This window comes from Pseudomonas gregormendelii, from assembly GCF_017114825.1.
Lineage (GTDB): Bacteria > Pseudomonadota > Gammaproteobacteria > Pseudomonadales > Pseudomonadaceae > Aquipseudomonas > Aquipseudomonas gregormendelii.
In genome coordinates this window covers 56,290-112,980 of the sequence record NZ_JADEVO010000007.1, presented here as the reverse complement: position 1 = coordinate 112,980, position 56,691 = coordinate 56,290, and the positions used below count along the sequence as shown (strand labels likewise).

Annotated in this window: 50 protein-coding genes and 8 pseudogenes (2 of these 58 cut by a window edge); 30 read left to right on the top strand and 28 right to left on the bottom strand. The window is 59.6% G+C overall.

What is annotated here, in order from left to right:
• Window positions 1–637 carry the 5' portion of an HlyD family secretion protein gene (locus IMW75_RS07550; RefSeq protein ID WP_205892235.1) on the bottom strand. Its footprint begins 500 nt before the window's first position, so 637 of the gene's 1,137 nt are visible here — the first part of the coding sequence; it begins with the start codon at window positions 635–637; the stop codon falls past the left edge of the window.
• A 260-nt stretch (window positions 638–897) separates the two neighbouring features.
• On the opposite strand from IMW75_RS07550, the gene IMW75_RS07545 reads away from it, so the two are divergent.
• The 3 genes from IMW75_RS07545 to IMW75_RS07535 all read left to right on the top strand — a co-directional run bounded on the left by IMW75_RS07545 (window position 898) and on the right by IMW75_RS07535 (window position 3,442).
• A complete protein-coding gene (locus tag IMW75_RS07545; protein ID WP_205892234.1) occupies window positions 898–1,521 on the top strand; it encodes a TetR/AcrR family transcriptional regulator in 624 nt (207 codons plus the stop codon).
• The gene (gene mug, locus IMW75_RS07540; RefSeq protein ID WP_209012748.1) at window positions 1,496–2,059 is read left to right on the top strand and encodes a G/U mismatch-specific DNA glycosylase; all 564 of its coding nucleotides are present in this window, start codon (window positions 1,496–1,498) and stop codon (window positions 2,057–2,059) included. Before IMW75_RS07545 ends, mug begins: the two co-directional genes overlap by 26 nt.
• 138 nt (window positions 2,060–2,197) lie before the next feature.
• Window positions 2,198–3,442: a serine hydrolase domain-containing protein gene (locus IMW75_RS07535; protein WP_237142241.1), complete on the top strand. Its 1,245-nt coding sequence runs from the start codon at window positions 2,198–2,200 to the stop codon at window positions 3,440–3,442.
• A gap of 117 nt (window positions 3,443–3,559) precedes the next feature.
• On the opposite strand, the pseudogene IMW75_RS07530 reads toward IMW75_RS07535, so the two are convergent.
• The 5 genes and pseudogenes from IMW75_RS07530 to IMW75_RS07515 all read right to left on the bottom strand — a co-directional run.
• Window positions 3,560–4,144, bottom strand: a pseudogene (locus tag IMW75_RS07530) (MFS transporter); the annotation flags it as partial.
• A 72-nt stretch (window positions 4,145–4,216) separates the two neighbouring features.
• Window positions 4,217–4,336, bottom strand: a pseudogene (locus IMW75_RS07525) (FAD-dependent oxidoreductase); the annotation flags it as partial.
• Between the two features lie 109 nt (window positions 4,337–4,445).
• Window positions 4,446–4,609: pseudogene (locus tag IMW75_RS27330) on the bottom strand (IS5/IS1182 family transposase); the annotation flags it as partial.
• Window positions 4,609–4,752 (bottom strand): annotated as a pseudogene (locus IMW75_RS07520) (IS5/IS1182 family transposase); the annotation flags it as partial. The pseudogenes IMW75_RS07520 and IMW75_RS27330, both read right to left, overlap by 1 nt.
• 185 nt (window positions 4,753–4,937) lie before the next feature.
• Window positions 4,938–5,825, bottom strand: a complete 888-nt coding sequence (locus IMW75_RS07515; RefSeq protein ID WP_205892232.1) for a LysR family transcriptional regulator — start codon at window positions 5,823–5,825, stop codon at window positions 4,938–4,940.
• A gap of 102 nt (window positions 5,826–5,927) precedes the next feature.
• Between IMW75_RS07515 and IMW75_RS07510 the strand changes: the two genes are divergently transcribed.
• Window positions 5,928–6,926, top strand: a complete 999-nt coding sequence (locus IMW75_RS07510) for a zinc-dependent alcohol dehydrogenase family protein (RefSeq protein WP_205892231.1) — start codon at window positions 5,928–5,930, stop codon at window positions 6,924–6,926.
• Between the two features lie 28 nt (window positions 6,927–6,954).
• Window positions 6,955–7,272 (top strand): putative quinol monooxygenase, encoded by a 318-nt coding sequence (locus IMW75_RS07505; protein WP_205892230.1) that lies wholly within the window; start codon window positions 6,955–6,957, stop codon window positions 7,270–7,272.
• Window positions 7,273–7,606: 334 nt separating this feature from the next.
• Here the strand turns inward: IMW75_RS07505 and IMW75_RS07500 are convergent, their stop codons facing one another.
• The 8 genes from IMW75_RS07500 to IMW75_RS07465 all read right to left on the bottom strand — a co-directional run bounded on the left by IMW75_RS07500 (window position 7,607) and on the right by IMW75_RS07465 (window position 16,558).
• The gene (locus tag IMW75_RS07500) at window positions 7,607–8,878 is read right to left on the bottom strand and encodes an OprD family porin (protein WP_045057879.1); all 1,272 of its coding nucleotides are present in this window, start codon (window positions 8,876–8,878) and stop codon (window positions 7,607–7,609) included.
• A 72-nt stretch (window positions 8,879–8,950) separates the two neighbouring features.
• The gene (gene mhpT / locus IMW75_RS07495; RefSeq protein WP_045057878.1) at window positions 8,951–10,159 is read right to left on the bottom strand and encodes a 3-(3-hydroxy-phenyl)propionate transporter MhpT; all 1,209 of its coding nucleotides are present in this window, start codon (window positions 10,157–10,159) and stop codon (window positions 8,951–8,953) included.
• 85 nt (window positions 10,160–10,244) lie between these two features.
• Entirely contained in the window at window positions 10,245–11,264 is a 1,020-nt protein-coding gene (dmpG, locus tag IMW75_RS07490; RefSeq protein ID WP_045057877.1) for a 4-hydroxy-2-oxovalerate aldolase, read from the bottom strand.
• A gap of 10 nt (window positions 11,265–11,274) precedes the next feature.
• Window positions 11,275–12,210, bottom strand: a complete 936-nt coding sequence (locus tag IMW75_RS07485) for an acetaldehyde dehydrogenase (acetylating) (RefSeq protein ID WP_205892229.1) — start codon at window positions 12,208–12,210, stop codon at window positions 11,275–11,277.
• Between the two features lie 32 nt (window positions 12,211–12,242).
• Window positions 12,243–13,049 (bottom strand): 2-keto-4-pentenoate hydratase, encoded by an 807-nt coding sequence (mhpD, locus tag IMW75_RS07480; RefSeq protein ID WP_205892228.1) that lies wholly within the window; start codon window positions 13,047–13,049, stop codon window positions 12,243–12,245.
• Window positions 13,050–13,063: 14 nt separating this feature from the next.
• Window positions 13,064–13,927, bottom strand: a complete 864-nt coding sequence (locus IMW75_RS07475; protein WP_045057875.1) for an alpha/beta fold hydrolase — start codon at window positions 13,925–13,927, stop codon at window positions 13,064–13,066.
• Window positions 13,928–13,944: 17 nt separating this feature from the next.
• Window positions 13,945–14,898, bottom strand: coding sequence for a 3-carboxyethylcatechol 2,3-dioxygenase (mhpB, locus tag IMW75_RS07470; protein ID WP_205892227.1), 954 nt, complete (start codon window positions 14,896–14,898; stop codon window positions 13,945–13,947).
• Between the two features lies 1 nt (window position 14,899).
• Window positions 14,900–16,558 (bottom strand): bifunctional 3-(3-hydroxy-phenyl)propionate/3-hydroxycinnamic acid hydroxylase, encoded by a 1,659-nt coding sequence (locus tag IMW75_RS07465; protein ID WP_152644231.1) that lies wholly within the window; start codon window positions 16,556–16,558, stop codon window positions 14,900–14,902.
• A gap of 134 nt (window positions 16,559–16,692) precedes the next feature.
• On the opposite strand from IMW75_RS07465, the gene IMW75_RS07460 reads away from it, so the two are divergent.
• The gene (locus tag IMW75_RS07460; protein WP_205892226.1) at window positions 16,693–17,469 is read left to right on the top strand and encodes a DNA-binding transcriptional regulator; all 777 of its coding nucleotides are present in this window, start codon (window positions 16,693–16,695) and stop codon (window positions 17,467–17,469) included.
• Window positions 17,470–17,619: 150 nt separating this feature from the next.
• On the opposite strand, the gene IMW75_RS07455 is transcribed toward IMW75_RS07460, so the two are convergent.
• The gene (locus IMW75_RS07455; protein ID WP_205892225.1) at window positions 17,620–18,438 is read right to left on the bottom strand and encodes a sugar phosphate isomerase/epimerase family protein; all 819 of its coding nucleotides are present in this window, start codon (window positions 18,436–18,438) and stop codon (window positions 17,620–17,622) included.
• A 2-nt stretch (window positions 18,439–18,440) separates the two neighbouring features.
• Entirely contained in the window at window positions 18,441–19,496 is a 1,056-nt protein-coding gene (locus IMW75_RS07450; protein WP_045057870.1) for a Gfo/Idh/MocA family protein, read from the bottom strand.
• A 352-nt stretch (window positions 19,497–19,848) separates the two neighbouring features.
• On the opposite strand from IMW75_RS07450, the gene IMW75_RS07445 reads away from it, so the two are divergent.
• The gene (locus tag IMW75_RS07445) at window positions 19,849–21,570 is read left to right on the top strand and encodes an FAD-dependent oxidoreductase (RefSeq protein ID WP_205892224.1); all 1,722 of its coding nucleotides are present in this window, start codon (window positions 19,849–19,851) and stop codon (window positions 21,568–21,570) included.
• Between the two features lie 171 nt (window positions 21,571–21,741).
• Here IMW75_RS07445 and IMW75_RS07440 read toward each other — a convergent pair whose 3' ends face one another.
• Together IMW75_RS07440 and IMW75_RS07435 are read right to left on the bottom strand one after the other, a co-directional pair.
• Complete coding sequence (locus tag IMW75_RS07440) at window positions 21,742–22,134, bottom strand: hypothetical protein (protein WP_045057868.1); 393 nt, start codon at window positions 22,132–22,134, stop codon at window positions 21,742–21,744.
• Window positions 22,118–23,389: pseudogene (locus IMW75_RS07435) on the bottom strand (FAD-binding protein); the annotation flags it as partial. The pseudogene IMW75_RS07435 and the gene IMW75_RS07440, both read right to left, overlap by 17 nt.
• A gap of 36 nt (window positions 23,390–23,425) precedes the next feature.
• Here IMW75_RS07435 and IMW75_RS07430 point away from each other — a divergent pair.
• Together IMW75_RS07430 and IMW75_RS07425 are read left to right on the top strand one after the other, a co-directional pair.
• Window positions 23,426–24,061, top strand: a complete 636-nt coding sequence (locus IMW75_RS07430; protein ID WP_237142240.1) for an alkaline phosphatase family protein — start codon at window positions 23,426–23,428, stop codon at window positions 24,059–24,061.
• Between the two features lie 186 nt (window positions 24,062–24,247).
• Window positions 24,248–27,148, top strand: coding sequence for a bifunctional diguanylate cyclase/phosphodiesterase (locus tag IMW75_RS07425; RefSeq protein WP_205892223.1), 2,901 nt, complete (start codon window positions 24,248–24,250; stop codon window positions 27,146–27,148).
• Here the strand turns inward: IMW75_RS07425 and IMW75_RS07420 are convergent.
• Together IMW75_RS07420 and IMW75_RS07415 are read right to left on the bottom strand one after the other, a co-directional pair.
• A complete protein-coding gene (locus tag IMW75_RS07420; protein ID WP_205892222.1) occupies window positions 27,085–28,434 on the bottom strand; it encodes an MFS transporter in 1,350 nt (449 codons plus the stop codon). The two genes, IMW75_RS07425 and IMW75_RS07420, sit on opposite strands and share 64 nt — an antisense overlap.
• A 95-nt stretch (window positions 28,435–28,529) precedes the next feature.
• A complete protein-coding gene (locus tag IMW75_RS07415; RefSeq protein ID WP_209012747.1) occupies window positions 28,530–31,334 on the bottom strand; it encodes an EAL domain-containing protein in 2,805 nt (934 codons plus the stop codon).
• 381 nt (window positions 31,335–31,715) lie between these two features.
• Here IMW75_RS07415 and IMW75_RS07410 point away from each other — a divergent pair, with 381 nt between their 5' ends.
• The 11 genes from IMW75_RS07410 to madM all read left to right on the top strand — a co-directional run bounded on the left by IMW75_RS07410 (window position 31,716) and on the right by madM (window position 40,388).
• Window positions 31,716–32,411: a tRNA (adenine(22)-N(1))-methyltransferase gene (locus tag IMW75_RS07410; RefSeq protein WP_336512412.1), complete on the top strand. Its 696-nt coding sequence runs from the start codon at window positions 31,716–31,718 to the stop codon at window positions 32,409–32,411.
• A gap of 121 nt (window positions 32,412–32,532) precedes the next feature.
• Window positions 32,533–32,970, top strand: a complete 438-nt coding sequence (tspO, locus tag IMW75_RS07405; RefSeq protein ID WP_045059591.1) for a tryptophan-rich sensory protein TspO — start codon at window positions 32,533–32,535, stop codon at window positions 32,968–32,970.
• A gap of 118 nt (window positions 32,971–33,088) precedes the next feature.
• Window positions 33,089–34,759: a malonate decarboxylase subunit alpha gene (gene mdcA, locus IMW75_RS07400; RefSeq protein ID WP_045059592.1), complete on the top strand. Its 1,671-nt coding sequence runs from the start codon at window positions 33,089–33,091 to the stop codon at window positions 34,757–34,759.
• Window positions 34,759–35,634 (top strand): triphosphoribosyl-dephospho-CoA synthase, encoded by an 876-nt coding sequence (locus IMW75_RS07395; RefSeq protein ID WP_045059593.1) that lies wholly within the window; start codon window positions 34,759–34,761, stop codon window positions 35,632–35,634. Before mdcA ends, IMW75_RS07395 begins: the two co-directional genes overlap by 1 nt.
• On the top strand, window positions 35,634–35,933 hold the full coding sequence (locus tag IMW75_RS07390; protein WP_045059594.1) for a malonate decarboxylase subunit delta: 300 nt from the start codon (window positions 35,634–35,636) through the stop codon (window positions 35,931–35,933). Before IMW75_RS07395 ends, IMW75_RS07390 begins: the two co-directional genes overlap by 1 nt.
• Window positions 35,926–36,777 (top strand): biotin-independent malonate decarboxylase subunit beta, encoded by an 852-nt coding sequence (locus IMW75_RS07385; RefSeq protein WP_045059595.1) that lies wholly within the window; start codon window positions 35,926–35,928, stop codon window positions 36,775–36,777. Before IMW75_RS07390 ends, IMW75_RS07385 begins: the two co-directional genes overlap by 8 nt.
• A complete protein-coding gene (gene mdcE, locus IMW75_RS07380) occupies window positions 36,774–37,577 on the top strand; it encodes a biotin-independent malonate decarboxylase subunit gamma (RefSeq protein WP_205892221.1) in 804 nt (267 codons plus the stop codon). The genes IMW75_RS07385 and mdcE overlap by 4 nt, the downstream gene beginning before the upstream one ends.
• Window positions 37,571–38,233, top strand: a complete 663-nt coding sequence (locus IMW75_RS07375; protein ID WP_205892220.1) for a malonate decarboxylase holo-ACP synthase — start codon at window positions 37,571–37,573, stop codon at window positions 38,231–38,233. Before mdcE ends, IMW75_RS07375 begins: the two co-directional genes overlap by 7 nt.
• Complete coding sequence (gene mdcH, locus IMW75_RS07370) at window positions 38,230–39,141, top strand: malonate decarboxylase subunit epsilon (RefSeq protein WP_205892219.1); 912 nt, start codon at window positions 38,230–38,232, stop codon at window positions 39,139–39,141. The genes IMW75_RS07375 and mdcH overlap by 4 nt, the downstream gene beginning before the upstream one ends.
• Window positions 39,142–39,205: 64 nt before the next feature.
• Window positions 39,206–39,622 carry a malonate transporter subunit MadL gene (madL, locus tag IMW75_RS07365; protein WP_045059599.1) on the top strand — a complete coding sequence of 139 codons (417 nt, stop codon included), beginning with the start codon at window positions 39,206–39,208 and terminating at the stop codon, window positions 39,620–39,622.
• Between the two features lies 1 nt (window position 39,623).
• Window positions 39,624–40,388, top strand: a complete 765-nt coding sequence (gene madM / locus IMW75_RS07360; RefSeq protein ID WP_045059600.1) for a malonate transporter subunit MadM — start codon at window positions 39,624–39,626, stop codon at window positions 40,386–40,388.
• Between the two features lie 97 nt (window positions 40,389–40,485).
• Here the strand turns inward: madM and IMW75_RS07355 are convergent, their stop codons facing one another.
• From IMW75_RS07355 to IMW75_RS07345, 4 genes and pseudogenes are all read right to left on the bottom strand, one after another.
• Window positions 40,486–41,400, bottom strand: a complete 915-nt coding sequence (locus tag IMW75_RS07355; protein ID WP_205892218.1) for a LysR family transcriptional regulator — start codon at window positions 41,398–41,400, stop codon at window positions 40,486–40,488.
• Window positions 41,401–41,520: 120 nt separating this feature from the next.
• Window positions 41,521–42,336 carry a DUF1206 domain-containing protein gene (locus IMW75_RS07350; RefSeq protein ID WP_205892217.1) on the bottom strand — a complete coding sequence of 272 codons (816 nt, stop codon included), beginning with the start codon at window positions 42,334–42,336 and terminating at the stop codon, window positions 41,521–41,523.
• 113 nt (window positions 42,337–42,449) lie between these two features.
• Window positions 42,450–42,572, bottom strand: a pseudogene (locus tag IMW75_RS27325) (AAA family ATPase); the annotation flags it as partial.
• A 50-nt stretch (window positions 42,573–42,622) separates the two neighbouring features.
• Window positions 42,623–43,828, bottom strand: a complete 1,206-nt coding sequence (locus IMW75_RS07345) for an MFS transporter (protein WP_205892216.1) — start codon at window positions 43,826–43,828, stop codon at window positions 42,623–42,625.
• Between the two features lie 110 nt (window positions 43,829–43,938).
• Between IMW75_RS07345 and IMW75_RS07340 the strand changes: the two genes are divergently transcribed.
• A complete protein-coding gene (locus IMW75_RS07340; protein ID WP_205892277.1) occupies window positions 43,939–44,865 on the top strand; it encodes a LysR family transcriptional regulator in 927 nt (308 codons plus the stop codon).
• 742 nt (window positions 44,866–45,607) lie between these two features.
• Entirely contained in the window at window positions 45,608–46,324 is a 717-nt protein-coding gene (locus IMW75_RS07335) for a purine nucleoside phosphorylase YfiH/LACC1 family protein (protein ID WP_205892215.1), read from the top strand.
• Window positions 46,325–46,360: 36 nt separating this feature from the next.
• On the opposite strand, the gene IMW75_RS07330 is transcribed toward IMW75_RS07335, so the two are convergent.
• Window positions 46,361–47,050, bottom strand: a complete 690-nt coding sequence (locus IMW75_RS07330) for a helix-turn-helix transcriptional regulator (protein ID WP_205892214.1) — start codon at window positions 47,048–47,050, stop codon at window positions 46,361–46,363.
• A gap of 216 nt (window positions 47,051–47,266) precedes the next feature.
• Between IMW75_RS07330 and IMW75_RS07325 the strand changes: the two genes are divergently transcribed.
• Window positions 47,267–47,743, top strand: a complete 477-nt coding sequence (locus IMW75_RS07325; protein WP_205892213.1) for a GNAT family N-acetyltransferase — start codon at window positions 47,267–47,269, stop codon at window positions 47,741–47,743.
• Between the two features lie 3 nt (window positions 47,744–47,746).
• On the opposite strand, the pseudogene IMW75_RS07320 reads toward IMW75_RS07325, so the two are convergent.
• Window positions 47,747–48,640: pseudogene (locus tag IMW75_RS07320) on the bottom strand (substrate-binding domain-containing protein); the annotation flags it as partial.
• On the opposite strand from IMW75_RS07320, the pseudogene IMW75_RS07315 reads away from it, so the two are divergent.
• From IMW75_RS07315 to IMW75_RS07305, 3 genes and pseudogenes are all read left to right on the top strand, one after another.
• A pseudogene (locus tag IMW75_RS07315) lies at window positions 48,640–49,062 on the top strand (MFS transporter); the annotation flags it as partial. The pseudogenes IMW75_RS07320 and IMW75_RS07315 sit on opposite strands and share 1 nt — an antisense overlap.
• Before the next feature lie 322 nt (window positions 49,063–49,384).
• Window positions 49,385–49,816, top strand: a complete 432-nt coding sequence (locus IMW75_RS07310) for an Ohr family peroxiredoxin (protein WP_205892212.1) — start codon at window positions 49,385–49,387, stop codon at window positions 49,814–49,816.
• Between the two features lie 154 nt (window positions 49,817–49,970).
• Window positions 49,971–50,429: a MarR family winged helix-turn-helix transcriptional regulator gene (locus tag IMW75_RS07305; protein ID WP_205892211.1), complete on the top strand. Its 459-nt coding sequence runs from the start codon at window positions 49,971–49,973 to the stop codon at window positions 50,427–50,429.
• 41 nt (window positions 50,430–50,470) lie between these two features.
• On the opposite strand, the gene IMW75_RS07300 is transcribed toward IMW75_RS07305, so the two are convergent.
• A complete protein-coding gene (locus IMW75_RS07300; protein WP_205892210.1) occupies window positions 50,471–51,361 on the bottom strand; it encodes a LysR substrate-binding domain-containing protein in 891 nt (296 codons plus the stop codon).
• A gap of 127 nt (window positions 51,362–51,488) precedes the next feature.
• On the opposite strand from IMW75_RS07300, the gene IMW75_RS07295 reads away from it, so the two are divergent.
• The 4 genes from IMW75_RS07295 to IMW75_RS07280 are packed head-to-tail and all read left to right on the top strand — an operon-like array spanning window position 51,489 to window position 56,542.
• Entirely contained in the window at window positions 51,489–52,835 is a 1,347-nt protein-coding gene (locus IMW75_RS07295) for an NAD(P)/FAD-dependent oxidoreductase (protein ID WP_205892209.1), read from the top strand.
• A 35-nt stretch (window positions 52,836–52,870) separates the two neighbouring features.
• Window positions 52,871–54,517, top strand: a complete 1,647-nt coding sequence (locus IMW75_RS07290; protein WP_205892208.1) for an FAD-dependent oxidoreductase — start codon at window positions 52,871–52,873, stop codon at window positions 54,515–54,517.
• A gap of 24 nt (window positions 54,518–54,541) precedes the next feature.
• Complete coding sequence (locus IMW75_RS07285) at window positions 54,542–55,699, top strand: NAD(P)/FAD-dependent oxidoreductase (RefSeq protein WP_336512411.1); 1,158 nt, start codon at window positions 54,542–54,544, stop codon at window positions 55,697–55,699.
• Window positions 55,700–55,744: 45 nt separating this feature from the next.
• Entirely contained in the window at window positions 55,745–56,542 is a 798-nt protein-coding gene (locus IMW75_RS07280) for a transporter substrate-binding domain-containing protein (RefSeq protein WP_082069091.1), read from the top strand.
• Window positions 56,543–56,617: 75 nt separating this feature from the next.
• Here IMW75_RS07280 and IMW75_RS07275 read toward each other — a convergent pair whose 3' ends face one another.
• A protein-coding gene (locus tag IMW75_RS07275) for a class I SAM-dependent methyltransferase (RefSeq protein WP_205892207.1) crosses the window boundary here: on the bottom strand, window positions 56,618–56,691 show its 3' portion. It continues 607 nt past the right edge of the window; only the last 74 of its 681 coding nucleotides appear in the window; its start codon lies beyond the right edge, outside the window — the gene reads right to left on this strand; its stop codon occupies window positions 56,618–56,620.

Below are 56,691 nucleotides of genomic sequence, written 5' to 3'. Positions count from 1 at the left end.
GAACGGTCGGGTGGCTGTCGATAGCGATGTTCGCGTTGCCGTTCAGCGCGACCACCGTGCTGGCGATTTGTTGTTCAATCGAGGCGATGCGTTGGTGCGAGACTTTAAGGTCGGTTTCTGCCCGTTCGTATACCGCTCGTGAGACGAAGTCGGCGGCTACCAGGGCTTTTTTGCGGACGAACTCTTTCTGGTCGTAATCCTCCGACGCCCTGGCCGATTGCAGTTCGGCCTGTTGCTGGCGATAGCTGGCCTTGAGGCTGTCAATGCGCAGCCGGGCTTTACCCAGTTGGGCTTCGGCGCGGTCGACGGCGATCTGCAACGGCGCCGGATCGATGAGAAACAGCACCTGGCCCTTGTGCACCGATTGGTTATCTTCCACCGCGATCTCGACCACTTGTCCGGAAATCCGCGCATTGATCGAGGCTTTTGCGACCCGGGCGTAGGCGTTATCGGTGGAAACGAAGGGCTCGTTGGCCAGGTAATAGTTGCAGCCCAGCGCTGCAAACAGCGCCGGGAGGCCGGCCATGAGCAGCGGCCGAAGCTTCTCCTTGAACTGCTTTTTTGGCGAGGTGCCACCTAGGTCAGGACCTGGATGTTGTTGGGCGTTTGTTGCCGAGAGATCGAATTGCTTAGTCATGATCGAATCCACCTGTAACCGGGAAATCGGGCCGACCTGTGCGCAATCGCCAGCGGCCCCGACATCATCATTGCCGTGAGTAATCAAGCCCGTGCGCGGCGGGGGGAGGGTGGCTCCGTTGCCGCTGTTTTCGTCGTCGCCAGACCCGGTTCGAGCTCCGCTACAACAAACTGCGAATCAAGGAATTTGTGTTTCCTCAATTTTGTGCGATGGTGTAAGAATATGGGTGACTAACCCTTCCTGCAAGGAATTTGTACGACATGGCACAAAATAAACCGACGGTAGGAAAAGGCCGGGGCCGTCCCCGCGCCTACGATCCGCAGACCGCGCTGAACCAGGCGCTAGGTGTGTTCTGGAACACCGGCTATTCGGCGGCTTCGCTGGATAGCATCGCCAGCGCCGCCGGAATGAACCGGCCGAGCCTCTATGCCGCGTTCGGCGATAAACACGCGCTGTATATAAAGGCGCTCGACCAATATTGGGAAACTGCCCATGCCACGATGCAGGCCGCGCTGAACAACAGCGACCTGACGCTTGCGCAAGCGCTGATAGCCTTCTATGAGGGGCAACTGGCGATTTACTTCTCGGGTGACGGCCAGCCTCGTGGCTGTTTTGCGATTGGCACGGCGACCACTGAAGCGGTCGAGGATCTGCAGATCCGCGAAGTGCTGTCACTGCGACTCAGTCAACTGGATGCTGATCTGGAAGCGCGGTTGCGCAAGGCCGTCGCCTCCGGCGAGTTGCCAGGCGATGTCGACGCCGAATCCCTGGCGGTACTGGCGTCGTCGTTGCTGCACAGCATTTCGATCCGCGCCCGCGCCGGCAAATCCCGCGAGGAACTGAGCGCGCAGGCTCGTAATGCCGTTCGCGTCATCTGCGGCTGAGAGGTGTCAGGTGGGAGAGGGGCTTGAGGACATTCTGGCCGAAAAACTGTCAGTGGTTTTTTGCGGCATCAATCCCGGACTGTTGGCCGCCGCCCAGGGGCATCACTTCGCAGGGCGGGGCAATCGCTTTTGGCGCACATTGCATCTGGCCGGGTTCACCCCGCATGTAGTGTGCGCGGTAGACGACCAATCGCTTCTGCAATACGGCTGCGGATTGACCGCCGTCGTCGAGCGGCCGACGGCGCGGGCGGATCAGTTGTCGGCTGATGAATTCAGCGCTGTAGCTGTCGGGTTCAAGCAGAAGATCGCCCGCTGTGCGCCTCGCTACGTGGCGTTTCTTGGCAAAGCTGCATACGCCGGATTGTCCGGGCGAAAACAGCTGCAATGGGGGCTTCAGGCGGAGACGTTTGCTGGCGCGGCAGTGTGGATTCTGCCGAACCCCAGTGGACGTAATCTGGCTTTCAATCTGGAGCAACTGGCGGCGGCGTATCGAGAGCTCTACCGGGCATCTGTGGTTGGAGCGCGGGTGCCCGATTGAGCGCAAAGACATAAACGTGAAACATATCCGCCATTCCATCAGCGCTGCCCATGCGGCGCAATCCCAATGAGTAGGCTATGGTTCAAGCGCGTGCGTGTCCCAATGTTCGTGAACGGCAAAAACAAAAAAGGATAGGTTATGCACTCATCCGTTATTTTTCGTCCGGCTGCGCCTGGTCGGGCGCTGCTTCTCTCGCTGGGTCTGCTCTCTGCGGGTATCACCTCGGGCGCATGGGCTGACGACTATCCCCACTCCCAGGAGCCGATTGGCACCGTCGAGCAGATCTATGACGGCGCCATGCTCCCCGATCTTGCGGTCAGTACCTACCGCAACATCGACCGGCTGTTCCCTACCCACAGGATCAAGGCCGGCGATCACCCGTATGCGATGGCGAAATCGGAAAAACAGTTGCCCGACGTGCGCTTTACTGTAGGGGACAAAAAGTACGACCTGTATGACTTCGTCGCACTGGACAGCATTACGGCGATGCTGGTGCTCAAGGACGGCAAGGTCGTGTTCGAGACCTATCAGCGTGGCAACACCGAGAAAACGCGCTGGATGTCGATGTCGATGGCCAAATCCATTACCTCTACGCTGGCGGCTGCAGCGATCAAAGACGGCCTTATCAAGGGCCTCGATGCGCAAGTGGTGGATTACGTTCCAGAACTAAAGGGCAGCGCCTACGATGGCGTAACCGTGCGCAACGTGCTGATGATGTCGTCGGGGGTGAAGTGGAACGAGACCTACACCGACCCAGCGTCTGACCGTCGTGCGCTACTCAAAGCGCAAATATCGCAAAAACCGGGTTCGGCCATGGCGTTGATGGCAAGTTTGCCGCGAGCGGCTGAGCCCGGCACGACCAACAATTACAGCACTGGCGAAACGCAGGTACTCGGAGAGATCGTTCGTGGCGCTGTGAAGATGCCGCTGGCCGATTATCTGTCGAAGAAGATCTGGCAGCCGTTCGGTATGGAGAGTGATGCCCGGTGGTGGCTCGATTCACCTGACGGTGTGGAAATCGGTGGCAGCGGTATCAGCGCCACGCTGCGCGATTATGGACGCTTCGGGCTGTTTTTCATGAACGGCGGCAAGATCGATGGAGCGTCGATTCTACCCGAGGGTTGGGTCAAGGAGGCGACGCTGCCGACCACCCTCAAAGGCGGCAAATCCCTGGACTACGGCTACATGTGGTGGACGGCATGGACCGAGCCGTCGGTGAAAGACGGCGCCTATTCCGCGGTTGGTATCCAAGGCCAGAACATCTACATCAACCCCGCCAATAACGTGGTAATTGTCACCTTCGGTGCCCAGCCCAAACCGGTTGATAAAGAGCCGATCGACCCGATGGTATTTTTTGATGCCGTGGTAGCTGCGTTGAAGTAATTCAGCGTGTCGGATGACGTTGATGTCATCCGACGAAAGACTGTAATCGACCTTACGCCAATCTGATTCGGTTCCCGCCGCTGATCGACCCGTGGTGAGCGATCGGCGATCAAGGAACTAAACGGTTCTAACTGCCAACGTTTTTTGCCGACGATACAGAATCGTCGTCGCCGTGAACCCGCACACCGCCGCGAACATCAGCCAGTAGGCAGGTGATGCCTTGTCGCCGGTGGCCTGGACGAGCAGTGTCGAAATTGCCGGAGTAAAACCGCCAAACACTGCGGTGGCCAAACTGAAGGCCAGTGAGAATCCGACTACCCGCACGTTCTGTGGCATGACTTCGGTCAGTGCCGCGACCATGGCGCCGTTGTAAATGCCAAAGAAGAATGAGAAGTACAGCAGGACAGCGAGCAGTCGTTCGAAACTCGCCGCCTCTGCCAGCCAGTGCATGGCGGGATAGGCGGTGAAGATGCACAGCAACGATATCGCCAGCAACAGTGGCCGACGGCCAATGCTGTCGGAGAGGGGGCCGCCGATAGGCAGCCAGATAAAGTTGCTGATGCCGACCAGCAGTGTCACCACCATGCTGTCAGTGGTGCTCAGGTTCAGTACTGTCCTGCCAAACGTCGGTGTGTAGACCGTAATCAGGTAGAACGTGGTGGTAGTCATGGACGCCAGCAAGCCGCCCGCCAGGACGGTGCGCGGATAGGCATCGATCAACACGTCCTGCGGTTCGTCGTGCATGCACCGCAGGTTACGGGAGTGTTGGGAGTTGCCACCGCGCCAGATTTTCGGAGAGGCTTCCTGCAGCATCACACTGGCGCCCGCTTCTCGCGCCATCAGAGCGGCGCACAAGGCAGCGTTGCCACCCCCTATGATTAAGACATCGATCATTATCGCTCCTCGATTAGCAAGGAAGCGGGAACGAAGTGCTCCTTGCGAGTGGGGAGAACGATAGGGTGGGGAAGCAGTGGCCGAAAGGCTGCTTTTGACGCGGGTTCGCCATATTGCTCAGTTGCCCACGATCATTACCAACGTTGCTCACCTCATGGGCAATGATCAGATGGTGTTTGTCGTCGACAGCGTTTGTACGTTGTAACCAACCGTTTCGGTGCCTCGGCCGCTCTTGGCCATTGAGCGTGCATCTGGGCCTGTGAGGAAGAGCTCTCAAAACCAAGTACGCCCAGGTCGAGTTCATCGACGAAAACATCGACCACGCGCACTGGATTTTCTTCAGATACGTAATCGTCCAGACACTCCGGCAGCAAGGTGACTTGCGTCCGAGCCTCACCTTCAATAAATCTTTTCATGATCGCCCGTTACGATCTAGACGATCAGAAGATTAGACAACTGCGGGAGTTTTCACACAGCCTGGGTCGGAAGCGGTCATTCATGGACGTCTGCTTTTGGCTAGAGCACTACACATAGACACGTCCCTTATAGTTCTTCTTACTCGACGCAGAGAAGTTTGCGCGCAGGTCGAAGAAGCAAAATTTTACAGTGGGTGCCCTTTGATCCATTTTTGAAGATGATCTATAAAGACTTCTACTACTGGAGATACATTTTCCCTTGACGGATAGACAGCGTAGATGCCGACAGGAGGCTCAACTATCCAATCTGGAAGAGCCTCTACAAGAGTTCCTCTCTCTAAATCTTCGCGCACATGCCAATCCATAAGTAGTGCAACGCCATGGCCGGCGATTGCCATTTGACGCACGACTTCTCCAAGACTAGAAGAAAACCGATTCTTTAGTTTGACGAGATGATGTGTATCTCCCTTCGAAACCGTCCAGCTCGAGTCCTTCCCAACAATAACTCCATCCAATGAAATGAGGTCATTTGGTTTTTCCGGAAAGCCATGATTTCCCCAATATTCGGGAGAGGCGCATATCAAACGCCGAGAAGAAGAAATTTTGCGCGCAATCAAATTTGAGTCAGGAAGAAATCCATGTCGTATCGCAAGGTTAATTCCACTTTTTGCCAGATCCATCACTTGATCCGTCGGGATAATGTCCATTATGACCTTGGGGTAGGCCCGAAGAAATTCACTCACAACCGGCGACAAATAGCTTTGTACAAATGTTGCCGACGCAGTAATTCTTAGATGCCCCTCCAGCTCAGTGCGGTTAAGAAATAACTTTTCTGCATCATTCACCGATATCAATATCTTCTGGGCATAACGGTACAAGATTTCACCGTCCGTCGTCGGACTTAGCTTGCGAGTGGTCCTGTTAAACAAGCGCCGACCCAGACGATTTTCCAGTGTAAGGAGACGTTTGCTCGCGCCCGCTGGAGTCAATCGTAAATGTTCAGAGGCGCCGCGTAAGGATCCAGACTCATAAACGGCAATGAATAAGCGTAGTTCATCAACGGAATCAATCATAAGATTCGCAACCAACAGGACCGAAACAATCAAGAACTATAGCATATTCACAACCGGCAAACGGTGCTAGTTTGGCCTTTCTCCTTGCACTGGAAACATTCAATGAAAGCTATTGCGATCTACGCTCATGGCGGCACAGGGGTCTTCACAGAAATAGATGTTGAGACTCCGGGGGTTCGACCAGGGCACGTGCTTATCGATGTTCGTGCCACAAGTGTGAATCCGGTCGATACCAAGATTCGCAAGGGCAGCGAAGGCACTGCCGGGCTGAAATTCCCAGCCATCCTTCATATCGACGTGGCCGGAGTCGTCAGTTCGGTCGGGGTTGGCGTAACTCGCTTTAAAGTCGGCGACGAGGTGTACGGCTGTTTCGGAGGTATTGTGGGTATCCCCGGCGCACTCGCAGAGCAGATGGAGGCTGATGCCGAAATGCTCGCTCTCAAACCGAAAGTTCTTTCTTTTGGTGAGGCCGCAAGTCTGCCATTGGTTGCGATTACGGCGTGGGAGGCACTTGTAGACAAAGCCGCAATCCAGCCCGACGATAACGTACTGGTTCATGGTGGAACTGGTGGTGTAGCGCACATCGGCATACAGTTGGCAAAGGTTTTAGGTGCTCGTGTTTCGACAACTGTTTCCAACCAGGAGAAAGCGGAAATTGCCCGCAGGCTGGGAGCAGACGAAATTATTTTCTACAAGGATGAGTCTCCTGATGATTATCGTCAACGCATTACCAAGGGTGATGGGTTTGATGTTGTATTTGACACATTAGGCGGGCAAGTTCTTCAACATTCCTTGCGCGTTGCAAAGCTGAAAGGCCATGTGATTTCGACTATTGGTTACGACACCTACGATCTTACGGATATGCACTTCAAAGCATTGAGATTAGACGTTGTATTTATGGCTGTATCAATTATTCACAATGTCGGGCGTGCCCATCACGGTAACATTCTAGAGCGCTTAGCATCACTAGTGGATCGCGGCCAGATCAAGACATTGATAGATAGCAGATTTGACTTTACCGTAGATGGCGTGCGAGCTGCTCACGCTCGCATGGAATCAGGCAATGCAATAGGAAAAGTCATCATCGAGCGAACTGATTAATTATCTTAAGAGCGGACGTCAGGATATTATGAAAAGTAGCGATATTGTTTCAGCTCCCCCTGTTTATGTTATTGCCAAGTTGGCTGTTAGCGAAAAAGAAGCCCCCGGTTTACTAAGTGCATTACATGAACTTGTTTGTGCGAAAAAATTGGAAGCCGGCTGCATGGAATATAGTTTGTATCGTGAAACATTTGAAGAGAGATCTTTCGTGATTCACGAGGTGTGGAGAAGTCAAGACGATTTGGATGCACATATGTACACGCCTCACTTTTTGAATTTTATTAGCCGTGTGGAGGCGCTATCAACTGTAACTTCAGATGTAAATAAAATAAGTTTTACAATCTGAAATTATTCGCTAGAAACACCTGTTGTTGGTCCGACAATTGGCGGTCCTCTGCTCTATCGGCTGCCGCTTGGCTTAATCAGCGTTGACGACCTGCAGTAATCCTGTTGCCAGTTAGCACTATAAACTGACTCGGTTTCAATAACCGCTTTGGATCTAAAGCAGGGCTCTAGGAACATGAAAATCGGTCACAACGGGCCGAAATCGGCCCGTAGCAAGCGCTGGGCGCTACCTGCAAACCAGGAATCTGGCCTATGGAGCCGGCTTGATCCAATGACGGGGTACGCACATCTTCGTGATGCAAGTATTGGCGCCTCACCGGGGAACCGGCCGGAACTCACCATAATTTCCATGTGTAATCGACATTCACCCGCAGCTCATTGTCATCCCGATGGCTGGCCTGGGGGCTGAAGTCGTTGCGGTACCAGGCGTTGCGCACCCGCAGGGCCAGGCCTTTGAGAGGCGTGCCCTGAAGCACATAGTTCAGTTCGATGTCCTTTTCGCTTTCTTTCAGGTTGCTGCCGCCCAACTTGGGCAACTCGATATTATCGCCGCTGACGTAGCGCAGCACGCCATTGAGTCCGGGCAGACCCAGGGCGACAAAGTTGTAGTCATAGCGCAGCTGCCAGCTGCGCTCCTTGGGATTCAGAAAGTCGGAGCTCAGGGAACCCTCGGTGATCACCAACGGCTCGGTGCCGAACAGGTACGGCATGCCTGTCTTGCCGCTCAGTTGCATGTAGCCGGCGCCGAATTTGTGGGCTCCCAGGCTGTACGTCAGCATCAGGGCGGCGTTGCGGTTGTCCACTGTGCCTGCTTTGGCCGCGCCGTCTTCACCCGTGATAAACAGGCGCAAGTCGCTTTTCAGGCTGCCGGGGCCCATCGGCCGATTGTCGACAACGCCATAGAAGTCCTTGCGGTACAGGTCCGCGAGTTCTGCGTGGTAGTACTTCAGCGTCAGTTGCGGTGACCAGGCGTAGTCGCCTCCGAGGAAGGAAAAGCGGTCGGACTCAGCCGCACCGTTGAAGCGCCCGTTGGGCGAGGCCACCGACATTTTCTGGTAGTCGGTGGAGTCGCGTAGGTTGATGCGGTCGAGCCAGCCGCCGTGCAGGGTCAGCTTGTCGATTTCCTGGGACTTGAGGTACGCGCCGCGAAACGTCTGTGGCAGCAGGCGAGTAGGGCTGGCGAAAGCGATCGGCAGGAACGTGCTGATGGTGCCCAATTGCAGCTCGCTTTTCGACGCCCTGACTTTGGCCGTCAGGCCCAGCTCCGAATATTCATCGGCCGGCTCACGGGTGGTGGCGCTATACGGTAGCAGGCCGGTACCGGCGCGAGCGCGTGAGGAATCCAGGCGCACACCCAGCAAACCTTGAGCATCAAGGCCGAACCCCACCGGCCCTTCGGTAAAACCGGAACGCACATTGAGAATGAAGCCCTGCGCCCATTCGCGGGCGGCGGCCTGAGGCGTGGCATTCACGTAGTTGCGGTCAAAGTAATAGTTGCGCATCACCAGATCGGCGTGGCTGTCGTCGACAAAACCGCTGGCGCAAGCCTGACCAAGGGATAAAACGCAGGCGCAGGCGCTGAGCGCCCCAAGAGAATTCCTGAGCATGGCAGTGTTCACTTTTATTGTTGTTGGAGTAAGCCCGCGCCCATCGCGACGCGGGGTGTAACGGGTAGAAAGTCAGTCGGCTTGCGAGCCGTTGCGCTGCACTGACAGGTAAAACATTGCCAGCGCCGCTATGACAATCCCCGGTGCCGAGGCCAGCATCACCCCGGCGGTGCCGGTGCCCAAGGCGAGCATCTTGCCGGCCACCAACGGGCCGCTCATGGCGCCCAATCGGCCGATGGCGACCGCGCAGCCGACGCCTGTCGCACGCACGGACGGACGATAGAAGTGCGGTGCCAGGGCATACAGCACGCATTGCCCGCCCGTCGCGAAAAAGCCGGCAACGAACCCGGCCACCAGCATGCTCTGCAGCTGACTGGCCAGACCCAGGGCGGTCAGCGAAGCGAGAATGCCGAGATAGATCAGCGCCGACAGCGCCCAGGCCGGCAAGCGGTCCATGACCCAGCCCAGCAGCAAGGTGCCGGTCGCTGCGCCAAATTGCAGCGCCAACATCACCCAGCTGGCCTGGGTACCGCTGAAGCCTTGGCCGATCAACAGGCTGGGCAGCCAATTAATCAGGATGTAGACCACCATTAGCGTGAAGAAGTAGCTGACCCAGATCATCGCGGTCGGCAGGGCCGCACCCTCGCGAAACAGGCCCCGGACCACGCCGGCTGGAGCGACGTTCTGGCCGCGCTGGAGAAACTGTGGCGACTCGGGCAGATAAAGTGCCAACAGCGGCACAATCAACAGCGGCACCACTCCGCCGACATAGAACACCACTTGCCAGCCACCGGCCAGATCGGCGATGCCAATGGTAGCTGCGAGTGCAGCACCCAACGGCACGCCGCAATACATCAGGCTCACGGCGGTGCCACGCAGGCGCGGGCTTGCCACTTCACTGCTCAGGGCGATCAGGTTGGGCAACGCGGCGCCCAGGCCCACGCCCGTGAGGCAGCGGGCAACCAGCAGGCTGTTGAAGTCCCAGGCCATGGCCGTGACCAGCGAGAACAATCCGAACAGGGCTACCGACGCCATCAATACACGTTTACGGCCGATACGATCAGCCAGCAAGCCGCCCAGGAAGGCACCGGGCAGCAAGCCGAAAATGCCGGCGCTGAAGACCCAGCCCATGTGTAGTTTATCCAGTTGGAAAGCCGCCGCCATGCCTTGGGCAGCGATCCCCGAGGCTTGCAGGTCCAGGCCTTCCATCAGGGCGACGAGGAAACACAGACCGATGGTCCGCGCCATGTGTAACGGTGTTATCACGTTTAGCGATGTCATGTGGAATACCCGTTTTATTTTTGTAGTGGGCAAAGCAAACCCGTCCGGCCGCTGCGTGGGCGACCAGCCGGGGGTGATGCGCGGTTCAGCGTTTGAGCAGATCCAGCGCCACGTCGACGATCATGTCTTCCTGACCACCGACCATCCGCCGCTTGCCCAATTCGACGAGGATGTCGAGGGTCTTGAGGCCGTACTTCGCGGCAGCGATTTCGGCGTGGCGCAGGAAGCTCGAATAGACACCGGCGTAACCGAGGGCCAGGGTCTCGCGATCGACCCGCACTGGCCGATCCTGTAGCGGGCGCACGATGTCGTCCGCCGCATCCATCAGCGTGTACAGGTCGGTGCCGTGATTCCAGCCCAGGCGTTCGGCGGCGGCGATGAACACTTCCAGCGGTGCGTTACCGGCGCCGGCGCCCATGCCGGCAAGGCTGGCGTCGATGCGGTCGCAGCCTTCCTCGACCGCGGTGATCGAGTTGGCCACGCCCAGGCTCAGGTTGTGGTGCGCGTGCATGCCGGTTTCGGTTTCCGGCTTGAGTACGGCTTTGAACGCGCGGAAACGGTCACGAATGTCCTGCATGTTCATCGCACCACCGGAGTCGGCCATGTACACGCAGGTCGCGCCGTAGCTTTCCATCAACTTGGCCTGGTCCGCCAGCTGTTCGGCCGGGATCATGTGGCTCATCATCAGGAAGCCGACGGTGTCCATGCCCAGCTCGCGGGCGTACTCGATGTGTTGTTTCGAGACATCCGCTTCGGTGCAATGGGTGGCGATGCGTACCACCCGGGCACCGGCGTTGTACGCGGCTTTCAGGTCATGAACCGTACCGATGCCGGGCAGCAGCAAGGTGGTGATTTTGGCGTGGCTGATCACGTCGGCGGCGGCTTCGATCCATTCCAGATCAGTGTGCGCGGCAAAGCCGTAGTTGAAGCTGGAACCTTGCAGGCCATCACCGTGGGCAACTTCGATCGAATCGACCTTGGCCTTGTCCAGAGCGCGGGCGATGTCCTGCACGTTCTGCAGCGAGTACTGATGGCGAACCGCGTGGCTGCCATCGCGCAGGGTCACGTCGGAGATGTAGATTTTTTTGTCGGGATTAAAGGTCATGTCGGTCTCCTCAGGCGTTGAGCATCGACTGCGCCATGCGCTCGGCAGTAGCCAAGGCAGCGGAGGTCATGATGTCGAGATTACCGGCGTAAGCCGGCAGGTAATGGGCTGCGCCTTCGACTTCGAGGAACACCGAGGTCTTGAGTCCGGAGAAGGTGCCGAGGCCCGGTATGTGCAGCGGCGCGTCTTCGGGGATGATGTCGAACTGCACTTTCTGCTTGAGGCGATAGCCCGGCACATAGGCTTGCACCGCCGCAGCCATTTCCACTATGGACGCCTCGACCAGCGCCTGGTCGGCCGCTTCAGACAGCACAAACACCGTGTCGCGCATCATCAGCGGCGGCTCGGCTGGGTTCATCACGATGATCGCCTTGCCCTTGGCGGCGCCGCCGATCACTTCGATGGCTTTAGACGTGGTCTCGGTGAACTCGTCGATGTTGGCGCGGGTGCCGGGGCCGGCGGACTTGCTGGCGATCGAGGCGACGATTTCGGCGTAATGCACCTTGGTCACGCGCGATACGGCCGCGACCATCGGGATCGTCGCCTGGCCACCGCAGGTGACCATGTTGACGTTGAGCTGATCCAGATTCTGCTCCAGATTCACTACAGGCACGCAGTACGGGCCGATGGCTGCCGGGGTCAGGTCGATCAGGCGGATACCAGGTTTGATCGAGCGCAGGAAGGCGTCATTCTTGACGTGGGCACCGGCCGAGGTGGCATCGAACACGAAGTCGATGTCCTTGAAGGTGTCCATACGGGTCAGGCCTTCAACGCCTTCATGGGTCACCGCCACGCCCAGGCGCGAGGCGCGGGCCAAGCCGTCCGAGGCCGGGTCGATGCCTACCATCACCGCCATTTCCAGATGCTTGGCGTTACGCAGGATCTTGATCATCAAGTCGGTGCCGATGTTGCCGGAACCGATGATGGCGACTTTGAGTTTATTCATTGTTATTGCCTCATGTGCACGCAAGTCGCCGATCACTCGGCGCTACTGTCTACCGTGAAGTCCACACCGACTCTGCCGATGCCTTCAATTTCAGCTTCGAAACGATCACCACCGGCCACCGCCACCATTGGCCCGAGTGCGCCGGTCAGAATGATGTCGCCCGCCCGCAGCGGATCGCCGAGGCGAGCCATGGTCCGGGCCAGCCAGACGGCCGCGTTGAGCGGATGCCCGAGGCACTCGGCGCCGCTGCCGCTGGAGACTTCTTCACCATTGCGGGTCATGCGCATGCTGGCTTGGCGCAGGTCAAGTCCGTCGATGCGTCGAGCCGGCCCCCCCAATACGAAGCAGCCGCTGGAGGCGTTGTCCGCCACGGTATCGACGAAGCGGATGTTCCAGTTCTGCACGCGGCTGCCTACGATTTCCAGTGCCGGGACCACCCAGCCAGTGGCCGCCACTACGTCGGCAAATGTAGTGTCCGCGCGGGGTAGATCGCGTTCGAGGACCAAGGCGATTTCGGCCTCGATCTTCGGTTGCAGTACGCGGCTCACCGGCACGCTTTCGTTATCGCCGTAACACATGTCGGCGAACAGGGTGCCGAAGTCTGGCTGGTCGACGCCCAACTGCGCCTGCACCTTTGGATTGGTCAGGCCGATCTTGCGGCCGACCACGCGACGGCCGTTGGCCACGCCGTGGTCGACGTTGAGGCGCTGAATGCTGTAAGCGGCTTCGGCGTTGTTTTCGCCGATCTGCTCGCGCAGTGGCCCGATGGCTTCGCCGTGGGCTTCGGCCTGGCGCAGGTCAGCGGCGAGCTGTCGCAGTGTGTCTTGAGTCAGGTTCATGTCGGCCTCGGTGTTCAATGGGTCAGGAAGTCCAGGACCATGCGGTTGAACTTCTCGGCGTGTTCCCACTGCGCCCAGTGGCCGCAACGGTTGAACACGTGCAGTTGCGCTTTGGGCAAGCCGGCCAGCAAGCGCAAGCCGGTGTCCATCGGCACGAAGCGGTCCTCACGGCCCCAGACGATCAGGGTGTCGGCGGTGATTTCGTGCAGGCGGTGGCTGAAATCCGGAAATTGCTTGGGGTTGAGAGTGCTGCTCTTGACGAAGTTTTCCAGGTGATCGCGGCGCGCCAGAATATTGTCCAGGCGGGTCTGGAACATTTCGTCGGTCAGGCCACTGGCATCGAAAACGAAGACGTTCATCATCTTCTTCAGGTTCTCGATGGTCGGCTCGCGGTACAGCGCGCCGATCAGCTTGATGCCTTCAGTGGGCTGGGGAACAAACGCGCTTGGGCCGCCGGTACCGCCACCCATCAGGATCAGTTTGCCGATCCGCTCAGGATATTCCAGGGCGAAGGCGACTGTGCTGTGGGCACCCATCGAGTTGCCGATGAGGTGTACGCGGTCCAGTTCCAGCACATCGAGCAGGCCCTTGAGCGCTTGCGCATTGAGGTTCGAGCGCGAGCCTTCGCTGACGATCGTGTCGCTTTTGCTCCAGCCTGGGCAATCCATCAGGATCACGCGGTAACCGGCATTCAGCAGCGGCTCGATATTGCGATGGAAGTTGGCCCAGCCGCTGGCGCCCGGGCCGGAGCCGTGCAGCATGACCACGGTTTCGGCACCTTCGCCAACGTCGTTGTAGTGCAGTTGCAGGTCCAGATCGCCTTCCTTGATACGGGCAAAGCGGCTGGTGGAAGCTTCGGTAAATGCAGTGGCTGTCATGGCAGTGTTCCTTGAATTCAATGGTGGTTGTTCAGCGGCTGTGCGCCGAGGGCGGCGAAGCCTGCAATCCACTCGGGAATAGGACGGTAATAGCGACCTTCGGTTTGATACGGGCCGAAGGCATTAAGGGCGGCGAAGGCGGCGACCCAGGTTTTCACTTCATGTGTGGACTTGCCGGCCAATACCGACAGCTCGTCATTGCCCAGCGCATCGAGGTCGCTCAGGCGGCCCTGTTCAAGGGTGTCGAGGAACTGCTGGTCCCAAACCGGATTTAGCGGGTGCAGACTGCGTTGGTCTTCAACGAAGTCCCGGGCAGCCTGGATGACTCGTTCCTGGCGCGCCTGTCGCTCATCAGCTGGCAATTGGCGACCGCTGCCCATCAACCGATCGGCCATGCGCGCATCGACTTTGGCCAGTTCCGGCACCGGAGGTTGATGGGACAACCCTCCGGACGCCAGAAACAGCACGCGTTTGTTCAGCGACTGCGCCCACTGGCCAATCGATTCACCAAGCAGACGGGCACGCTTGAAGCCGGGCAGGGGCACGGCGACCGAATTGATGAACACCGGGATCACCGGGCAACCTTGTAAGCCACCCAGCAATAGTTCCAGCGGTTGGGCGAACGCATGGTCGACCTGCATGCGATAAGACACAGCGGCGTCGATACCGGCATCCAACACCGCCTGGGCGCAGGATTCAGCCAGCGCTTTGGGCACGTCCAGGGGACCGGCGGCGGTGTCGAAGTCGCCGATGGCGTCGGCCGCCATGCCGATGCAGAAGGCCGGCATCATGTCGTAGAAAAAGCCGTTGTAGTGGTCGGGGCCAAACAACACGACCAACTCCGGGTCGAAGCGGGCGATGCGTTCACGGGCATCGCTGATCATGCCATCGACCTCCGCCAGCACGTGTGGCTCTGGGTCTACGTAGCCCACCAGTGGTGTGTGAGACAAGCAATGCAGATAGGCATTCATCTCAAGCCACCTTGCTGACAACAGCTTTCGCAACCGGTTGCGGCAGGACTTTGAGCGCCCGGGCCAATTCATCGCAGGCTTGGTCAACGGTTTGGGGGATGGCCAGGCCGGCGAGGAAGCGGTCTGGACGCACCAGGGCGATGGACGAAGTGCCGCGAGCGAACCATTCCTTGAGACGACCGGTGCTGTCTCCGACGCGGATCACGTCGGGGCCGGCATCACTCGGTGCTCTGAGCTGCACATCCGGCAACACTTGAATAAAGCGGGTGCCCAGGGCTTTCCATTGCTTAATTTGCGCCGGCGTCAGGCCCCAGGTCGGATCGCAGCCCCAGGCGATAATTGCAAAGTTTTCGCCGATCACTTCATCCAGCAACACAGTGGTGCCGGCGTCAGTCAACACCTTCGGCTGAATGAACATCTTGCCTACCGGCGAGCCCCTTTCACTCGGCACGATCAAGGCGCCCCGGGTGTATTGCGGCATGGGTTTGAAGCGCATTTCCACGAAGTAGCGTTTGACTGGCGGCAGGTAGTTGAGCAGCCACGACACGCCATCGCGCAGGGTGCCTTGCCAGCGTTTCGGGGGGGCCAACACGTGGCCGGCGAGCACGGAAAGATTGATCATTGCCTTGGCGTGGTCGCGGCGCTCCTGTTCGTAGCTGTCGAGCAGGCTGTCGGCCGCCAGCCCCTTGATCACCAGCGACAGCTTCCACGCCAGGTTCGAGGCATCGCGCATGCCGCTGTTGTACCCCTGGCCTTGCCACACCGGCATGATATGCGCGGCATCGCCTGCCAGCAGCACCCGGCCCTGACGGAACCGACCGGCCAGACGAGCGTTATGGGTATAGACGCGGCTGCGGATCAACTCGATGTGGTCCGGGTTCGGCAACACCTTGGCCAGTAGCTTGCGCATGTTCTCGGGTTTGCTCAGCTCTGCCTCTGTTTCGCCGGGCATCACCATGAACTCGAATCGACGCACGCCATGGGGCAGGGCGGCGGACACGTAAGGACGCACGGGGTCACAGCATAGATAAACATGGGGCGTGGCCAGCGGGTCGTTGGCAATGTCGACCACGATCCACTGATTGGGTGCGGTCTTGCCTTCGAAACTGATGTCCAGGCTGCGCCGCACCAGGCTGTTGCCGCCGTCGCAGCCAATCAGGTACTTGGCCTGCAAGCGTTCGCCACGACCCTCTGAATTTTTGAGGGTGAGCGCCACTCCACTGTCGCTTTGCTCGAAGCCTTCGAGTTCGCGACTGAATAACACCTTGACGTTGGCAAAGCGCGCCAGACCTTCGAACAACACACGGTCGGCCAAGGGTTGAATGAACGCGTTGCGGCGTGACCAGCCGAACTCGTCGGTTTTCGGCTGAATATCGGCAAAGCAGCGACCCTTGGGCGTCAGGAACCGCATGGCGTGCCACGGCGTGGTGTGCGGCAGCACGTTGTCGGCCAATCCGACTGCTTGAAAAGTACGCAGGCTTTCGTCGTCCAGACCGATGGCGCGGGGATAGTCGATCAGTCTCTCGAGCTTTTCCACCACGGTGACGTTCACGCCACATTGACCCAGATAGTTGGCGATCATCAGGCCAACCGGGCCGGCGCCGATAATCGCGACATCGGTGGTCAGGTCCAATGAGGAAGGAGTGGGTGCAGAACTCATGGTCATCTCCGTACAGCGCTTTTGGATTTCTTATTGGGCCCAGTATGGAAATCACGGGGCTGGTCGACAACGACAACCCTTGTTAGTGTGCACTGGGTGCACATGATTGATTTGCAAAGATAAAGGATCCAGCCATGAGCGAGACCGAATACAAAGCCGTACGTGGCCTGATGCGAGGTTTGGCACTGATTAATGACTTGAACCGCTTCGACGGCGGCGCCAGCACCGCGCAACTGGCTGAGCAGAGCGGGCTGCATCGCACCACCGTGCGCAGGCTGTTGGAGACCCTGCAGGCTGAGGGTTATGTGCGGCGTAGCGAGTCGGATGACAGTTATCGTCTGACGTTGAAAGTGCGCGAACTCAGTGAAGGTTTTCGCGATGAGCAATGGATTTCCTCCATCGCCGCGCCCTTGCTCGGAGAGTTGTTGCAGGAAGTCATCTGGCCCACCGACCTGTGCACGCTGGACGGCGATGCCATGGTCATTCGCGAGACCACTCATCGCTTCAGCCGCCTGTCGTTTCACCGCTCCATGGTGGGTCGGCGCCTGCCCTTGCTAATGACCGCGACCGGGCGTGCGTACTTTGCGTTCTGCCCACCCGCCGAGCGGGAAGAGTTGATCGAATTGATGATCAGCCGCGAAGATGAACAATCGGTGCTGGCCGCGGATCGTCGTTTTGTCGATCGGCTGGTGGAGCACACGCTGGCCAAGGGGTATGGCGAAAACAACTCGCACTGGGGCCTGGAACGCAAGATCGCCGCCATTGCTATCCCGGTCATGCACGAGGAGCAGGTGATGGGCTGCCTGAATCTGGTGTACATCGCTAAAGCGATGCCCATTGAGCAAGCCGCTCGTCGCTACTTGCCGGCGATGCAGGGCGTAGTGAAACAGATCCAGGCTCAATTGGGCTGATGTTGCCTGTTTGGTCAGGGTCGGGTGGTGGGGAGCAATAGCCAGCCAAGCAGGCTGGCGTACACCTTTTGGCAATAGCTGATCGACACCGGAAGCGGGGCGCTAATGGTAATTGGGGGCCCATGTTCATAGTGAAAAACTTCACGGGAGCTAAGTCAGTCGCGCTAGCAATTGAAGGGTTTTACTCAATGCCATCTCCGCCCGTTCCAGCCCACTCACGCCCTGCTCCAGCAGTTTCGCGGTGGGAATCTCCAGACTCAAAGGTATGTCAGCCGGCAGACACCGCAACAGCCCTGGCAGATCACAATCGCCATCGCCTGGAAAACGCCGTTCATTACGCGCCTGCCGTAAGACCTCGGCCATGTCTGCAGGCCGGGGACCCGCTACGTCACACAACTGCGCGTACCGCAAGCGCGAGGGGGCAACCCTGGCCAGATCTTCCAGCCGTGACCCAGAGCGATCGAAGTGAAACGCGTCGACCAGCACTGCTGCGTTTTCACGTTCGGCCTTTTCAACGATGCGCACGGCTTGCTGCAGATCACGCGCGTCGGTCCAGGGCATGAACTCCAAGTGCGGATGCAGTCCGTAGGGCGCTGACAGATCGCATAGCCGGGCAAAGTTTTCTGTCAGCCGCTCCTCGTCAGGATCGTTACCAGCCACCAGCAACTCACTGGCACCGAATTCGGCTCCCACTGCCAGCACCCGCTCGAAATCATCAACAACGGTGTCCGGTTTAAGCCGCAGGATTTCAATATCCAGGACACGAATGCCGGTATTGCGCAGACGTGCCAAGGTTTGGCGCCGCAGATCGGCATCGGCGACCAACGCAAAATGGTGTTCCTCTGGGGTCGCCGGCAACAGGCGCAAGCCGACATGACTGTAACCGGCCCGCGCCGCAACTTCGACCATGTCCGGCGGTGACAACTCCAGCACAGTCAGACTGGCCAGGGAAAAAATTCGTTCACTCATGGTCAACCCTCGATCAAGGCGGGTGCGCAGGCGCGCCCGGTTTCAGCGGCTTGGCGAATCGCTTCGACCAGCGCCAGGGTGCGGGCTGCATCGGCGGCGCTGACCAGCGGTTCGGCCTCTCCACGCGCAACGCGCACGAAGTGCTGCAGCTGCAAGCGCAGCGCTTGATCGACACTGCAGGGCTCGTTAGTCGGCACCAAGGGTTGATGCCATCCACCGTCCGCTTGCGTGTAGTGCCAGCGTTTGAGCTGCGGGATACTCAGCGCTCCCGCAGTGCCCGCAAGCAAGTAGCACGGTTGGTCGGCTTGGCGTGGATATACCGGGTTCTCTCCGGAACCCAGCTCCCAGCTCCAGGGTGCCGCCACCGCATCGGACCCGGTCAGACTGCCCAGCGCACCGTTTTCGAATTGCAGAAGCACGGCCGCGCAATCCTCGTTGGCAAACCCACGCACGGCGTTACTGGTGATGGCCTGCACCTGGCGAACTTCGCCGCACAGATGCCTGAGCAGATCGAGATCATGGATCAGGTTAGTCAACAACATGCCCGCACCGGGCTCGCGGCGCCAGGCTGTCTCGAAATAACTATCGGGTTTGCGCAATTGCCAGAGCGCGGTCACGGTGCTCAACCGCCCTAACGCGCCGCTGTGGACAAGTTCATGAGCGCGCACGATCAAGGGATTGTGGCGTCGATGATGGCCGACCAACACCGCAACGCCGCTCGACTTCGAGGCAGTCACCAGCTCACGGGCCTCATCCAGGTGCACGCTCACCGGCTTTTCCAGCAACACCGGGACGCCGGCAGCCAGGCAATCGAGCGCGGTGCTGACGTGCAGCGCATTCGGGTTGGCGACAATGACGGCAGCAGGCTTTACCTGCTCCAGCATCTGACGATGATCGGCGAAATATTCCACACCCCACTCCTTCGCGAGACCCGGTGCTTGGGGCCCGGGGTCGGCCACTGCACACAACGTCGCTTCAGTCAGATTTTTTAGATGCTGGTAATGCTGCTGGCCCATGGTGCCAGCACCGATAAGGGCTATTCGAAGGGGCAAACTCATGCAGCGGTCCTCTTGTGGTTATTGTTGGAAGTTGGATTTCAACAATTTAGAACCTGATTCCATTTTCTTACACAAGCGTACTTTGAAAGTGTTCGAACAGCGCACACCTTTGATAAGGCCAAATGCGTGTGGGACTTGCTCGCGAGTGCGGTGGGTCATTCAACTTAAATGTCGACTGACACGCCCTCTTCGTGAGCAAGCACGGTCTCGCGAAGGATTTTCGCAGGCGAGCGAAATCTGAACTAGCTGTCCGATAACCGCCCATTTTGCGGGTCAGCAACTTGCCGCCCAGTTCCGCCTTACTATATTTTCCGGAATCAAATTCCAATAAATAAGCATCGGAGCTCAAACCATGCGTGTCCAACCGTACTGCCTCCCCGACATCGACTGCGATGTACTAATCGTCGGTTCCGGTGCAGCCGGCCTGGCAACGGCCGTGACGGCGGCATGGCATGGCCTGAAAGTGATAGTGGTGGAAAAAGACCCGGTTTTCGGCGGCGCCACAGCTTGGTCCGGTGGCTGGGCGTGGGTACCGTGCAATCCCTTGGCCCGACGGGCCGGCATCGTTGAAGACGTTGAACAACCGCGCACCTACTTAGAACATGAACTGGGCGATCGGTATGACCCGGCGATGATCGATGCCTTCCTTGAGGCCGCACCGCGCATGGTGGCGTTCTTCGAACAACACACCTCGCTGCAATTCGCCGACGGCAACGCGATTGCCGACATTCATGGGGACACGCCGGGGGCCGGTACCGGCGGGCGTTCGGTGATCGCCGCGCCCTATGACGCGCGCAACGTCGGCAAGCTGCTCAAGCGCCTGCGCAAAACCATGCGCGAAACAGCCTTCATGGGCATGCCGATCATGGCGGGCGCAGACCTTACCGCGTTTCTCAACCTGACCCGCTCTTGGTCGGCGGCCTGGCACGTTACACGGCGTTTCACTCGCCATTTGCTAGACCTCGCCGTGCATGGTCGGGCGATGCAACTGGTCAACGGCGTGGCGCTGGTAGCGCGCCTGGCGAAATCCGCCGACGATCTTGGCGTGCTGCTGTGGGAATCGGCACCGGTTACCGAGTTGTTGCGCGAGAACAATCAGGTTCAGGGCGCCGTGGTTCGCACCGCCAAAGGTTCGATTCGCATCAAGGCTCGCAGGGCGGTGGTGCTCGCGGCCGGCGGTTTCGCCAATGATATCGAACGGCGCAAGGCCCTGTTCCCCCGCACACCGACCGGACACGAACACTTGGCACTGCCGCCCCTCGGCGTGTCTGGCGATGGCCTGCGGCTGGGCGAGAGCGCCGGCGCCCGAGTCGACACCCAGCAGGTGTCGCCTGTGGCCTGGGCACCGGTTTCACGAGTGCCACACCGCGATGGCAGCAGCGGCCATTTTCCGCACATCATCGAGCGCGGCAAGCCGGGGATCATCGGTGTGCTTAGCAACGGTCAGCGCTTCGTCAACGAAGCCAATGGCTACTACGACTATGTGACGGCCATGGTCGCCTGCTCCCCGCCCGGCGAAGCAGTGGCCTCTTGGTTAATCTGCAGTCATGGCTTTCAGCGACGTTATGGCTTGGGTATTTCTCGGCCGTTTCCGGTACCGCTGTCATCCTTCATCCGCAGCGGTTATCTGAAAAGCGGCAAGACCCTGGAGGAATTGGCACTGGCCTGCGGCATCGACCCAGTTGGCTTGCGCACCACCATGTCGGACTACAACCGCCACGCGCGCAATGGCCAGGACCCGCAATTCGGCCGAGGCTCGACGCCCTACAACCGCAAACAGGGTGATGCGCTGCAGCAGCCCAACCCCTGCGTCGCGCCTATTGAACAAGGGCCGTTCTATGCCGTGAAAGTCGAACCGGGTTGTTTCGGCACTTTCGCCGGGCTCAAGGTCAATCAACACGCCCAGGTCCTCGACGACTCGGGCCGGGCCATCACCGGCCTGTATGCGGCGGGAGGTGACATGGCCAGCATCATGGGCGGCCACTACCCCGCTGGCGGTATCAACCTGGGGCCGGCGCTGACTTTCGGCTACATCGCCGCGCGCCATATCGCCGGCATCACTACTTATGAATAAGAGATCGACCGTGACGCACATCGTTATTGCCCAGGGTTTGAAAGCCAACAGCGACGCCAACCAATGGCCAATCAGCCCTGGAATAGTAAACGTCATCGACGGCGTAACAAGCTGACTGGAAGCTCACCCACCAACGGTGGCTCTCAAGATCATTGCATGGCCGTTTATTTGCTAGAAAAAATCAGCAACCACGAGCGTTTTTTCAGTCGCAAAAGTTGACTCGTATATTGCTTCATGAGGGGCTCCACGAGCCAACCAAGCGCTAGCGTTATAGACACGTGCCTTGCTGAAAAACGATAGGTGCAACTCGTCTCCGCGCTCAAACAGTTTGAATTGCTGCTCCTCCATTTCGGCGAAAAGGTCGTCGAATAGCTCTGGGTCTCTTTTTGAGAGTGCGACAACTATATCGGCCCTGTTCAGGCCAGCTTCATTTGCTGCCCACAAGACGATACGAGTTGCCACATCCATTTTTTTGCTTGGGATGCTCGTGTCCAATGCATGTTGGACATCTGGGTAGCTGGACGCCAAGCGTGAAGGCATTGCCTTGCTAGGTGTATTTTTCATTGCAGACTCCCGATAATTTTTCTTGATCACTTCGCATACGCTCATCTGCCCCGGCGATTTCTTCTGCCTTGGAAAAGCTCATGTCGACCGGCTGATTTCCTTCGTCTGCCTGACCGGCAAGAACTCTTGCGGCGATGTAACCGAAGGTCATTCCAGGACCGAGCGTGATGCCGCCGCTTGGGTAATGGCCGTTCATGATGCTGTTCATGTCATTGCCTACGGCAAATAGCCCCGGGATCGGCGCGCCGTGTTCATCTAATGCGCGGGCACAGGCATCGGTGTTCAGGCCGGCGAAGGTGCCGAGGCTGCCGGGCACCAGCTTCACCGCATAGAACGGCCCTCTGCGTAGACTGCCGAGGGACGGGTTTGGCCCATGTAAAACTTCCCCCTGTGCTCTGTTGTACAACGACTCACCACGGTGAAATAGTGGGTCGTGACCGAGTTCCGCGCCTAGGTTGAAAGCGCTAACGGTCTCTTCGAGCTGCTGCGCATCGATGCCACATTGGAGTGCCAGTTCGACCAACGTCGGGGCTTTGAACAGATAGCCCTCGCGCACATACCTGGCGGTCGGAAACGGAAAGGGTTTGGACCAGCCCAGTCCATAGCGACGTTGTGTGCGGTGATCGCAGATCAGCCAGGACACAGGGCATTCTCCAGGTTCCGTGGCCTCAAACAGCGCGCACATGAAATCGTGGTAGGAGTCGGCCTCGTTGACAAAGCGTTGGCCATTTTGGCGCACGGCGATGAATCCGGGTTTGGCTCGTTCCATCAGGTGCGCAAAACCGCTGAAACCGCCATCTTCACGCGGCACTCGGGACACCGGTGCCCACGCTGCAGCATGGGTCAAGTCGGATTCCACGCACGCTCCGACGCTTTCGCCAAGGCGCAAGCCATCGCCGGTATTGCCTTTGGGCGCTGCGCTCAAATGTTCGGTGCCATTGGGGGCATGCCCGAACAGGCGGGCGATGCGCTGCTGGTCGTGGGGAAAACCACCGCAAGCGAGCACCACGCCTCGTCGAGTGCGGATCTCGATCAGGCGCCCGGCAGATTCGACACGAGCTCCGAACACGCGCTCACCGTCACGCAGCAGTTCGCGTACGGGCGTGTCGGTCAGCAGGCGAACTTTACGATCCAGCGCGCTTTTCAGCAGGCGGGCAACCAGTGCGTTGCCGTTCACCAGGTGCAGGCCCCGGCCATGAAACAGCAGGTCGCGGGCATGGCGCAACAGTCGCTTGCCGGCGTAGAGCAATGAGGTCAAAGCGGCCAGTACGACAACACCCTGATCGTGTTCATGTCCGACAACGGCGCGGCAGCGGAGAATCACGCGCAGTTTTATCCGCCTGGAGCGCACACCGATAACAGCTTCGCCAACCTGGGGCAGCCGGGCTCGCAGATTGACTACGGCCTGCGTTGGGCTGAAGTCAGTGCCGCTCCGTTTCACCTGTTCAAAGGCACCACCGCCGAAGGAGGCATCAGTGTTCCGGCAATTGTCCAGTTGCCCAAGGGCCTGGCCCGCCAGGGAATCGAGCGCGGTGTGGCGCGGGTGGACGACCTGGCGCCGACCTTCCTGGCGCTGGCGGGCATCGCGCTGCCGGAGCAGGCAGAGGCGAGCAGGCATCCGATCACTGGCAAGTCACTGGTGCCCATGCTCGCGGGCAAGGGCAGCCCTCACCTCAACGATAACCTGGCAGGCGAACTGTTCGGCAATGCTTACTACCGCGAAGGCAACTTGAAGTTATTGGGTATGCGGCCCCAGGCAGGTTTCGGCGACAACCGGCTACCACCGCAATGGCAACTGTTCGATGTGGCTAAGGACCGCGGCGAAACCACGGACCTGGCGGCCAGCCAACCCGAGACGGTGCAGCGTCTGAAGGCGGCCTGGTTGCAGTATGCCGAGCGCGTGGGAGTCGCATTCGCACCGCGATAGTGGCGAAAGATTCGTCGCTGGGTTGAAGCGCTGGTGTACTTCCAGGAGCGGGAAAGGGCGAACTTGAGCGCAAAGCGAATAAATCGGTTGAAAAAAACTCCTAAACGCCTTAAACGGGATGCTCGCCGGCACGTTGTTCGCAATCCGTAGGTGGGTATCGCCAGGTTTCTGGCCCAGGGAGCGTTAATGAGTTTTGATCCATTGCACGGCTCCCCGCAGCCATCGAGCGAACGCGCAGCCGATGCCGCTCAGCCGCCACGCCCCGCAGACCCGCTCAGCCGGGCTCCGGCGAGCGGGCATGACGCGATAGAACGACTGCTCGATTCGGCGCGCAGCGCTGCCCACACACGCCATTGGGCTGTTTACCGCGCCGGTGAGCAACTGCATCTGGTCGGGCAGGGCGAGCCGCAGGAACATTGGCCGGCCATTGTTGCCAACGAAGACTTCGAAGCGTTTTGCCGGACCCGGCGCCTGCACCGCTGGCCAACCGGCCGGGGCGAAACGGTGCTGGGGTGGGTACTGGCGCCTCAGGATGATGCTGCCGACCCGACGCTGGCCGAGTTTGCCCAGCGCCTGGGCATCGAGGTGCAGACCAACACCCTGGCGCGCGCGCAGATTACCCAGCGAGTGCTCTATGAAATCACCTACCTGGCCAGTTCGACCCGCGACCGTTTCGAATTCCTGGTGGGGGTGCACCGGCTGCTGGCCAGCCTGATCGACGCCGAGAACTTCTATCTCGCGCTGTACGACCCGCACACGGGCAAGATCGACTACCCGTACTACGTCGACATCATCGATGTGGATGCCGTGGAGGCCGAACACTACGAGTACCTGGATCCCGCGCACCTGTCGTTGACCGGGCAAGTGTTGACCAGTGGCCAGCCGCTGCTGATCGACGCGGCCGGCATGCTCGCGGCCCAGGAGGAAGGTCGCTTCTACTGCGTGGGAGACCGTCCGGAGTTCTGGATGGGCGCGCCGCTGAAAAATGCCTCTGATGAAGTGTTCGGCATGCTGGCCATGCAGGTCTACGAGGTGTCCCGCACCTACAGCGCTGAGGACCGCGCGCTGTTCCTGGTGGTGGCCCGTCACGTGGCCATGGCGCTGGACCGCATTCTGCACCGCGAGGACCTGGAAGCGACGGTGATGCGCCGGACCCTTGAGCTGTCGGCACTCAACGACGCGCTGCGCCAGGAAGTGGCGGATCGCGAACGCGCCGAACACCTGCAGAGCGCGCTGTTCCAGATCGCCGAACTGTCGAGCCGGCCGGGGGACATGACCGAGCTGTTCGAGACCTTGCATGGCATCGTCGGTGAGCTGCTGTTCGCCCACAACTTCTACATCGCACTGTTCGACGACGCCAACGGCGAAGTCACCTTTCCCTATTATGTCGATGAGCGCCAGACCACCCGCCCGCTGGCACGCCGTGGGCGCCGGGGCTTGACCGAGTATGTGATCCGCCAGCGGCGACCATGCCTGGTGGATTCGGCCGAGGCCGAGCGCTTGTCCGCCACCCATGAAACCGAACTCGCCGAGGCGCATATGCGTTCCTACTCGTGGCTCGGTATTCCGTTGTTCGATGGCGATGTGGTACGGGGTGTGCTCGCGGTGCAAAGCTATACCTCGCAGGTGCGCTATACCCTGCGCGATCAGGAGCTGCTGACGTTCGTCTCGCGGCACATCGACACGGCGTTGTCGCGTCGTACGGCAGCCGAGGCGATCCATGCCGCCAACCTCAAGCTTGAAGCCCGGGTACAGAACCGTACCCGTGAGCTTGATCACGCCAATGCCAAGCTGCAGCACGAGAACCTGCACGACGCGCTGACCGGGCTGCCCAACCGTACTTGCCTGCAGCAGCGTCTTGGCGTGGCCTGGTCGCGGTTCGGCAGCGAAGGCGGGCATCTGGCGGTGATGTTCATCGACCTCGACCGGTTCAAGATGGTCAATGACAGCCTCGGCCATCACTTCGGCGACCTGCTGTTAATGCAGGCCGCGCAACGCCTGCGGGGTTGCCTGCGGGAGACTGACCTGCTGGCGCGCCTGGGCGGCGACGAGTTTTCGGTGCTGGCACCGGACGCGCCGCTGGAAGTGGTGATCGACATCGCCGAGCGGATTCTGGTGGCGTTCGACCTGCCGTTTTTCATCAACGGCCTTGAGGTGTTTTCATCCTGCAGCATCGGAATCGTCAGCGCCGACAGTCAGTTCCATCACGAGCCGGCGGACTTGCTGCGCGATGCCGATGCGGCTATGTACCGGGTCAAGAGTGCCGGGCGCGACAGCTTTGCGGTGTTCAACCAGGAAGTGCGCCGTGAAGTCTCGGACCAGGTCGAGCGCGAAGGGGCGCTACGCAACGCGCTCAAGCGCACCGATGAGTTGCTGCCGTATTTCCAGCCGATCGTCAGCGTCGCAACCGGCGAACTGCTGGCGCTTGAAGCGCTGATTCGCTGGCATCAGCCTGGGGGCCGGGTAATCGGGCCGGGCGAGTTCCTGCCGGATGTCGAGGGCTTGCGCCTGATCGGTCGCCTGGACCTGTACATGCTCAATTGCATTGCGGTGATACTCGCCCAACCGGAGCACGCCAACTGGCCGCCGGTGCACGTTAACTGCTCCAGCTACAGCATGACGCGTCCGGAATTCGCCAGTGATGTCCTGGCCCTGCTGGCCCGCCACCAGGTCGCGCCTTCGCGCATCTGCCTGGAGCTGACCGAAGGCGCGCTGGTGGCGGAGCCGGCGATAGCCCGACTGACCATGCAGCAATTGGCCGACAACGGCATGTCGGTGGTGCTCGATGACTTCGGCGCCGGTTTCTCCTCCCTGAGCTATGTGCACCAGTACCGATTCAGCGGCTTGAAGATTGATAAGTCGTTCATCCTCGAACTCACCTCCAGCCCGCGCAGCCGGGCGATCGTGCGGGCGATTGTGCGCATGGCCGAATCGCTGGACCTGAGCGTGGTGGCCGAAGGCGTCGAGGACCAGGCGACGCTGGACTTGCTGCGCGAAATGGGAGCGACGCAAGCCCAGGGGTATTATTTTGCCAAACCGATGAGTTTGGAGGCGCTGCTGGAAACGTTGCCTGTCGGAATATCGTGAAGCGAAATCCTTGAAGTCTCGCGCAGGGCCAGGCCGCCGGCGAGCGCGAGCAAGGCAATGGCGATCAGGTAGAACGCCGGCGAGAGATTGCTTCCGGTGGTGCTGATCAGCCAGGTCGCCATCAGCGGCGCGGTGCCGCCGAACAGGGTGTAGGCCATGTTGTAGGTGATCGCCGACGCGGTGTAGCGAGTGCGGGTCGGGAAGGTTTCCGAGAGCAATGCCGCGGTGACCACGTTGCACAAGACTGCGCCAATCGCCAGCAGCAACACGCCCAGGATAGACGCGGTAAACGACCCGGAACTGGCCATCAGAAACGCCGGGTACACCACCACAATCAACAGCACGCAGGCGCTCGCTACGGTCATCCGTCGCCCCACCCGGTCGGAGTACAACCCGGCCAGCGGGCAAATCAGCGCGGCAAAAATCAGGGCGATCAGCGACACCAGCAACGCTGTTGCCCGACCCAGGCCGCCGGCAACTTGCAGGTACGTCGCAAAATAGGTGGTGAACATGTAGAACGACAGGGTCGTCAGCGAGATGAAGGCGCCCAGGCAGCAGATGGCTTTGCCGTGGTCGCGAAACGTGTCCCTGAGCGGGGAGTGTGCCACCGCATGCTGTTGGGTCACGGCCTGGAAAGCCGGCGTTTCATCCAGCCTCCAGCGCAGATACAGGCCTACCAGCCCCAGCGGCGCGGCAATCAGGAACGGCAGGCGCCAGCCCCAACTGCCCATGGCTTCAGCGGACAAGGACGCTTCGAGCGCGTAAGCCACCACCGCCGCCGAGGCGAACGCCGCGAAGGTCGACACCGGGATGAAACTGCCATACCAGGCCCGTCTGTCATCAGGCGCATGCTCCATCAGATAGGCGCAGGCACCCGCGTACTCACCGCCGGCGGAAAACCCTTGGGCGCAGCGGATCAGGCTCAACAGCACCGGGGCCATGACACCAATCGCCGCGTACGTGGGTAACAAACCTATCAGGGGCGTCGCGCCGGCCATCAGCAGGATTGTCATCGCCAGGGTGCGCTTGCGCCCAATCCGGTCCCCCAGCATGCCAAAGAAAATCCCGCCCAGGGGCCGAAACGCAAAGGCCACGGCAAACACGGCGAAGGTTTTCAGCAGTGCGACGCTCGCATCGCCACTGGGGAAAAATTGCTGGGCGATGGTCGTTGCCAGAAAGCCGTAGACGGCAAAATCAAACCACTCGACAAAATTGCCGATAGCGGCGGCGACTATCACTTTTCTCAGGGTCTTCGGGCTGACCTGCTCTGCGGCGGCGCTTGTCATGCTGAACCTCGACGTTTCATCCGTTAGCCTGCGATTATCCGGGCAACGGCTGAAACGTCTCAGCTCAAAAGTGTCGTTGACGTATTCAGGACCGACTACTGTCGTCCATTCAGCCAGGCCTCATAATCTGCGGCAGGCATTGGCCGGCCATACAGGTACCCCTGTGCTTGATCGCAGCCTGTCTGCTTGAGAAAGCTGTGTTGCGCTTCGGTTTCCACGCCTTCGGCAATGATCTTGAAGCCCAGGGCATGCCCCAATTCCACGATGGTTTTGGTGATCGCCACATCGCGCGAATCGTTGGGTAGATCGGAAATAAAGCTGCGATCGATTTTCAGATGGTCAATGGGTAAGAGCTTGAGGTACGCCAGCGATGAGTAGCCTGTGCCAAAGTCGTCGATGGAAGTGGTTACGCCAAGTCCTTGCAACGTGCCGAGGACTTCCCTGGAATGCTCGGGACTGGCCATCATCAGGCTTTCAGTAACTTCTACCTCCAGCACATGCGCGGGCAAGTCGAAGGCTCGCAAGGCACTTTTGAGGGTTTCGACGAAATCGCTGCGGTCGATTTGCAGAGGCGCCACATTGATGGCGATGACACCGTGCACTATCTGCAGATCAGCCCAGCGCCTGATATCCCTGCAGACCATTTCGATCACTTGCTCGCCGATCTGAATGATCAAACCGGTGTTTTCCGCCAAAGGTATGAATTCGCCGGGGAAAATCAGGCCCTGTAAAGGATCGCGCCAGCGAACGAGCGCCTCGGCGCCTGCAACTGTATTGTCCAGCAGGTTGATTTTTGGTTGATACCACACTTCAAATTCATGGTTGAGCACTGCACGCCTCAAGAAGCGCTCGCCATTGAGTCTTTCCTGGGCTCGCAAGGTCATTTCAGGCTGGTAAAAACGGTAGTCGTTGCGTCCCCCCTCCTTGGCGCCGTACATGGCCGTATCCGCTTGCCTGAGTAATTGCTCAGGCGTCTCGGCGTCGTGGGGCGCCACTGATATGCCGATGCTTGCCGTCACCAAGGTGGAAGTGCCTTTTAAATCGAAGGGTTCCTGAAGTGATACCAGGAGTTTTTTTGCAACGATGATGGCGTCGGTGGGGTGGGCAAGATTGTTCAGTATCAGCGCAAACTCATCACCTCCCAGACGGGACACAGTGTCCTCTGAACGCACACACGCCAGGAACCTGGACGATGCCAGTTGCAGAAGCAGGTCACCAAGGGAGTGACCCAGGCTGTCATTCACTGTTTTAAAGCCATCAAGATCCAGCACCACCACTGCCAGGAACTGGTTATAGCTCAGCGACAAATCGAGGGAATGCTGCAGCCGTTCATTGAACAAGGCTCGATTGGGCAGGGCGGTCACCGGGTCGTAATGGGACATTCGCTCCAGATCGGATTGCGATTGGTTGATCGCTGAAATGTCCGAAAAGACCGCAACGTAGTTATTGACGTTGCCATCTTCATTGTAAACAGCGTTGATGGTCAGCCATTCCGGAAAAAGCTCGCCGTTTTTTCGCCGGTTCCATAGCTCGCCGCGCCACAAACCGCTGGTCTTCAGGCTTTTGAGAATCTGCCGGTAAAAGGCGTTGTCTTGCTTGTCAGTGATGAGTATGTTCGGCTTCAAGCCTATGGACTCCTCGGCACTGAAGCCTGAAATCTTCATGTAGGCTGCGTTGACCGAGAGTATATGCCCGCGTGCATTGGTGATGATCACACCGTCAGCGGTGTTGTCCAGAACGATTCCCGCAAGACGCAGCTGCTCGGTGCGTTGTTTGATTTCGGTGATGTCGGTGGAAATCCCCAGCACCCCTGAAGCCTGCCCACTTGGCCCTTTCAAAATGCACTTGGTCGTCAGGTAGGTGCGCGTCATACCCTGTTTTTTGACCTGATCCTCAAATCGTAAACTGCCGCCGCTCGAAATCACGTGTTGGTCGTTTTCGCGCAGGGTTTTGGCCTCGGTAAAGGGCAGATAACTTTCGCGGGTTTTGCCCTCCATTTCCTCGAAAGTAAGGCCAGCAGCTTGTTCGAACATGCGGTTGCACAGTCGAAGTTTGCCCTCAGTGTCGTAGACGTAAATGAGTGATGGGGCGTTGTCGACGATGTCGAGCAACAGGGCTTTCTGCGTCCGCCGTTCTTCAACCTCGTGGGCTAATTGAGCATGGCGTTGGCGAACCAGCAGATGGCTCTTGCTCAGTTGCGCGGCGAAAAAGGTGAACAAGCCGGTGCAGGTGAGGGCCACCAGAAACAGCGGCGATTTGAACAGGGAACTCGCCGGCCAGCCCTGCTGCGGCAGCGCCGCGAGCTCCCATTGGCCACCTGGAACATCAACTAACGTGGTGACTGCGTCACCCTCGAATATTTCAGGCGCACCGTAGATCATCGCGCCGCTTGCACCTGTTCCATCTTCTCCGCGAAGGGCCAGTTGCAAGTTTTTATTGTCAACGATACCGCTGGCAGTGAGCAGTTGAAGCACATCTGCGACGACTGAAGCATTGCCCCAGTAAGTTTCTTCGCCGCCAGAGTGGCTGATGAAAACGGGTCGACGATGGATAAATGCCAGGCCGCCCTGAACCAAATGTACGGGGCCAGCCAAAAGCGCTTCTTTTTGTTCGCGAGATCGCTCGATCGCCCTGTATTGCTCAGGAATCTTGCGATAGTCCAGCCCCAGGACTTTGCGGTTTCCTTCCAGCGGAAAGATATTGCGCACGACGTCGTCAGGCGCCAGCGCAATGTGGCGAATATGCGGCTGGGATGAAATCGCCTGCAGGGACATTCCGTCTAAATGAGCAGATGAAATTTCACCATCTACTCTCACCAGCTGGCCAATGCCTTCAGTCACATCAAACGTTGAGCGCACTTCGCTCTCAAGGTGCGCCCTGATATTGGCCAGCGTGGACATTACCTGGGCTCTCGCCGCCTGGGATTCTTCTCGTGAATCCAGGGTGCCAAGGGTGACGGAGAGGACGACTCCGGTCAGGAAAATGCTGCCTGGCAGTGCGAATGTCCGCCACGATCGTGGTTGGGCAGTAACCGGGCCATCACTTGTGTCGTTCGCCGTGCCAGCTCGGGTTCTTCTCAAAGCGTCAATCCCTGAAAGTCATCATTGAAATCGAACGGCGTAAACCGGTGGCGATTATGCATATCGATGTTGGATGAATTTGACTCTTCAGTGGTTCCACTGATCCGACGACCGCCGCTTATTGAAATCCATACCATTGGCCGACACAATCGCATCCCGATCCGGCTACGGCCCGGATACCCGTGCAAGAAGGAACCGCAGTTGAACCAACATACACTGTCCATGCGTCTTGAGCGCGTTGCGGCGCAAGTGCCGGCCGGGGCGCGCCTGGCGGATATCGGCTCGGATCACGGCTACCTGCCGGTGGCCTTGATGCGCCGTGGGGTGATTGCGGCCGCGGTCGCGGGTGAGGTGGCGCTGACGCCGTTCCTCTCGGCTGAGCGCCCCGTGCGTGAAAGTGATCTGGATCAGCACATCACCGTGCGCCTGGCCAATGGCCTGGCAGCGATCGAGCCGGGTGACGGGATTACGGCCATCAGCATCTGCGGCATGGGCGGCGAGACCATTCGCGACATTCTCGAAGACGGCAAGGCGCACCTCGGCGGTCACGAGCGCCTGATCCTGCAACCCAACGGCGGCGAGCCGCCATTGCGCCAATGGCTGATGGACAACGGTTACCGCATCCTCTGCGAGGAGCTGCTGCAGGAAAACCGCTTCTATTACGAAATCATCGTGGCCGAACGGGATGTACCGGTTCAATATTCTGCCCAGGAGTTGTACTTCGGCCCGCTGCAGATGCAGGCCCGCAGCCCGTTGTTCCTGGCCAAGTGGCAGCGTCTGCTGCAGCAAAAGCACAAGACCCTGGGCAGCTTCGCCATGGCGCGCAAGGGCGTCGCGGAGCACAAGGTGCAAGACCTGGCCCGTCAGGCCCGGTGGATCACCGCGTTGCTGGGGTGAGCCAGGCCGGTGAAAAACAATTGCCCCCCGCAGACTTTTTCGCTTCCCCGGGTTGTCCAACCCTGAGACTGCCGTCACGGCTTTTCCAAACCAGATAGCTGGCCTCAGCTAAGGACAGATGATGACCTTTCTAATATTTCTCATAGCCTGCGGTGCTGCGGCGAGCACCGGGATCATTTTCAAACCCGGGCAATGGTACGAAGAACTCAACAAACCCAGCTTCACGCCGCCAAAATGGCTGTTTCCTGTGGCCTGGTCGATTATCTATCTGTTGCTCGCCTGGGCGGGGTATCGCTTGAGCCTGATGCCCGGAAGCCAGGTGGTACTGGCCCTGTGGGCGGCACAAATTGCCTTGAATACGCTTTGGACTCCGGTGTTCTTTGGCGCCCACCGGATCTTCGCCGGGATGGTGATCATCTCGCTGCTGTGGCTGGTGGTCGCGGCGATGGTCGTGCTGGCTTTGCGCCTTGACCTAATCACCGGCTTGATTCTGTTTCCGTATCTCATCTGGCTGTGCGTAGCCAGTGCGCTGAACTTTTCGATACTGCGCCACAACTGAGTGCCTGGTTCAGCGGTGAATCGTTACGCTAACCGTAACGGTTCGTCGCTGTGCTTGATTGATGCACCCCCGCAACACTCCTAAGGTGAGACCACGACAGCGAACCTCTGGAGTGGTCATGACAACAACAATATCCCCCGACCCGCGATGGACGCGGCGACGCAGCGAGAAGCAGCGGCGTCTGGAGCTGGTCAAGGATTTAGCCGACGGCGCGGTGCTGCCCACCGAGAAGATCGTCCAAGCCCTGCAAGCGTTGATCCTGCCCGGCGATCGCGTGGTTCTGGAAGGCAATAACCAAAAGCAGGCGGATTTCCTCTCCCGCTCCCTGGCCCAGGCCGATCCGGCGAAACTGCATGATTTGCACATGATCATGCCCAGCGTGGGGCGGTCCGAGCACCTGGACCTCTTCGAACGCGGCATCGCCCGCAAGCTCGACTTCTCGTTTGCCGGCACCCAGAGCCTGCGCATCAGCCAGTTGCTGGAAGACGGCCTGCTGGAAATCGGCGCGATCCACACCTACATCGAGCTCTATGCGCGGCTGGTGGTGGACCTGATCCCCAACGTCGTGCTGTCGGCCGGTTTCATGGCCGACCGTGCCGGTAATATCTACACCGGGCCCAGCACTGAAGACACGCCCGCCCTGATCGAGCCTGCCGCGTTCAGCGACGGCATTGTGATCGTCCAGGTCAATCAACTGGTGGACGACGTCAGCGAGTTGCCGCGCGTCGACATCCCGGCGTCCTGGGTCGATTTCGTCGTAGTCGCCGACAAACCGTTCTATATCGAGCCGCTGTTCACCCGTGACCCGCGGCATATCAAGCCGGTGCACGTGCTGATGGCGATGATGGCGATTCGCGGCATCTACGAAAAACACAACGTGCAGTCGCTCAATCACGGCATCGGTTTCAACACGGCCGCCATTGAATTGATCCTGCCGACCTACGGCGAGTCCCTTGGCCTCAAGGGCAAGATCTGCCGCAACTGGACCCTCAATCCGCACCCGACCCTGATCCCTGCGATCGAAAGCGGCTGGGTGGAAAGCGTGCACTGCTTCGGCACCGAACTGGGCATGGAACACTACATCGCTGCGCGGCCGGACGTGTTTTTCACCGGGCGCGACGGCTCCCTGCGCTCCAACCGGATGTTTTGCCAACTGGCCGGGCAATACGCCGTGGACCTGTTCATCGGCGCGACCCTGCAGGTGGATGGTGACGGCCATTCCTCGACCGTGACCCGCGGGCGCCTGGCCGGTTTTGGTGGCGCGCCGAACATGGGCCACGACCCCCGCGGGCGTCGTCATGACACCCCGGCCTGGCTCGACATGCGTCACGGCGATGCGCCCGAAGCCATGCTCGAACGCGGCAAGAAGCTCGTGGTGCAAATGGTTGAAACCTTCCAGGAGGGTGGCAAGCCCACGTTCGTCGAAACCCTCGACGCAGTGGAAGTGGCCAGGAAGAGCGGTATGCCGCTGGCGCCGATCATGATCTACGGCGACGACGTCACGCACCTGCTGACCGAAGAAGGCATCGCCTATCTGTACAAGGCGCGTTCCCTGGAAGAGCGCCAGGCGATGATCGCCGCCGTCGCCGGGGTGACTGCCATCGGCCTGCGGCACAACCCCAAGGACACTGCGCGCATGCGCCGTGAAGGTCTGATCGCCTTGCCTGAAGACCTCGGCATCCGTCGCACCGACGCCACTCGCCAACTGCTCGCGGCCAAAAGTGTCGCGGACCTGGTGGATTGGTCCGGTGGCCTCTACAACCCGCCCGCCAAGTTCAGGAGCTGGTAATGCACGCATTCAACCTGCAAGCCAAACCCGTGACACTGGCCGAGCGGCTGGCGGACCTGGCCGTCGAGGCGTTGATCGATGAAGCTGACCTGTCGCCCAAACCCGCTCTGGTCGACCGTCGCGGTAACGGCGCTCACACCGACCTGCACCTGGGGCTGATGCACGCCTCGGCGCTGACCCTGTGGCCGGCCTTCAAGGAAATGGCCGAAGCCGCTATCGAATTCGGCGAAGTGGGCTTGCCCCTGCGCGAAGCGATTGGCCGCATTGGTAGGGAAGGCGAGCGAGCGATGCTCGCCACCACGGGCGGAATCAATACTCATCGAGGCGGGATTTGGGCCTTGGGATTGCTGGTCACGTCCGCAGCACTCGCGCCGCAATCCCGGGCTGCCCATGCGGTGGCTGCACGTGCGGCGCGGCTGGCGTTGCTGGATGACGCTGATGCACCGCGTGTTCTCAGCCATGGCGCCCAGGTGGCACAACGTTACGGCGCTCGCGGTGCGCGGGAAGAGGCACAGGCGGGTTTCCCGGCAGTGATCCAGCGGGCTTTGCCGCAGCTGCAACGCAGTCGCGACGCCGGCCATGGTGAGCAGAATGCCCGGCTCGACGCGTTGCTGGCGATCATGGCGCAACTGGCCGATACCTGCGTGCTCTATCGCGCCGGCGAACCGGGTTTACACGCCATGCAGCAGGGCGCTCGGGCGGTGCTCGACGCTGGTGGCAGCGCCAGTCTTGCCGGGCGTCGCCGTCTGCACGAACTCGACCAACAACTCATCGCATTGAATGCCTCGCCCGGCGGCGCCGCGGACTTGCTCGCAGCCTGCCTGCTGCTCGACCGTATCGCATCTGGCGACGGCATGATTCAGGGAGCGTTCTGATGGAAACCTTATCGTTTGAATTCCCCGCCGGGCAGCCGCCTCGCGGCCGTACCCTGGTGGGCTGTGTCGGCTCCGGGGACCTTGAAGTGCTGATCGAGCCGGGTCAGGCCGGCAAACTGACCATCGCCGTGCAAACCTCGGTCAATGGCAGTGAACAGCGTTGGCAACACCTGTTTGCCCGGATGTTCGAGGGGCAGGCCTACCCGGCAATGGCCATCGAAATACATGATTTCGGCGCCACTCCCGGCGTGGTGCGCTTGCGCCTGGAACAGGGCTTCGAGGAGATCGGCCATGACTGACTTAACCACGTTGGCCAACTCATGCAGCCTGGTCGAACTGGGTGCCCGGCAAAGGGCCCAAGCGTTGCTCGATACCGGCACGTTTCGCGAATTGCTCGACCCGTTCCAGCGAGTCATGTCGCCGTGGCTGGCGCGCCAGGGTGTGGTGCCTCAGGCCGATGACGGCGTGGTCATCGCCAAGGGCCTTCTCAACGGTTTGCCGGTGGTGATTGCCGCCATCGAGGGCGCTTTCCAGGGCGGCAGCCTGGGTGAAGTCGGCGGCGCAAAAATGGCCGGCGCCCTGGAGCTGGCCGCAGAGGACAACCGTAACGGGGTGCCGACCCGCGCCGTGCTGCTCCTGGAAACCGGCGGTGTAAGGCTTCAGGAAGCCAACCTGGGCCTGGCGGCGATCGCCGATATCCACGCAGCGATTGTCGATCTTCAGCAGTACCAGCCGGTGGTGGGCGTGGTGGCGGGCAGCGTCGGTTGTTTTGGCGGGATGTCGATCGCGGCCGGGTTGTGCAGTTATCTGGTGGTTACGCGCGAAGCACGTCTGGGCTTGAACGGCCCGCAAGTGATCGAGCAGGAAGCCGGACTTGAGGAATACGATTCCCGCGATCGGCCCTTCATCTGGAGCCTCACCGGTGGCGAACAACGTTTCGCCAGCGGCCTGGCGGACCGCTATGTCGCCGACGACGTGGTGCAGATCCAGCAGCACATCAGTGAATTACTCCAACAGGGTTTGCCGGCCCGGCGGCGCAGCCAGCAGGCGGCGCTGTTCCTGCACCGTCTGGCGCAACTGGACACCGAACCGCAAATCGAGCCGGCAACGGTTCGCGACCTGTACCGAGGAGAGCGCTCATGAGTTCGTATTCCCTACGCGGCCTGCATTGGTTCCAAGCCTTGAGTGCAGGCGCAAAAATGCTTGAGGGGCTGCCGCCATCGTTGCGAGTTGCAGACGCGGAGCTGGGTGGTAAGGCCGCGCGCTTTATCGCAGTAGTGGCCGATCCGCACAACCGCTTTCCCCGGGCCCGTAACGGCGAAGTGGGGCTGCTGGAGGGTTGGGGCCTGGCGAGTGCCGTGGATGAACTGATCGCAGCCGATCAGGATAAACCTTGCAAACGCGCGGTGATCGCCATTGTCGATGTCCCAAGCCAGGCCTATGGCCGGCGCGAAGAGGCGCTGGGCATTCACCAGGCATTGGCCGGGGCGGCGGACAGCTACGCCCGCGCCCGTCTGGCTGGTCATGCGGTGATTGGCTTGCTGGTGGGCAAGGCCATGTCCGGGGCTTTTCTGGCCCACGGCTATCAGGCCAACCGCTTGATTGCCCTGCGTGATCCGGGCGTGATGGTGCATGCGATGGGCAAGGCATCGGCCGCCCGGGTGACACTTCGCAGCGTCGAAGAACTGGAAACCCTGGCCGCCAGCGTGCCGCCCATGGCGTATGACATCGACAGCTACGCCAGCCTCGGTCTGCTGTGGGAAACCCTGTCGGTGGAGCAGATCGAGCGGCCCACCGCCAACGATGTGGCGCGGGTGACGGAGTGCCTGGGTCTGGCGGTTGCCGATGTGGCTGGCGGCATTCGCGACCTGAGCAGTCGTCTGGGTGCGACTAACCGTGAGGCTTCGAGCAAGGTTCGCCAATTGCTGAGGGCTCAGTGGTGAACGGGTATCTGGCCCACGATCTGCTCTGGGGCATGACTGTGCAGCAGCTGCCGGCAGACGCGCCTGAGTGGGTGTTCGATTCGATCCGCGCAGGGCACCCGGTGGTGGTGCGGCGAGCGCTGGGTCCCGCGGGTGAAATACCGGTCGGGGTGCGTGGGCGTTTGCGTGAACACCGCTTTGCAGCGGGCATGCGGGTTGATTCGGTTCGTCAGCGGGTGCAACCCGAATCGCTGTGTCATGTTTCGAGCGAGCGCGACCTGCCAGCGCTGCATGCCCTGAAGCACCTGCGGCCAATGCTTGATGACTGCGGTTGGGTCTGGGGGGTGAGCGGCAGCGCCGGGTTCGAATTGGCCAGCGTCGGGTTCGAACTGGCCCGCGCCAGGTTCCATCTCGCCAGCGCAGCGCTGGCCTTGCACCCGCACAGTGACCTGGACTTGATCCTGCGCACGCCCGAGCCGTTGCCTCGGCTCCAGGCCCGGGAGTTGTTGAAGATTCTGGATAGCGCAGCATGCCCGGTGGATATGCAGTTGCAGACCCCCTTGGGCGCGGTGGCATTGCGCGAATGGGCTGGGCGCTCGGACCGGGTATTGCTCAAACAGGCCTGTGGTGCTTGCCTGACTGCAGATCCATGGAACCAGCGGGAGCAGGCAGCGTGAGCAGTTTGCTGGTGTTTCCGGGGCAGGGCACCCAGCAGCCGGGGATGCTCCAGCGGCTGCCCCGCGAGACTGTACTCGAAGCGAGTGCAGTGCTCGGCGAAGATGTCCTGCTGCTGGATTCAGTGCAGGCCCTGAAGTCGACGCGGGCGGTGCAACTGTGCTTGCTGATCGCTGCAGTTACCGCCTCGCGCCAGTTGGCGACAGCGCCCGATTACGTGGCCGGCTTGTCCATTGGCGCCTATTCCGCTGCGGTTGTGGCCGGTGCCTTGAGCTTTGCCGATGCACTGCATCTGGTCAGCCTGCGCGGTGAACTGATGCAACAGGCCTACCCGGCCGGTTACGGCATGACCGCGATCATCGGGCTCGATCTGGCGCGCTTAGAAACCCTGGTAGCCCAGGTTCACGGAGCCGACTCGCCGGTGTATCTGGCCAACATCAACGCCGATAACCAGGTGGTCATTGCCGGCAGCGATGACGCCATGCAGGCGGTCGCTGTACTGGCGAAGGCTCACGGGGCGGGCCTGGTCAGGCGCCTGGCGGTCAGCGTTCCTTCCCATTGCCCGTTGCTCGACAGGCCTGCGGCAACCCTGGCTGAAGCCTTTGCCAAGGTGCAATTGAACACCCCGAAAACCAGCTATCTCAGTGGCAGCCGCGCACGGCCAATCATCAACACCGAAGCCTTGCGTGATGACCTGGCCTTCAACATGTGCCGCGTCGTCGATTGGCGCGGCACCGTGCAAAGCGCCTATGAGCGCGGGGTGCGCCTGCAGATTGAAATGCCACCCGGTGCGGTGCTGACCGGCCTGGCAAAACGGGTATTTGAACAGGGCACGGTGATTGCCTTCGAGGGTGCGCGCCTCGACACCTTGCAGCTGCTGATGCATGAGGAGGGAAGCCGCCAACCCTAGACCACGCTCAGGCCTTCGAACAACAAAAACAACATTCGACGATGCACATTGAGGAACTACAACAATGATTATTTACGGTGTGGCGTTGCTGGCGATCTGTACGCTGGCAGGGGTGATCATGGGTGACATGCTCGGCGTAATGCTGGGAGTGAAGTCCAACGTGGGTGGTGTGGGTATCGCGATGATCCTGTTGATCTGCGCACGTTTGTGGATGCAAAAACGCGGCGGCATGACCAAGGATTGCGAGATGGGCGTCGGCTTCTGGGGCGCCATGTACATCCCCGTGGTGGTCGCGATGGCAGCCCAACAGAACGTCGTCGCGGCGCTGCACGGTGGCCCGGTGGCGGTGCTGGCGGCGATCGGTTCGGTGGTGATCTGCGGCGCAACGATTGCCTTGATCAGCCGGACTCATAAAGGTGAGCCCTTGCCCGACGAGCCTGAGGCCCTGAGCCCGGTCGGCACGCCAGTGGGAGGTCGCTGATATGTGGGACCTCATCGAGAAAGGCCTTGAGCATAACGGACTGATTACCGCCTTTGCGTTTGTTGGCGTGATCATGTGGGTGTCGGTGGTGTTGTCCAAGCGCCTGACGTTTGGGCGGATCCATGGTTCGGCGATTGCCATCGTCATCGGGCTGGTACTGGCGTGGGTCGGAGGCACCCTCACAGGGGGGCAGAAAGGCCTGGCGGATCTTGCATTGTTCTCCGGTATCGGTTTGATGGGTGGCGCGATGTTGCGTGACTTTGCAATCGTCGCGACGGCGTTTGAAGTGCAAGCCACCGAGGCAAAAAAAGCCGGGCTGATCGGGGTGATTGCGTTGTTGTTGGGCACGATCCTGCCGTTCATCGTCGGGGCGAGCATTGCCTGGGCTTTTGGGTATCGCGATGCGGTGAGCATGACCACCATCGGCGCCGGTGCAGTCACCTACATCGTCGGGCCGGTCACCGGCGCGGCCATTGGGGCGAGCTCGGATGTGGTGGCGCTGTCGATTGCAACCGGCCTGATCAAGGCGATCCTGGTGATGGTCGGCACCCCCATGGCAGCGCGCTGGATGGGCCTGGATAACCCGCGCTCAGCCATGGTCTTCGGCGGGCTGGCCGGCACGGTCAGCGGCGTGACGGCAGGGTTGGCTGCGACTGATCGGCGGCTGGTGCCTTATGGGGCGCTGACGGCGACTTTCCACACCGGGCTTGGGTGCCTGCTTGGGCCTTCGTTGCTGTACTTCATTGTTCGGGGGATTGTCGGTTAACCCGCTCTGACGCCATCGCGGGCAAGCCTTGCTCCCACAGAAGCAAAGTGCAATTCATGTGGGAGCAAAGCTTGCTCGCGATTGATTCACCCCGGTGTCAAGCATGCCGATTGGCATACATCCGACACTCCGCCAACAACGCCAGCAAATTCGGGTCGCGTTCCTTGGCCTTCAGGAACACCACCCCGATGTGCTGTTGCAACCGATACCGCGCCTGCAACGGAATCAACTTCACCCGATTCTCATACACCGCTGCAATCCTCCCCGGCAGCAACGCATAACCCACCCCCGAGCTGACCATGCTCAGCAGGGTGAAAATGTCGTTGACCTGCATGGCCACTTTCGGCTCGAACCCCGCTTGCTTGAATACTCGATTGCCGTCCTGATGGGTGGCGAAGCCCTGGGTGAGGGTGATGAACGTTTCATCGCGCACTTCCGCCAGGTCGACTTCTGCGCGCTGGGCGAATGTCGACTCGGCGGGCGTGGCCAGGAAGATATCGTCCGAGAACAGTGGGATCTGCTCGCAGTCCGGATCGTTGACACTGTCATCCAGCGACACCAGGATCGCGTCGACTTCCATGTTCTTGAGCTTGTACAAGAGGTCGAAATTGGAGCCCAGGATCAGGTCGATATTGAGTTCGCTGCGGCGAATCTTCAGGCCCATGATCAGCTGCGGTACGGTCTTCACAGTCAGTGAGTACAGCGAGCCCAACTTGAATCGCTCGGCGGAAAAGCCTGCCGCTTCACGGGTCAGGCGCACGCTTTCGACGACGTCCTGAATCAGCTTCTGCGCGCGCTCTTCCAGCACATAGGCGCTTTCCAGTGGGGTCAGGTTGCGGCCCTCATGCTTGAACAGCGGGCAGCGCAAGGCGCTTTCGAGCGAGTGAATGGCGCGGTGCACGCTGACGTTGCTGGTCTGTAACTCGGCGGCGGCCCGAGCCAGGTTGCCCGTGCGCATGAAAGCCAGGAACACCTCGAGTTTTTTCAGGGTTAGCTCTTCATCGATCAGCATGGGGGATACTCTTGTTGGAAGAGATCGATTGTGCCGAATTTTCGGCAGGCCTGGATCAATAAATCCCGGCCTCATCGCGGGCAAGCCTTGCTCCCCAAGCTTATTATCGAATGGCCAGCCCTACCTGCCGGCCACTCCAGGTACGTCCATGTTGATCTTGCGCCAGGCGGCTTCGGCAAAGCTGTAGACCGAGAACGCGATCAACCCCAGGGCCATCACCATCAACAGCACAGCGCCGGCCGGTAGGTTCTGCAAGGCATCGAGGGCGTCCTTCATCCCCGGTGGGTCCATGGCCTTGTAGTTGGAACCGCTGATCGCCAACAAAACAGCAATTTCGAGAAACACCGCACCCCGGGCGATCAAACCGAAGCGCGAGACGGGGCGGACGTAACGCATGACGTCTTCATCGGCTTCAAAGTACTTCTCGAACGTGGCCTTCCAGCCCTTGATCAGGTGAGCAATGCCCACGCCGAAAGGGATGAGGGCGATCAGGTAGATCAGCAGGTTCGAATGCTCCCAGGACAGAATTTGCGCCAACAGGTCCTTGGTTTGCGAACCGCCATCACCGCCAGAACTCTTGAGGCCACTGACCAGCAGGCCCAGGGCAAAAAAGGCCAACGCCCCGTTGACCAGGCCTCCTGCCAGCAAGCCGGCACGAATCACCAGCCCCTTGAATTTGCTGCCGTGATGATCAACGTCGCGCACGGCTTGCAGTACCCGCCAGGCTGCAAAGGCAAGCAGTCCGGCCACCACCAGGCCGACCAGTACATAACCGAATGGCTGACTCAGCAATGCCTCGAGGCTGCGGTGACTGTCCTTGGGTTTTGTCGAGTCCTGGGCGGCGAGCAGGGCGAAGATGCCGATGATCAAATAGATGACGCCTCGAGCGGCGTAACCGCCCCGTGCAAGGACGACGAGGCTCTGGTGAGCGGACATGGGTGTGATTCCAAAGGAGTGATACAAGAGCAGACCTGTGGAGCGGGAAGGGGTTCGATCCAGCCCGCTGAAGCTGCCAGGCGGCAGCCCTATCGGGTTGTAACGCGGCAGGTACCTGGGGCAGCGGCCAGGGTATGTAGGAATGGCACAACGGGCAAGCTCAACTGTTGGCCTAAAGCGCGGGCCAGAGTGGATTTGCCGCTACCGGCATTGCCCAGAATCACAATCCTTTGCATGGGGGTTTCCTGTCGAGAAAAAAGCCGGTGATTGTGCAGGGTTTGGGCATTTAATTCTCAACTTCGGTCGTAACCGCTGCTGAAATGGACACCCCCAGCAAGTAGAGCATTCCCCCGGCTATCACGAACATCGCAAGCATGTAGAAAATGTAGTGCGCAGGTTGCATGGCCAGAACTATTCCGCAAAGGACCGGCCCGAGTGCTGCGCCGACGTTGCTCAGGTTCTGAGCTGCGTAGTACATGCCCCGCAGGTGACTCGGTGCGATGTTGTCGATGAACATGTATTCCGCCGGGAATACGATGATTTCACCGACGGTGAAAATGGCCATGGAAAGGACCCAGAGCAGCAAAGTGGTCGACAGTGCAAAACCTGCCAGCCCCAGGATGAACATGCCGAGTCCCCCTGCGAGCCACAGGTTCAGGTGTCGGTGGCTGATCCGTTTGCCGATGCTGTATTGCAGGCTGATCACCATCAAGGCGTTAGTCGCCACTACCGTACTGATAATCCGGTACGTCTCTTGGGGTGTGGTGGTGACCACGAGGTACTGCGAGAGATACGCCGTGAATTGGCCGAAAACCACGGCACTGAGCAACCCGCCCAAGGTGAAGCACACCAGCCGGTAGTCACGCAGCAACAACCTGCCGACTGCCAGGAATGGCGTCGGCTGCAGGCCCGGGCCGGCACTCGTCAGGCGCCTGTCACCCCACACGAAGTAGACCAAGGAAAACCCGACGCCCAGTCCCGCCGACAGCAAAAAGGGCAGGCTCATGTCCAGGGCCGCCACCCCGGCTCCCAGAAATGGCCCGACGGCGTAGCCTATATTGGTCAGTGTGTACTTGATGGAAAACGCTTCGCTGCGGCGGTCCATGGGGAGCAGGCTGCCAAATCCGGATTTCACTGCGATGTCGATAACGGCATACGCCAGGTTGATCAGCACCAGGCATAGGTAGAACAGCCACAGGACGGGTGCCAGATACGCACCGAGAAATCCGCCGCTGAACACGCCGCAGCATATGAGGATGAGCTGGTAACTGGACATCCTGTCCACCAGGAAGCCGCCATACAGGCTCAGCAGCGAGCCGATGATCAGCGTGCTGCCGATCGCCAGGCCGATATCGGCGACGCTCAAGCCAAAGTGGCCCGACAAGTAAATGACCAGATAGGGCAAGGTGATCGCGCGGGCGAGGGTCAACAACAGTGACGCGCCCAGCAGCAGGTTAATGGAGGAGGGATAGCGTTTAAGCGTGGCCAGCATTCGAGAACCATCATCAATGTGTTGATTCCCAGTTTACTGTTGCCCTGGGTTCTGATTTAGGATGCTTTTTATCGAAGCACATGAACTGAATTCATGAATACAGGGTGCATATGTTTTCCTCCGAACGCTTGAAAGGTATCGATGTATTTGTGTGCGTCGCACAGTTCGGCAGTTTCACGGCGGCTGCGGAGAAAATGAACCTGACGGCCTCGGCCATCAGCAAAGGCATCGCCCGGCTGGAAAAACGCCTGGGGGTGCAACTGTTCCACCGTACAACGAGGCGGCTGTCGCTGACCGACGCCGGGGTCGCATTCCTGCGTACGTGCAAGGGCGTGCTTGCCGATCTCGAAGAGGCTGAGCTGTCACTCCAGAGCGAAAACACCGAGCCTCGCGGCCGTGTGCGCCTTGACCTGCCGGGTGCATTTGGGCGCACCCGGGTGCTGCCGATCCTCTTGCAGTTCGCGAAGGATCATCCCTTGCTGATGCCGCACATATCCTTCAGCGATGGTTTTATCGATCCGCTGCAGGAAGGCGCGGACATTGTGCTGCGCATCGGGGGCGCGAACACCTGGCCGGAATCGGTCGGGCATCGCCTGCTGGGGCGCGAGTGGCATATTTTTTGTGCATCCCCCGACTATCTGGCCCGTCATGGCACTCCGCAATCCGAACACGACCTTGAGCAGCATCATTGCATTGCCTATGGCTGGGTGGATGGAAGCATCCATCCCTGGAGCTTTGCGGGCGAACAGGGCGCAACGCACAGGAGCCAGGTAAACCCGCCTCTGGTGGTGGGCAATGGCGAGGGCTTGACGATGGCTGCGTTGGCTGGCTGCGGCATCGCGCAGTTGCCACGGTGGCTGGTGGAGCAGCAGCTCAAAGACGGGACCTTGGTCGAGGTGCTTGCGCAATTGGCCTGCGACGGGATGGAGATCCACCTGACCTGGAGCAAAAGTCGCGAGGCGCTGCCCAAGGTTCGGGTGTTGGTTGATGCGCTGGTTGTTGGGCTGAGGGTGCTGGGTGAGGGGCTCTGTGACTGATCCTTGTATCGCGTTTTCCTGTCGGTAAATGCTCAGAATTTTAAAATTATGCCCTTCAGCATGATCCAGTAGAGCGGAGAATCTCAACGTCCTTGTTGCCAAGAGGCCAATGACAAGCACATCGTAATTTCTTGATCGATAGTCAGATTTACTCGGAGAGTGGCAGGTATTTTAAGGATTCTGACATGGCCAGCGATGACCTCTGCCCAGTTCCGTCCGGTACAAATGGCTGTTTAGCGCCTGTTGCGACTAAGCACAAGCCAGGTAGACCGCTCCCACTCATTATTCAACTTTTAATCGAGTCATAATTGTGGGCGTGTAGGTATGTTTGGAGGTTGTAGAAACCCTTACCACTTGAGTTTCCTGCTCCGTGCATAATCAAAAGTATCTTCTTCGGCTTCTTGCAGGTCCAGCGCTGACCGAGCAACGTCACATTTCCACAACGTATTTTGAAATTTTCTATATGTTGGGTCATAGGACTTCCTTGCACCTTTGTCAATTTCACCAAGATTGTAAGGGTCTGCTTGTGTAAGTAGGTTTATAGATGCAGTTCAGTGAGGCCGCACCTACAAGATTTGGTAGTTGAGTTTGGCACGACTTGTGCGTGCGCAATGAGCAAGCATTGAAGTTTGGTTAGAATTGTATATTTGCGCCTGACGCCACCGGTCTACAGTAAATTCTGTTTTGATTCTGAGTTCCAGTACTGTTATAAATACGGCTGAGGCTCTAATGGGAGTTGAAGATGGCCTTTTTCGCTGATAATCTTGACGCTTTACCTGTTGCTCATTCATTTGGAGCTGTGCGTGATACTTGTACGCCTAGGGGGTTTTTCTATTGCGCTCAGAAACATGGTGCTGTCGTAATTGAAGTAGGTGAGGAGGAGACTGCGGGTACCATTGCAGGTGACGCAGTGTTCACACGCACGGGGCGGCCTATCGGCATTGTGACGGCAGATTGTTTGCCCATTCTTATAGCTTCTCAAACGGATGAGTTCGTTGCAGCAATACATGGTGGTTGGCAAGGACTGGCGGCTGGAATTATCGAGAATTCCTTCAGTACTTTCCGACTCGCCGGCGTCTCCTTAGGCGGCCTGCGGGTTGCGTTTGGTCCTTCCATACAATCATGTTGCTATGAGGTCGGGGCACAACTTGTTGATAAAATTGAGCAGATACATGGGCATCTGTGGTGTGGCAGGTCAGCACCTTGGTCACGTGAACCTCAAAGGTCAAAATTGGTTGACAGCGGGCTTCGAGCACCGGTCAGCCATGGCGAGGCATGGTTGGATCTCCCGATGTATTGTTTTTATTTGCTAGAAGCCGAAGGATTGGATGGTATGCAAATTCAAACAACAGGGATATGCACTTACTGTTCCGGCCAGGACTGGGGTAGTTACAGGCGTCGAACCCACAGGGTTGAACAGAAAACCTACCAATACTCTTGGATCTATCGAAAGGACTAAAATTTGGAATGTCTATAGTGTCCTCGCGGCATGCGATCATAAGTATCCTTTGATTATTGCATGAGCAATTGCTTGCGCCCTATTGGAGGTGCCAAGCTTTTTCTGAATTGTCTTGTGGTGAAAGTTTACTGAGTTTTGCGAAAGTCCTAAAATCATTGCGATTTCTTCTGAGGTTTTTCCATCTGCTCCCCAGAGTAATATTTCCTTCTCTCTCGGCGTTAAAACCACGGCTTTTGTGTTTTGGCCGTCAATCGCAAGAAGCTTGTTGTATATTTCAGTCGTAATGCTGTTAATTAGTGCTCGAACGGCTACTAGTTCTGGTTGTGTGATCTTACGGCCGGTCCTTGCTATAATGGTTTGCTCGTGTATGCCGTCGTTTTTCTTTGCGGATTGAGTAAAAAAGTATATTTTACTGTGTGACTCTATTTTACGCGATGTGATTGGCGTCGAGTTAAACGATTTCGGTTGTTCTGAATCTATTTTCAGATGACCCGTAGTCCTGTGGTTGGTTGCTTTGGGCGTAGGTTTTCCAAGGGGATAGTTTCCCAATATTTTGGTTCGAGGGTTTGTGAAAGGAGTTGGATATTGAATGCGATACAGAAAATAGTCAAAGTTCATCTGCTTTGTCACTTCAATACATTTTTCGTTTAAATCTTCAACTGATTTGCATGCAGCAATTGCTGCGCATATTTCATGCTCTAGTGAAGTTGCTTCTTTAATATTCATGCAGGCGTCCTTTTAATTTATAACATCCTTTCAGTGCGAGATTATTATTCATTATTTGAGATGGTTGTTAAGTAGGATTGGTCCGGAATTTGCTGTCCGTTTTCCTTTTTCTGTGAGGGATATTTCCTACGACAACTCTCACAGAGTAACGTCTACCCAGTCGTTGTGTTGCCCTACTGCTGGGGCTTGTAATCTCAGTTGAGTAGCAGCTAATTGATGCGGGTTGCCGATACAACGCTCAGACTCCAGCTCGAAACCTTCCTCATGCAGGCTCGCGCCGAGCTGTTCCCAAAGCTCAGTGGTACCGGCACTCCTGCGGATCTGTTGAATTTCGAAGAGGTGTATCTCAAGGGCGGGGGGCAGTTTCTGCTGGTCCGTGATGAAGGCCGGATCGTCGCCTCCATTGGTTATCTGCCCTACGACCACCGTTTTCAACAACTCGAGTACCGCGGCCTCAAGGTGGTGGAAGTGGTGCGGCTGTTCGTGCAGCCAGGGTTGCGCCGTTCGGGGCTGGCCAGCCAGCTGTACAGTGCGTTGAAGGCATTGGCGGTGCAGGCCGTCGTCGAGGTGATCTACCTGCACACGCATCCCTTCCTACCGGGAGCCATCGACTTCTGGCGCAAGCGTGATTTTCGGTTGATCGCCGTGGACCCCGACCCGCAGTGGCAAACCACCCATATGGAGTGGCGCTGAGGGTCAGTGTTGTCGAACCCGCGCAGTGCTCTCGCGCAAGGTCAATTCAAAGGGCAGCACCACGTGCCGTTCGGCCAGCGGTTTTTTCTCGATCAGCGCAATCAGCAGCTCGACGGCGCGCTGGCCGAAGGCTTCGGCCGGCTGCGAGATGGTCGTCAGCGGTGGATCGCAGTACGCCGCAAACGGGATGTCGTCAAAGCCCACCAGGGAAATGTCCTCGGGGACCCGCAGGCCCGATTGCCTGATGCGTTTTAATGCGCCGATGGCCATTTCATCGTTCTCGCAAAACAGCGCTGTGGGGCGGTCGGGCAGTGCCAGCATGGCTGCGGCTCCGTCATCACCGGCCTTGAGGCTGAAATCACCATGGCAGACAAGCGCGGGATCGGCCTCGATGCCGGCCTGGTTTAATGCATCCTGATACCCGGCGACCCGATCACGGGTCAGCGGGCTGCTTTTCGGGCCCTTGATCAGGCCGATGCGGCGATGACCCAGTTCGATCAGATGCTCGGTCATGGCCTTGGCCGCCGCTCGATTGTCGAGGCTGATGCTGGGGTGACGACCGTTGTGAATCACCTCGCAGGCATTGACGATCGGCGGCAGTTCGGCGCCGGGGAAGGGCGCTGCAAAAGGGTCATAGGCGCGCAACTGGATCACGCCGTCGGCCTGGTGGGCGTACACCAGCTCGGCAAACTCGCGCTCGATGGCTTCGCGGCCCTGGGTATCGCACAGCAACAGCCGGTAGCCAGCGAGCTGGGCGGCCTGTTGCGCACCGCTGATGACCTTGGCGAAAAAGCTGTTGGCGATGGTGGGCACCAGGATCACCAGGTTGCCGGTACGTCGGGAGCGAAACTGCACGGCCATCAGATTGGGTCGGTATGCTTGTTCCACGGCGGCGTTTCATCCAGCGCTTCGGCATCAAGATCGCCCTGCTGGTGGGCATGCTCGCCTGGGCGTTGCGCTACCTGTTGTTCGCCTACGGCGACAACGGCGACCTGGCGTTCATGCTGTTCACCGGCATTGCGTTGCACGGCATCTGCTACGACTTCTTCTTCGTCTCCGGACAGATCTACACCGACGCCAAGGCCTCCGAGCGTTACAGGAGTTCGGCCCAGGGGCTGATCACGCTGGCCACTTACGGTGTGGGCATGTTGATTGGCTTCTGGGTGGCGGGGCAGGTGACGGATCACTTTGCGCTGACCGGCGGCCATGACCGGACGAGCATCTGGCTGTTTCCGGCCGGGTTTTCGCTGGCGATATTCTTTTGCTTCGGGCTGGCGTTCAAAGCGCGTTCGGCCAAGGCCCTGCAGTCAACGGTGTAACTCGCAAGTGGAGTGCGCGCAGCCAAAGGTTGCGCGCCGACCGCTCGTCGTCGATGTTTAAAATAGGCTTTGACAGCAATGGGGCTTTGCGTGACTATAACTACATCGCATGCGATCAAGTCGATAGCGATTGAAAATAACCCAATCGCTGGAGACCCGGTCATGAACACCAAAAGAACCTGCTACAGCCCCATCTGCACTCACCTTGTTGTTCGTGGCCACAACGGCAATAACTGGATCATCGGATCCGCCATTTAAGCTCTGCCATATATATCGCATGCGATTAAATCGTGCAAATACATAAAGTCCTGAGGATTCAATCATGAGCAAGATCGAAAAAGTACTGGTCACCGGCAAAACCCACACCACCTATAACGGTAACAAGGGCAACCTCGACATCGAATTGTCGTCCCCCACGAACGCCACCCCTGAGCACGTGTTCACCGGCGTCCAGCCGCACCCGAAGGCCGAGCAACTGTTCGCCGGCGCCTGGTCGGCCTGCTACATCGCAGCGGTAGGCCTGGCCGCCCAGCAAATGAAAGTGACCCTGCCAGCCGATACGGCCGTCGACCTCGAAGTGGACTTGGGCCAGACCGGCGCAGCCTACTTCCTGCAAGCCCGACTGACCCTGCGGGTACCCGGCTTGACGCACGAGGTGGCCACCGAACTGGCGCATAACGCGGATGCCATCTGCCCGTACTCCAAGGCCACCCGCGGCAACATTGAGGTCGCTATCAACGTGCGCACCGAGTAACCCAACGCAGCGCCGGCTTGCCAGGATCGATTCTGGTGGGCCGGTGTTGGCGCATTTCGCTGAGACCTGGGAGGAGGGGAGCACTACCGACACCATCGCATGCGATGTATAGTCCGGCCATGCGCCCATCCGTCGCTGACGACCGAGAATGCTGATGAAATCCAATGAAAAGACCGCCGCCCTTGATCTGAAGCTTTCCGACTTCCTGTGCTTTGCCGTGTATTCCTCCAACCTCGCCTTCGGTAAAGCCTACAAGCCAATGCTTGAACGGCTGGGGCTGACCTACACGCAATACATCACGCTTGTTGCGCTGTGGGAGGAGGATAACCAGACCGTTGGCAGCCTTGGCGAGAAACTGTTTCTGGAATCCAATACGCTGACCCCCATCCTGAAGAAGCTCGAAGCCATGGGTTATCTGCGCCGTCAACGCGACCCGGAAGATGAACGCCAGGTGCGCATCAATCTGACCAGTGAAGGCCGCAAGTTGCGTGAAGGGCTCTCGAAAGATGGCTTCCCGCAGACGGGGCTTGATCCGGAGGATTTCGTGAACATGCAGAAAGCGATAGTGAAGCTGCGAAATAACCTGATCCGCACAACGAAGGATCGGGATTGAGTTGCAAGGGTCAGTAGCAATCGCTGATTCGCCAGCGAATCTCAGGTGCGGGCAGCGTCGAGACCCGCTTCCTGCCCCAACCACTCCAGAAACTCCGAAAACCCACTCGAATGCTTGACCCGCCGCGGATACACCAGCGTGTACCGCCCCCCGGTCACGATGCGGCCCGAATGCACTCGCACCAGCTGCCCACTGCGCAATTCGTCATCGGTCAGCACCGCATCAACCAGCGCAATCCCCTGGCCGCATTTCACCGCGACGATGGCCGACTCCAGCGTATCAAAGGTCAAATGAGCGTTATCGATGCCGGTTGAGTCCGGGTAGTACTCAGCCCAGCGCCGCCAGTCCAGACGGTCCATGCTCGAGTCTACCAGCCGCGCACTCTTGAGCAGTTCTTGCGGTGTGGTCCCGGCGAGCAAGGCCGGGGAGCACACCGGGATCAGTTCTTCTTCCCACAATTGCAGTGCTTCGAAGTCCGGCCAGGTGGCGGTGCCGTAGGCGACCATGGCGTCTATGGATTCGAACGCGAAGTCAGGGAAGCGGTGATACACCGTATCCACGCTGACGTTGACTTGCGGGTGCATACCATAAAACGTCGTGAGCCGCGGGATCAGCCAACGCGCTGCCATGGTCGGGTGAGCACGCAGGCTGAAACTACGGCCGACGGTGGCGAGCATGTGCGAGGCATCGCAGAGCAGGCCGATGACCTGTTCGGCCACCGGCACCAGCGAGCGGCCCTCGGCGGTGAGGACGATCCTGCGGGTGTGGCGTTCGAACAGGCGGCTGTCCAGGCGCGCCTCCAGTTGCGCAACCTGGCGGCTTACCGCGCTCTGACTGAGGTTGAGCTGCTCGCCAGCCTTGCCGAAATTGCCGGTCTTCGCCACCGTCAGGAAGGCCTGCAGAAGCTCGATGGATGGCAGTTGGCGGCTCATGTTCTATGCGCTCCTCACATGGGATTAATGCAGATACATCACTGTTATTTCGCCAGTACGGGGCACATTCTTGATTGAAACAACGACGCGGCGCTACGCGTCTTTTTTCCAGCGGACGGTGGCCCTCATGAACACTCCAGCAATGGCATTCGATAGCCGCTCGGCGCCCCAGGACCAACGCCTGCCGGAAGCGGTCGACGTGGCGATCATCGGCGGCGGCCTGATGGGGTGTGCCTGTGCGTACTACCTTAGCAAAGCGGGGGCCAGGGTTCTGCTGATTGATAAAAGCATCATTGCCGGGCAGCAATCTTCGCGGGCCTGGGGCTTCGTTCGCCAGCAGTCCCGTGACGAAGCCGAAGTGCCGTTGATGCAGGCCAGTATCGGGCTTTGGCGTTCGCTGGAGCACGACCTGCAGACCGACCTGGGCTGGCGCAATGACGGCTGCCTGTTCGTCGCTGGCAACGAGGTCGAGCGCGAGGGTTATGCCTCCTGGCTGTCAGTGGCGCGCAGTTTCTCGGTCGATACGGTGATGCTTTCGCCTCGGGAGGTGCAAAAAAAACTGCCGGGTTACGCGATGCCGCAGCTTGGCGGTCTGTATACCGCCAGCGACGGTCAGGCCGAACCCACACGTGTGGCCCGCGCCTTCGCAATGCGCGCCCGGGAACTGGGCGCGCAGATCATTGAACAGTGCGGTGCCAAAGGCATCGACGTCGCTGCCGGCCAGGTGGTCGGAGTGGAAACCGAGCGTGGCTACGTCAAGGCGAAAACCGTGGTGTGCGCGGCAGGTGTCAGCACTTTTCGACTGCTGAAGATGCTGGGTATTTCCCTGCCGCAGCAATTGGTACGGGGCACGGTGGCGCGTACCAGCGTTGGGCCGACCCTGAGCGGTATTTCCACGATTGCCAACGGTGTGGGCTTCCGCCAGCGGCTGGACGGCAGCTTCAACGTGGCCGACGACGTTCATGTCGACGTCGACATGACGCTTGGCCATCTGCGGGCTTTGCATTGGTATGCGCCTTCGCTGTGGGCACACCGCAAATCGTTTCGCTTCAACCTCAACGGCGCCTGTCTGAGCGATCTGCACCAGCGCATGCCGTGGTCCGAGGCATCGCGGCTGGGCGCCGGGATTCACCAGCGCAATCCATTGCTGCAGCCCAATGAAAAGGGCCTGGGAAGCGCGATGCGTGCGCTCAAGGCGGCGTTTCCCGATCAGGTGAATACGCAGATCGTTGACCGCTGGGCCGGCGGCATCGATGTGTTGCCGGACGGTATTCCGGTGATCGACGCGCACACCTCGCCCCGCGGCCTGGCAGTGGCCACCGGCTTCTGCGGCCACGGGTTTGCCATGGGCCCCATCGTCGGCAAGATCCTGGCGGACTGGATCGACTCGGGCAATCCGGGCCTGGACATGCGCCAGCTGCGCCTGTCGCGATTTGCCGAGGGCGATGTCAAGCCGCCTTCTTCGCTGTTCTAGTCAATTACTGTGCACGTCCTTGCGAGGGTACAACGATGACAAAACCTCTCGATCCAGACACCTATTACGATCCCGCTTCGGTGGCTGGCAAGGCTCCGCCGGTCAGCGACGAGACCGATATCCTCATCGTGGGCGCCGGGCCCGCGGGGCTCGCTGCCGCCCTGGCTGCTGCCGGGCATGGCCTGCGCGTGACGCTGGTGGACGAAAATCCACTGCCTTTGGAGACCATGGGAGAAGAAGTGCCGTTGCATTTCGGAGGCCGTATGGGCGCCGCAGTCGCCAATCGCAATAGCGTGCTGCAGACCCTGCTTGATGCGCGTCCGCAGATCGCCGAGGCGCTCGACGCCGGGGTCGATGTGCGACTGGGCACAGCGGTGTGGGGGTTGTTCCCGCAACAGCGCACCACCGCCTGGATCGAGGGCTCGATTGCCGGCCTGGCCGACGAAGACAAGGCCAGTTTGCTGCGCTTCAGGCAAGTGATAGTCGCCGCCGGACGACGGGACATGGGCCTGGCGTTTGACGGCTGGCATCACCCCGGCGTAATGGGGGTCAGCGCTGCGCATCGTCTGGCCACTGTCTATGACGCGCTGGAGTGCAAACGTGCAGTGTTACTCGGCAGCGACACCCAGGCGCTGGTCTCGGCCCATGCGCTGATCGCCAAGGGTGTGCAGATCGTGGCCATCGTCGAGCAGGCTGACCGGGTCAGCGCTGACCCTGCGCTACTCGACCTGTTGGTGGCGCAAGGCGCCCAGGTGTTGAGCGGGCATGTGATTGGCGAGGCGCGCGCAGATGCGCGCGGCGTGCAGGGGATCACTGCTGTTGCGATCGATGGGGCGGGGCGTCCACTGCCCGGGGTTGCAACAGAGATTGAATGTGACACGGTACTGCTCGGCGTGGCCGCTATTGCGGCGATCGAACTGGTCGAAGCAGCCGGCTGCCGCACCTCCTTCCAGGCCGGACGCGGCGGGCATGTCCCCGACATTGATCGGGCGCAGCGCTCGTCGTTGCCGTTTATCCTGGTGGCCGGGGACTGCGCTGGAACCTGGACGGCGAAAAGCCTCGACGATGCCATCGCAAGGCACGAAGGCCGGGTGGCTGCGCACACCGCGCTGGCGGCCCTGGGCGTAGTCACGCCGCCGCCCGAACCCGCGCCATTGCCGGACGGCCCCGTCTTCGATGTCGCCGCAATTCGTGCGGCGTGGGTCCGCGCATCCACTGTGCATGCCCGCAATGAGCCCTACGTATGCCTGTGCGAAGAGGTCACAGCCAGTGAAATCATAGGCCAGCAACCGCCGCGCTATCTGCAATGGACACCGGCCGATGCTGCCGTGCAGAGTGCGATGACTTCGTCGCTGCCGAATCCGGACGTGACCAAGCGCCTGACCCGCGCCTGCATGGGCCCGTGCCAGGGGCGGCGCTGCCGCGAACAGGTGGCGACCTTGCTGGGGATCAGTGCCGGCTTGAGTGTCGACGGTATCGCACTGGCCTCGTTTCGCCCGCCCGTGCGGCCGCTGTCGATGCGACAGTTGGGTCAGGTCGAGGAAACGCCGCAGATGTTCGGTCATTGGGATGCCTGGTTCGACATGCCGTCCCAGTGGACGCCGTTCTGGCTGTGCACCGGGCAACAAACGGTGGCCCGGCGCCCGACGGGCACCACCCATACGCCACCTGTCGAGGGCTGACACCATGCGCGCAGTGAAGAAATCGTGCATCCGTGCATCCGTGCATCCGTGATCGTCGTCGGCGCAGGAGTGACTGGCCTGAGTGCCGCCTGGTGGCTGGCCCGCGATGGCGTTGACGTGCTGGTACTTGAAGCGGGCCTGATCGGTTGGGGCGCCTCGGGCCGTAATGGCGGCGGCTGTTCCCACCACCACAGTCCGCTGTTCGTCGAAGAGCAACGGCTGTGGCCACTGATGGACGAACTGCTCGGTTATCCCACCGAATATCGTCCGGATCGCATCAGTATCGATCTGACCGAGCATCAGGTCTCGATCGATGAAAAGGTTGTCGACGAAGCCGCCTGGTACGGGTTGCGCGTCGACCGGCTCGACCCCCAACAGGTGCGTGACGTGGTGCCCATTGCCGGCGACAACGTATTGGCCGGCTACTACTACCATTTTGGCGGCCACGCCAACCCGCATCGCACCTTGCAGGCCTATGCCTGGGCACTGAAGAATCTTGGTGGCCGTTTGCTCGAGCACTCGCCGGTTCTTTCCATCGAGCGTCAGGGTAACCGTGTCACCGGCGTGCGCACTGCCCAGGGGCTGATTTCGTGCGACCAGTTGGTGATCGCCGCAGGCCCGCATACCGGTGAACTGGCCGCTCAGCTCGGCGTCGAGATTCCGTTGGTTACTGCACGGGCCGAGATGATCGTTACCGAGCCACTGCCGCTACTGGAGGTGGGCGGGGTGGATGGCAATGGCCTGTACGGTCGTCAGACCCTGCGCGGCAACCTGGCGTATGGCGGCGGGCCGCATGAGTGGGTCGACCTGCGCGACGTCAGCCGCAACCGTGCGCAGTCGACTCCGCTGCAATGCAATATTGCCCGACGGCTCGCCGAACTGTTTCCCAAGGTGGCGCACAAACGGGTGATCCGCAGTTGGGCCGGGTTCATCGAAAATACCCCGGACGGGCGCCCGGTGATCGACCGGCCCGCCGCGCTGGATAATGTGACGGTGGCCACCATGTCGGGGGTCGGGTTCGGCCTGTCGCCGGCGAGCGGTCATGCGATTCGCGATCTGGTGGTCGACGGCCGTTGCAGTTTTGCCGACATCTCGAGCTTCTCGCTGTCACGTTTTGCCGCCCTCGAAGCGGACTGGCAAAACATCCAGGGCTGGCTGCCATTGCCGTCACCCGGGGTGTAGCCAGCCGTGCTATCGAACCATTTTCCTGAGAAAAAAGGACTGACCATGAAATCAATGCTGCGCAATTTGACGTTGTTGGCTGCCGTCGGCATGACGTTATGTTCCTTCGCGGCTCCCGCCAGTGCAGCCGAGGACAAGCTGCGCTTTGGTGTGGCCGCCGAGCCTTACCCGCCATTCCTGGTGAAGACGCCCACCGGGCAATTCACCGGCTTTGAACCCGACCTGATCCGGGCACTGTGCGAGCAGATGAAAGCCGAGTGCGAGATCAAGGAGGTGGCGTGGGACGGCATTATTCCGGCGTTGCTCGCCAACAAGTTCGACGTGTTGTTCAACTCCATGGGCATCAGCCCGGAACGGCAGAAAGTGATTGCCTTTTCCCGTCCGTACTACGAAACCACGGGAATTTTCGTCGCGGCCAAGGACACCCGGCTGACGCTGACCCCACAAGGCCTGGCAGGCAAGTCCATCGGCGTGCAGGGTTCCACCACCAACGCCGAGTTCATCCGCAGCGCCTACGGCAAGGACTCCGAGATTCGCATCTATGCCACCCAGGATGATTGCAACGCGGACCTGCTGGCCGGGCGTATCGACGTCATGTTTCTCGACAAGCTCGGCGATATTGCTTTCCTGAGCTCCGCAGATGGCGCGGCATATGAAGAGAAAGGCACCGGCAGCGTGAAGATGGACCCCTTGCTGTACGGCCTGGGCGTCGGCGCCGGGCTGCGCAAAAGCGATACCGCGCTAAAGGAGCGCATCGACCAGGCACTCACGCAATTGCATGAGACGGGCAAGTACACTCAAATCTCGCAGAAATATTTTCCGGTCGATCTGTGGCCACAATGAGCTGCACTGGCAAAGAACAACATGAACGACCTTGAGCACAGCCCTTGAGCCGGGCGGTCGTGGAGGGTGCCCAGGTTAAACGCCCGGGAGACGCTGTTCAGCCACCATCAGCAACGACTGCGGCAACGGACTTTGCGGGTGCTGCGGCT

Coding starts and splice junctions, on each gene's coding strand:
- IMW75_RS07465 (WP_152644231.1), bottom strand. CDS start 16,558: ATGAGTTCTGCACCCACTCCTTCCTCATTGGACCTGACCACCGATGTC.
- IMW75_RS07290 (WP_205892208.1), top strand. CDS start 52,871: ATGACAAAACCTCTCGATCCAGACACCTATTACGATCCCGCTTCGGTG.
- IMW75_RS07395 (WP_045059593.1), top strand. CDS start 34,759: ATGCACGCATTCAACCTGCAAGCCAAACCCGTGACACTGGCCGAGCGG.
- IMW75_RS07325 (WP_205892213.1), top strand. CDS start 47,267: ATGCGGGTTGCCGATACAACGCTCAGACTCCAGCTCGAAACCTTCCTC.
- IMW75_RS07475 (WP_045057875.1), bottom strand. CDS start 13,927: ATGACAGCCACTGCATTTACCGAAGCTTCCACCAGCCGCTTTGCCCGT.
- IMW75_RS07510 (WP_205892231.1), top strand. CDS start 5,928: ATGAAAGCTATTGCGATCTACGCTCATGGCGGCACAGGGGTCTTCACA.
- mhpB (WP_205892227.1), bottom strand. CDS start 14,898: ATGAATGCCTATCTGCATTGCTTGTCTCACACACCACTGGTGGGCTAC.
- IMW75_RS07515 (WP_205892232.1), bottom strand. CDS start 5,825: ATGATTGATTCCGTTGATGAACTACGCTTATTCATTGCCGTTTATGAG.
- IMW75_RS07430 (WP_237142240.1), top strand. CDS start 23,426: ATGTCCGACAACGGCGCGGCAGCGGAGAATCACGCGCAGTTTTATCCG.
- IMW75_RS07505 (WP_205892230.1), top strand. CDS start 6,955: ATGAAAAGTAGCGATATTGTTTCAGCTCCCCCTGTTTATGTTATTGCC.
- IMW75_RS07305 (WP_205892211.1), top strand. CDS start 49,971: ATGAAATCCAATGAAAAGACCGCCGCCCTTGATCTGAAGCTTTCCGAC.
- IMW75_RS07415 (WP_209012747.1), bottom strand. CDS start 31,334: ATGTCCACGCTGGCCAATATCAGGGCGCACCTTGAGAGCGAAGTGCGC.
- IMW75_RS07330 (WP_205892214.1), bottom strand. CDS start 47,050: ATGAATATTAAAGAAGCAACTTCACTAGAGCATGAAATATGCGCAGCA.
- IMW75_RS07485 (WP_205892229.1), bottom strand. CDS start 12,210: ATGAATAAACTCAAAGTCGCCATCATCGGTTCCGGCAACATCGGCACC.
- mdcA (WP_045059592.1), top strand. CDS start 33,089: ATGACAACAACAATATCCCCCGACCCGCGATGGACGCGGCGACGCAGC.
- mdcE (WP_205892221.1), top strand. CDS start 36,774: ATGAGTTCGTATTCCCTACGCGGCCTGCATTGGTTCCAAGCCTTGAGT.
- IMW75_RS07440 (WP_045057868.1), bottom strand. CDS start 22,134: ATGAAAAATACACCTAGCAAGGCAATGCCTTCACGCTTGGCGTCCAGC.
- IMW75_RS07355 (WP_205892218.1), bottom strand. CDS start 41,400: ATGCTGATCGATGAAGAGCTAACCCTGAAAAAACTCGAGGTGTTCCTG.
- dmpG (WP_045057877.1), bottom strand. CDS start 11,264: ATGACCTTTAATCCCGACAAAAAAATCTACATCTCCGACGTGACCCTG.
- IMW75_RS07310 (WP_205892212.1), top strand. CDS start 49,385: ATGAGCAAGATCGAAAAAGTACTGGTCACCGGCAAAACCCACACCACC.
- IMW75_RS07300 (WP_205892210.1), bottom strand. CDS start 51,361: ATGAGCCGCCAACTGCCATCCATCGAGCTTCTGCAGGCCTTCCTGACG.
- tspO (WP_045059591.1), top strand. CDS start 32,533: ATGACCTTTCTAATATTTCTCATAGCCTGCGGTGCTGCGGCGAGCACC.
- IMW75_RS07385 (WP_045059595.1), top strand. CDS start 35,926: ATGACTGACTTAACCACGTTGGCCAACTCATGCAGCCTGGTCGAACTG.
- madL (WP_045059599.1), top strand. CDS start 39,206: ATGATTATTTACGGTGTGGCGTTGCTGGCGATCTGTACGCTGGCAGGG.
- IMW75_RS07450 (WP_045057870.1), bottom strand. CDS start 19,496: ATGAGTTTGCCCCTTCGAATAGCCCTTATCGGTGCTGGCACCATGGGC.
- IMW75_RS07295 (WP_205892209.1), top strand. CDS start 51,489: ATGAACACTCCAGCAATGGCATTCGATAGCCGCTCGGCGCCCCAGGAC.
- IMW75_RS07455 (WP_205892225.1), bottom strand. CDS start 18,438: ATGAGTGAACGAATTTTTTCCCTGGCCAGTCTGACTGTGCTGGAGTTG.
- IMW75_RS07420 (WP_205892222.1), bottom strand. CDS start 28,434: ATGACAAGCGCCGCCGCAGAGCAGGTCAGCCCGAAGACCCTGAGAAAA.
- IMW75_RS07345 (WP_205892216.1), bottom strand. CDS start 43,828: ATGCTGGCCACGCTTAAACGCTATCCCTCCTCCATTAACCTGCTGCTG.
- IMW75_RS07545 (WP_205892234.1), top strand. CDS start 898: ATGGCACAAAATAAACCGACGGTAGGAAAAGGCCGGGGCCGTCCCCGC.
- mug (WP_209012748.1), top strand. CDS start 1,496: ATGCCGTTCGCGTCATCTGCGGCTGAGAGGTGTCAGGTGGGAGAGGGG.
- IMW75_RS07500 (WP_045057879.1), bottom strand. CDS start 8,878: ATGCTCAGGAATTCTCTTGGGGCGCTCAGCGCCTGCGCCTGCGTTTTA.
- IMW75_RS07340 (WP_205892277.1), top strand. CDS start 43,939: ATGTTTTCCTCCGAACGCTTGAAAGGTATCGATGTATTTGTGTGCGTC.
- IMW75_RS07390 (WP_045059594.1), top strand. CDS start 35,634: ATGGAAACCTTATCGTTTGAATTCCCCGCCGGGCAGCCGCCTCGCGGC.
- IMW75_RS07425 (WP_205892223.1), top strand. CDS start 24,248: ATGAGTTTTGATCCATTGCACGGCTCCCCGCAGCCATCGAGCGAACGC.
- mhpT (WP_045057878.1), bottom strand. CDS start 10,159: ATGACATCGCTAAACGTGATAACACCGTTACACATGGCGCGGACCATC.
- madM (WP_045059600.1), top strand. CDS start 39,624: ATGTGGGACCTCATCGAGAAAGGCCTTGAGCATAACGGACTGATTACC.
- mhpD (WP_205892228.1), bottom strand. CDS start 13,049: ATGAACCTGACTCAAGACACACTGCGACAGCTCGCCGCTGACCTGCGC.
- IMW75_RS07460 (WP_205892226.1), top strand. CDS start 16,693: ATGAGCGAGACCGAATACAAAGCCGTACGTGGCCTGATGCGAGGTTTG.
- IMW75_RS07535 (WP_237142241.1), top strand. CDS start 2,198: ATGCACTCATCCGTTATTTTTCGTCCGGCTGCGCCTGGTCGGGCGCTG.
- IMW75_RS07350 (WP_205892217.1), bottom strand. CDS start 42,336: ATGTCCGCTCACCAGAGCCTCGTCGTCCTTGCACGGGGCGGTTACGCC.
- IMW75_RS07445 (WP_205892224.1), top strand. CDS start 19,849: ATGCGTGTCCAACCGTACTGCCTCCCCGACATCGACTGCGATGTACTA.
- IMW75_RS07335 (WP_205892215.1), top strand. CDS start 45,608: ATGGCCTTTTTCGCTGATAATCTTGACGCTTTACCTGTTGCTCATTCA.
- IMW75_RS07280 (WP_082069091.1), top strand. CDS start 55,745: ATGAAATCAATGCTGCGCAATTTGACGTTGTTGGCTGCCGTCGGCATG.